This is a genomic window from Methanobrevibacter sp. (genome assembly GCF_017539065.1).
Taxonomy (GTDB): domain Archaea; phylum Methanobacteriota; class Methanobacteria; order Methanobacteriales; family Methanobacteriaceae; genus Methanocatella.
Map to the genome: position 1 here is coordinate 1 of NZ_JAFYHP010000023.1, position 55,421 is coordinate 55,421.

Below are 55,421 nucleotides of genomic sequence, written 5' to 3' on the forward strand. Positions count from 1 at the left end.
AATGAGAGTAACATTAACTGTCAATATTAATGTTTAATATTCTTTTTAGTGGGATGTCTGTCATTTTGGATACTTCTTCGGGAGTGTATTTTTTTAGCATATTGGAAATTATTTCTTCTTGTCCTTCTTTTTGTCCTTCTTTTAGTCCGTTTGTGTATCCTTCTTTTTGTCCTTCTTTTAGTCCGTTTGCGCGGCCTTTTTCTTCTGCTCTTTCTAGTTCTCCTGCTATTCCTGCTATTCTGATTTGTTCTTCAAATGGTTTTATTTCTATTTTTGACATGTTTAGTGCCTCCTTGAATTCTTTAATTATAATTTTATCTGTAAGGTATTTTTTTGCCCAAAGGATTAGGTTTTTTCTAATTGCGTCTAATATCCATCGCGGGGCGACGGCTTTTGCCCATATCTCAACACTTAACTCATGAAGTAACTCTTCATAATCAATATCTATGTTGGTTTTCACAAGCCATATTAAATCTAGGGCATCCTGTTGGGTTAATTCCTCTTTATTCATTATCTTGTATCTGAGATTATTAAGATTTACAATTCCACGTATTTCTTGAGTATTGAAGAGTGAAGGGTTGTAGAACATGGTATCGTTTGCATATTCAACATTTTTAGAGGGGATTGGTCCCGTATTGAAAATAACTGGTTCAACAAATGATTTTGTTGCTTCCACTAATGTAGTAAGATAATTATAGTCCCTCCTCATTAAGTTGGAATTCAATGAGGAATGGTGTTCTATATTAACCAGCACATTATTTTCCCTTCGAAAAACCGAATCCACATTCAGATTTTTAAATGCAGGATTCATAAATTTTGTAGGCAATGGGCCGATAATGTCGTCATGGCCTGTAATGTATGCCGGAAATTCACTAAAGTCATTCATGCAGTTGTTGAATATGGTATCTTCAGCATCAAACTTGTCCACCAATCCATTATCAATAACTTCTTCGCCGGCCATAATTTTCATCACCATTACATTAAACAATTTTATATTATATTTCAATGTATATAAATCTTTTTTATTATGTAAAAAACTCAATTTTGTCATTATAGCAATTTTTACGCGATTAAATCAATATTTATGTGAATGTGTAATTATCGAAAATTAAAAAAAATACTTTTCAAATGCTCTCCATTAACCTTTAAATACTATACAATAATTAAAATATCATTAGATGTGGCAGTACAGCGATTATTCAAAGATAAACCCTGAAGTCAGGAAGCACTTTCCCTTCAAAAGTCCAAGGCATGATCAACTGGAAACGATTTCTGAAATTGTCGATGCAATCAGTCAGGGCTATAGATACATAGTCCTTGAAGCGGGAACTGGTACGGGAAAATCCGCCATAGCATATACGCTATCATCAATGTACGAATCATCATATATACTGACTGTCACAAAACAGCTCCAGGAACAATATCTGAATGATTTCAATAACCTGAAGCTTGTCAAGGGAAGAAACAACTTCACATGCAATCAGGACTCAAGCCTGACATGTGATGAGGGAAAATGCATCATGGAGGGATTTGCATGCGAAAATCCGGAAAATACCTGCGATTACTACATACAAAAGAACATTGCCCTGAACTCCAAGACAGTCATTTCCAATTACCATTACATGTTTCTGGAACTGAATTACGTCAATGACTTCACAAAAAGGGAATTGCTGATCTGCGATGAGGCCCATAACCTTGAAAATACTTTGATGAAGCAGTTGACTCTTGAATTTTCAATCGATGATTTGAAGGATTACCTGAATCTGGAAATAGGCGATGATATCCTTTATGAACTGGACAACGGGGACTATGACGTCTGGCTTCAGTTCATCGCCGAGATAAGGGAGGAATACCTGAGGGAATTCGACAAGATCAAGGATGTCCATAAGCCACAGCTGATTGAGAAGATTTCATTTTTCAAAAGGCAAATCGGCGACTGCAGTCGATTTGCTGAAAACATCCTGCAGGACCCATACAGCTGGATTTTTGACTACAATCCCGATTATAATATAATCGAATTCAAGCCATTGAAAATTGACAATTACGCTAAAAATACGTTGCTTCGATACGGTGAAGTCTGCATTTTCATGAGCGCCACAATACTTGATTATGAATTCTTTTCCAAATGCCTGGGCATTTCCAAAGATGAGATATATGCGATAAGGCGTAAAAGCCCGTTTGACATGAAAAGAAATCCAGTAAAAAGCTGCGGGGACTATGAACTGTCACATAAGCAAATCAATGAAAATGCCCCAAAGACAATCGGGATAATAAAATCGATTCTGGAATATCACAAGGACGATAAGGGAATGATTCATACAGTAAGCACAAGCTGCAAGGACTATCTGATTGACAATCTCAAAGATTGCCGTCTGATGGACCACAACACAAAGAACAGAATTGAACAGCTTGAGGCATTCAAGGATTCTGAAAAACCACTGGTTCTGATTTCACCGTCAATGAATGAAGGCGTCGACCTGCCGGGAGATTTGTGCCGCTTTCAGATAATATACAAGCTCCCCTATCCCGATTTAAACGACAAGCAAATCAGGCTCAGGGCAAATGCCGATGAGGACTGGTATGACTATAAGACCTCTTTATCCCTAATCCAGACCTACGGCAGGGGCATGCGTTTTGAAGATGACTGCTGCATAACTTATTTTATTGATTCAAGAATCAGGGATTTTGTCAGAAATGAAAAATTCATGCCGCAAGATTTTAAATATCTAGTTGAACAAAATACTTTCAATGACCAATCATAAACATTTAAGAGTAGTTCTAGAAGATATCTACAGAAACGATAATCAACTGAGACGGGATTTGACTTATAGGTTAATCAATGAATTCAGATACTCAAACCTGTATATTCCCGCAAAAAGGGATAATCTGACACTTAACTTCATCATCTATGAAGACGGCGGCTTAAGGCTCACGCCGCTTTTCACGGATAAGGAGGAGTTTAACAAGTTCTTCAAGGACACTGACGACCTCGAGCTGATGGAAAACTCCTTTGAACTCTATCAGAACATCCTCATGACTACAGACCTTGACGGCTATATCCTGAACCCCGCAACCGAAAAGTATGTTTTCGACAAGGATTTCGTATTGGACATCAAGAATATTCCGAAAACCAACTTCTACTCTGCACAAACCTATTCCAAAGAGGAAATCAGGGAAATGAAAGGCTCCAAAAATCCGGGTCTTGAAGCGTTCATCGAAAATCCCAACAACATCGGCGATTATGAGGCCCTCTTTGAGGAGCTGTCAAAATCAACCCTTCTGACGCTGATGGTTTCAGCTGTGGATCTGTCTTCAAAGGCTGAAGACGGCATTGTCTCCCTGATGGACTGCGGTCCGGTCGCCCAGATGTACACGGATAATGTTGGAGGGGTATATGCAACCATCTTTTCAAGTGAGGATAAGCTGAAGCTCGTAAATACGGATATGTTCAGGTATTCGCAGGTGATTAACCTTGCAATGCTTGTCAATTTTGTCCTGACTGAGGATATGGACGGCATTGTGCTGAATCCGGACAGCGACAATGTGCTGATTCCTAGGGCTACGCTTTTGAGATATTCGCTCGGCTTTGAAAGATTTGCCAATGATGAGAAACTTTCCAATTCAATTTATTACATGTTTTTATTATAATTGAACTTATATTATAAAGTTATATTATAATTGCAATATTGTACGGGCTTTATATCAAAAAATATATATGCTATGACCATCTTATTAGTAGTAGGGATTGTTAACCCTAGACAATCCTTCAAATTGGTGATGGTCTGAAAGAATCCTATTATTTTTTTAACTAAACTATTTTTTCTTGATAGGGTTCTTTCCATTAAAAAATTTTAATAAGCATATTAATCAAATCATTAATTATGTCTGAATTATCTGAATTGATTAGAATTAACAAAAATATTGAAAGGCAAAACAGGGAGATTGTTCGCCTTTTGAAAATTATTGCTGGTGAAAGCGACTTTGTGGATCGATCAGGTTATGTTTTTCCGGAATTTCCCGAAGAGGAAAAGGACGTTTATGAAAATGCCAAGGATTTTACTTCACTTTTGGATGTCAGCTGCGAAGTTGGTGAAGTATATTTCATAGATGGGGACATCTTCAAAATAAGTATCGAAAATAATGAAAAAGTGATTAATAATTTGATGGGTGAAGATGAAAGTACAAATTATAATGTAGCCGAATTTGTATCAGATGAATCCATTAATAGAAATCAAAGTTTGGATGATTCTACAGTTATACTTACAGAGTCAAGTAAGGGAAAGTTGCCCCAAACCTTGCAGTTATGTTATGATCAGGGAGCTAAAAAAGTGTTCATTCCATGGAATCAGATGATGGAATTGTTGGGAGCTCCCGATACCTTGCAAAGAATATTAAAGCTCAATTTCTATAAAACCGAAGACGATTTGGTTGAAAAAATATTTAAAGTGGAGGAAGAATAATGTTTTGTCCATCATGTGGAGAAGAATTACCGGAAGGAACAAAATTTTGTAAAAACTGCGGAAAAGAAATATCAAATATACAAACAAGCAATGCTGTGCAAACACAAGGAGCCGAAAATGACCACAAGATTGCCATCATTGCAGGATATATTCTTGCAATTCTAATCCCGTTAATCGGATTGATAATTGGAATATATCTCTATACTAGAAAAGACTCAGAAAATGCGCAAAAACACGCGAAATATATTATACTCGTTGCTGCTATAGTTTGGTTCATATCATTCATGCTGATGATGAACTAAAAAAAAGAAATTATGATGATTTGCTGAAATCATCAATTGCTGAGTCCACCAGATCAATAACTGATTTGGACAAATCAGGGTATGAATCGTTGATTGGGACTGGAATGTTGTCGCAGTATACCACTTCTAGCCCATGCGCTATCGCATCTTTTGTTGCAACATCAACTGCAGCCGCTTTAAGTTCAGTAAGCATGACATCTGCCTCGTCGATGTATTTTTGCATGTCTTCACGCAGAAGCGGCCTATTGGACAAGTGGGCGGTTGTGCCTATAACTTCACAGTTGAAGTTTTCCTCAAGATAGTCCACTAGCTTGTCTTTTACATCTTCAGGGGCGGTTGTTGCAAACAGAACCTTTTTGCCTTCGATGTTATCTAATGGTTTAGGCCTGAATACTGTTGATATGACAACGGCTTCAGGGTTGACTTCGCCTACAAACTCCTCTATTTCTTTAATTTTCGAATCGCTGCACATAGGCTCTTCACACATTGTTAAGATTACCAGGTCTGCAAGTCCCACTCTGTATGGCCCAAAGTAAGTGGTCAGGTTTTCTATCGGCTGGTTTGCTCCAATCAGTGTGATTTTCTTATTGGTTTTTATTGGAGGTATTGCAGCTCCGCTTCCTTCGAATATCGCAAATTTGGAGTCGACTTCATTGGCTAGCCTTGCTCCCTTTTTCATGTTTGTCAGGAACACTTCACCCGCCATTCCTCCGCCGCAGCGTCTGCAGCCGATGGTCAAAATCCTGCTCATTAATGCATCTTCCCAATGATCGCTTGCAGCGTGAACTCCCTTTTCAGACTGTTCCAGCAGAAATTCGGCATTGATTTCCAACTCTTCGCCATGCACGATTTCAGGTTCTTCAGGTCCGCCTCTTCCCATTGCAATTACGCATGGTTCATAGCCGTTTTTGTCAATCAATCTTGAGACAAAACCGGATACTGCGGTTTTCCCGATTCTTTTTCCGGTTCCGAGAATTGTAATTGAAGGCTTTTCCATGACTTCATATTGTGTTGTCGGATCGAATTTGAAGTCGGGCCCCTCATAGGAAATTCCTTCGTTAAGGACTTTGCATGCTATTTTAAACCTTTTCGGATAATCGAGTATCGGTTCGTCACTCAAATCAAAAACGGTTTCGACATCATATTTTCGAATCATTTCTACAATGATGTCATAGGGGATATCTTTTCCCTTTGCAAATTGGACGGGAATTCCTAGCTTTTCAGAGTATGATTCCTCCGAATCGTCCCTTAACTTTTCTGTCCCTCCGATAAAAACAGCACCTGCGATATCAATGTGGTCCAAGTTGTTCAATGTGTCTATTGCCTCTTGTGTTACTGGTAGGTAATGTTCACCATCTACTAAACAGAGCATTTTGGTTAAAGATTTCATGGTTATAGATATAGTTTTAATAAATAAAAGTTTAATTATTAATTATGCAGATTGACGTTGGCGAAACCCATATCAGATTAACGACCGATTTAGAAAGCCATGATTTGAGCGGATACATTCAGTCTATACGCGCTGATTTAAAGACTTATATATCTCACAATCAGGATTTTTTGCTTAGTCTGGAACCTGTCAAACCAAAAGAAGATGATTTGTCCGAAATCGTTGAAAAGATGTATATGTCCTCTCAGTCATGTGATGTCGGGCCGATGGCATGCGTTGCGGGCACAATATCCGAAATGTCACTGGACTACCTCATAGGCTTGAACTCGAAGTATTCCATTGTTGAAAACGGAGGGGATGTTGCGCTGGTCAATGACCGCAGGGTTTTATGCGGAATCTATTCAAACAATGATGTGTTGGGCAACAAAATCGCTTTTGAAATTAAAAAGAGAAGGGACCCGTTGGGTATTTGCACTTCTTCAGGCAAGATTGGCCATTCGATAAGTTTCGGCTCTTCGGACAGCGTGACGGTCATATCTGATTCTCCATCTCTGGCCGACGGGCTTGCAACAAGGATTGCCAATGAGGTTGTGGGAAAAACCGGTGAGGATAGGGTAAGCAATGCCCTGGATGCTGCAGACTGTTACAGGGAATTCTTCATGGGGGTTCTCATAATTTCCGAGGACAGTGTCGGAACCAGCGGCAAGTTGCCGAAAATTGTGGAAACCGATAAATTTGACGTTTATAAAAATTAAAGGTTACTTGATTTTTTAAATTTATTAATACTATTTTGAATGCAAGATTTAAATATTATTACTTTACAATATAATCTTATAGAATTAAGGAGTTAATTTTTAACTAACTGAAACTAGTTAGATAAGGGTAAGATATCTATGTACAAAGATGAAATGATTCAAATGCACCAATTTTTAGTATATGTTTTAAAATACTTAGCTGAAGACGACCAAATCAAAAATGACTGTAGTGAATATATCACCCTGAAAATAAGCCCTCATCATATTCACAAAACAAAAGCTGAGCATAAGCATGCTATCTTTGTTTTATGTAAAATTATTTCTGAAATCATTGCGGAAAGGGAAGATAATCCTATTCCGGAAAACGTTCGCAACTCATTGTCAGATTTAGTCAGAAGATCTGAAAATGAACTCTATGCGGAATAACTTTTTTTTCTTTTTTTGTCAAAACCAAAATGTTAATTACTTTTATATACTATTAGTAAATATATATTATAAAAAATCAAATTAACACGTGTGATATTTTGAAATCTTTTGAATTTTTATCCCAAAAAAGGCAGGCCAAACCGAGAAATTGCGGAATCACAATGGTTTTAGACAAAGGATTAGGCCTCCAGACAGCCCAAAGCCTAATGGAAATATCAGGAGACTATGTGGACTACCTGAAATTCGGATGGGGAACCTCAATTGTCCACGACAGGGAAATAGTCAAAGCGAAAGTTGAAATGTACAAATCATTCGACATCACCCCATATACCGGAGGAACACTATTTGAACTGGCCCACATGCAGGACAAGCTGGACGAATTTTTCGCTGAAGCCCGAAACCTGGGATTTCCGGCAATAGAAATCTCTGACGGTTCAACAAGCATTTCCCATGAAGAGAAGATTAACTGCATAAAGCTTGCAAAAAGCGAAGGCTTTGAAGTGCTGTCTGAAGTGGGAAAAAAGGACCCCAACTTGGATAAGGAACTGACTCTGGATGAGAGAATACAGTATATGCAGGAAGAACTGGATGCAGGTTCATCTTTAGTCATAGTTGAAGCAAGGGAAGGCGGAAAAAACATCGGAATATTCGACGGCGCAGGAAAGGCCAAGGAGGATGAAATCGACTATATCCTAGATAATTTCGATGGAAGCAAGATACTGTGGGAAGCCCCCAACAAGGACCAGCAGGTATTTTTCATATTGAAACTCGGAAACACTGTCAATTTAGGAAATGTCTCAACAGATGACATAACCTCCCTTGAAACCCTAAGACTGGGCTTAAGAGGAGATACATTAGGCAAAATTTAAGGATGTAATTTAATTGACTAACAGAACAATCAAACAAATCAATCAGAAAATCGATAAAGGCGATGCCAATATCTACACCGCAGCAGAGTTCAAAAAGCTCATCAAAAAAGGAGACACTCCAAGTTTTGATGAAGTAGATGTTGTAACATGCGGAACATGCGGAGTAATGAGCGGTACAGCAGCAATTCTAAATTTCATCATCTCAGAACCCGGCGTATTCATAAGGGCAAATGAAGTATATCTAAACGGTGTTCCGGCTTACGCGGGGCCTTGTCCGAATGAATGGCTTGGCTCAGTAGATGTGATACTTCACGGAACAGCACATTCAATATATGATGAGTCATATGGAGGAGGGTTCCTTTTTAAGGAAATACTTGAAGGCAAGTCAATAGATGTAAGAGTAGAAAGTGCTGAAGGAAAAACCATTGAAAATACCATTACCAAAGACGATATCACACGTGGTCAGATAATAGGTGCACGTATGGCATTCAAAAACTATACTGCATTTACTAATCCCGGAAGTGAAGAGGTAAAGTCAATATTTGCCGCAACACCGCTTGAAGGAAACCTTAGGGGTTTGACATTTTCAGGATGCGGCGATTTGAACCCACTTCAAAATGACATACCCCACAATGTAATAAAAGAGGGAAGCAGGGTACTGCTGAATGATGCGGTAGGTTATGTATTGGGAGACGGAACCAGGGCAAGTGCCGAAAAGCCTAATCTGATGCTGTCAGCAGACTTATGCAAAATGGATCCGTATTATCTCGGAGGATTCAAGACATCACAGGGAGGAGAGGTATATGATACCGTAGCGATTCCGATACCTGTACTGAATGAGGAAATCTACAATAACCTGCTCATAACTGATGACATGATAGATTTGCCCGTTGCAGATATCAGAGGGCGCCACCTGCCCCTTGACAATACAGACTATGACAAGATGTGGGCAGGCCATGACCTAAGGCCGCAATACGACAGGAGCAAATGTAAAAATTGTGAAAGCTGTTTAATCGAAGAAATTTGTCCTACAAATGCATTTAAGGCCGAAAGGCTTAATCTGACATACTGTTTCGGATGCGGAATGTGCGCCAATTACTGCAGGCATGATGCATTCAACATGAACACAGGAAGCGTGGATTTGAACATAAACGACAATGATGTTAATGTACCTATCATATTGAGACAATCCGATAGGTTAAGGGCAAATAAGTTATCTCTGAAACTAAAGAAAATGATAGAAACAAGAGAGTTCATATTATGACAAATCAACAAAAAATAACCGACTCCCCAATAGATTTTGCGGAAAAAATCATCAATGACGTTAAAAACTCAAAGGAAGACGGAGTGCTCAAGTGCGTTCAATGCGGAATGTGCACATCAACATGCCCTGCGGCAAGGCATTCAGATTACAATCCCCGCGAAATCATCGAAAGGGTCTTGGAAGGAGACATATCCATAATTGAAGATGACAATATCTGGAACTGCTTCTACTGTTATACCTGCCACAGCGTATGCCCTGTGGGAAACAGCGTTTGCGAAGTAAACCAGATTCTCAAACAGATAGCGATAGAAAATAATGTCGGATATGATAAGCTGTATGAATACCTGGGATTTGCCGATTCATACTTCACGGCTGCAATCGGAGCAATTCCCGAAAGGTTTTTCCAGGATATAGACCGGGATGTTCCTGGATGGTGGGAATTCAGACAGAATCTAGAAGAGATAAGAAAGGAACTGGACTTAAACCCGCCGTTAATGCCATCAGAAGAAGTCATTGATGAAGTAAGTAAAATATTGACAATAACAGGCTTCAAGCAAAAAATAGAAAAGATAAGAGCAACCGAGGAGGCGGTAAAATGAAACATGTACCAACCGATGACCTCCTTTTGTTCAGAAGCTGTCTTGTAAGCGTAGAATATCCGGGTGTTGAGGCATCAACCAAGTTCGTCTTTGACAAGCTCGGCGTTGACTATGCAATATCCGAAAAGCAGACCTGCTGCACAGGACTCGGCCATTATTCGGACGTGTTTAACCAAATCGACACGACCGCAATTGGAGCAAGGAACTTTAAGATAGCTAAAGAGCTAAATAGGCCGAATCTTGTCATGATGTGTGCAACATGTTATGCAATAAATAAGAAATCAGTCAAATTGCTCAATAAAAAAGACGATTTGAGAAATCATATTAATCAGTTATTCGATGAAAACGGTTTGAGTCATCTGAAATATGAAAAGGATGATCTGAAACCAACAGAAAACATTTTCCATGTTGTTGATATATTGTACGCTAAAAAGGACGAAATCAAAAACCATGTCAAATACGATTTAAGCGGATATAAGATAGCCACCCACCATGGCTGCCATTACTGCAAGGTGCATTATGAAGACACAATCGGTGGAGTGAGGGATCCAAACATCATGGATGAGATAATTGAGGAATGCGGATGTAGTACAATCGGATGGTATGACCACAAGCGAACAACCTGCGGAACAGGTTTCAGGCAACGTTATTCCAATCCTGATTTGTCATTTACAGCCACAGCGGATAAGATGAATGCGATTGATGACGAGGATGTTGATATACTGGTCCATTTATGTCCTAACTGCCATATTCAATTTGACAGATATCAACATTTGATAGCCCAAAGGGAAGGCAGAAACTTCAGGGCGATTCATCTGAACATTGCACAGTTCATTGCCCTTGCAATGGGAGGAGATTTTGATAAGGTAATAGGTGTCAAGGCACATACCGTACCTGTAGATTCAGTGATTAAGGATTTAAAGGAGGTTGAAAAATGAGGGATGATTTGAAAGTTGGCGTGTTTTTATGTGAGTGCGGAGGAAATATTGCAGATATTGTTGATTTGGATAAAGTAAAAGAAGAGCTTGACGTTGAGTTCATAGGACAGTTTGAAAACTTATGTTCACTTAATGGAAGGAAGCTTATCCGTGATGCAATTTTTGATTATGATCTGGACCGCGTAGTAGTGGCCGCATGCTCACCGATTTCTCATGAAAAAACCTTCCAGGATTATGTAAAACCTCTGAATCCATATCTTATGGACATGGCAAACATAAGGGAGCAGTGCTCATGGGTACATTCGGATAAGGAGAAGGCAACCCACAAGGCAATCACCTTAATCAACGCTTCAATCGAAAAGGTAAAGCAGTCCGATGCGGTGGATCCGATCTATTGTCAAACCCCTGATGAAGTGGCCGTCATCGGAGGCGGAATCGCCGGTATGAATGCCGCACTGTCTCTTGCCAAACAGGGAACTAAAGTTACATTGATAGAACAGTCCCCATCAATCGGAGGGCACATGGCAAAGATAGGTAAGGTTTTCTCACCTGTCAAGATTGCCGAGGAATGTGGAATGTGCCTCTTAAATCCAATCCTGAACGAGCTTGTCTGGAATGAAAACATATGCGTTCTGACAAACACCAAGGTAATTGAAGCCGAAAGGAGGGCAGGAACATATAACCTGATTTTGGAAAAGTCCCCAAGATACGTTGACACTGAAAGGTGTATTGCATGCGGCAAATGTGCTGAAGCCTGTGAAGTTGAAGTTCCAAATGACTGGAATGACAATCTGTCAATGAGAAAAGCCATATACAGGCCTTTCGGACAATCCTATCCTGAAGCATATGTAATAGATATGGAAAACTGTTCAAAATGCAGCAATTGTGTTAAAGCATGCAGCATGAGGGCAATTAAACTCAGGGGAAAGCCTGAAAGAATTCCTTTGCAAGTCGGATCCATCATCGTTGCAACAGGCCATAAGCTGTTCGACATGGAAAAACGCCCTGAATACGGATACACACGCTATGATGATGTGATAACACAATCAGAGTTAGGGCGCATTACCGGAGTAAACGGCCCAACCAAAGGAAAATTGCTGAAATCCAACGGAGAAGTTCCGAAACGCGTTGTGATGATACAGTGTGTCGGCTCACGTGATGAAAAACCGGACGGACACAAGTACTGTTCAAAAATCTGCTGCACTGTGGCTTTGAAGAACGCCAATATCATTAAGCACAAATACCCTGATACAGATGTTCTGATTTGCTATACCGATGTAAGGACACCGGGAATGTTTGAGAAATACTACAAGCACACCCAGGAAAACGAGGTCAGATTCCTGCGCGGAAGACCTGGTGAAGTAGTTAAAAAAGGAGACAACTATATCGTTAGAACAGAAGATACCTTGAAAGGGGAATTCGTTGAAATCGAAGCGGATATGGTTGTTTTGTCAACTGCAATGGAACCGTCAGAAGGCACTGAAGAAATCGCTGAGATTCTAAACATCGGAACAACCGAAGACGGATTCATTAAGGAATCACATCCAAAAATCAAACCTGTGGCGACAGACGTGCAGGGAATATACGTTTGCGGAACCGCACACGAGCCGAAAGACATCACAGACTCAATCATGCAGGCAACCGCGGCGGCCGCAAAGGTGAGCGAATACAATTACGGCGGGGTTGAAATCGAACCGTTCATTGCCGAAATTGACACTGACAGATGCATAGTCTGCGGCGAATGCATCGATAGGTGCAAGTACAAATCCATGAGCGTGCAGAATGACCAAATATATATTGATCCTATGAGCTGTACCGGCTGCGGAAAATGTCTAATCGGATGTAAACAAAGGGCGATTACTGTAAACGGAAACATTGATGAGAAGATAATGTCAACCATCAATGGCGTATTGTCCAAAAAGCAGGACGGCCAACGCATGATTCTTGTATTCTTGGACCATATAGGATATACTGCGGCTGATAACATTGGAGTCAACAGATTGTCCTATCCTGAATCAATACATATCATTAAGGTCATTTCCGTAAATCGTGTAAGGCCAAGACACATCAAGTTTGCACTTGAAAACGGTGCGGACGGAGTATTCATTGGAGAGTTCCCTGGAGACTTGATGTATGATGAAGTGGAGCGTAAAATCCAAAGGGTCAAGGACAGGATTGCTGAGATGGGTGAAAATCCTGAAAGGATCACATTTTCGAAAGTTTATATTCCGTACTTCTCAGGACTTGCCCGCAAATTCAATGAATTCGATGCAAAAATTGCCGAGCTGGATGAGGAATGATCATTCCTCAATTTTTTTACTTTTAGGTTAGACAATGAAGCTGAAAAATATATTGTTCAAGGAAAATGATGACTTTCAAAAAAAATCGCAGGCAGTTGATAATGCTTCTGATTTGGATGCGTTGAAGGAAATTGCAAAAAATGACCCTGATTATAGGCTTCGTCTAAAGGCAGTCGAGAGAATCGATGATGAGTATTTTTTAATGGATATCGCAAACAATGACCCCAACCGCAAAGTCAAGATTTTAGCAGTTGAAAAAATCAAAAGCCAAAAGCGTCTGGAAAAAATTGCTGAAAGCCATTCCGATTGCCATGTCAGGATTTCCGCCTTAAGAAGAATTGAGGATAAAGCGTTTTTGCAAAGCATTTCTCAAAATGATTCAAACAGGCATGTTAAAAGAACAGCCCTGGAAATTCTTAGTCAGTATAGATTGTAGTGTTTTAATAATTCGTTTATAATCAGGTATTAATTTATATTAATTGTATGGTTTATTATTTTTCATGTTTTTCATATTGCATATCAAATTATCGTGTGCAAATTCAATTTAATCATAGATATTTCATGACTTCCAAACCCGTTGGCGTGCATTTATACAGCCTTCCCTTCCGGACTTCCTCATTGACACAGACAACCAGATTTTTACTTTTCAAATCACCGAGGGCTCTTGAAACCTGTGAGGTTCTAAGGTCGGTTTCACGCCCGATTTCAGAAGGCATTTTAAGCTCAATGCAAATCGATTCTAGAGTTTTAATCCTATGCTGTGAGACCTTGACAAATCCCACCAAACAAAATAAGTCTTTTTTATTCATGGATTAATGTTAAATATATCTAATTTTTAATGATTCAGATACATTTAACAGTTTGCGGTTAACTAAAAAATTAAAATGTGATTAAATGGATTTCATGAACCTTTCCTTGATGGTTATTGGGTCAAGGTCAATTATCGGTGCGTCCGAATTGCCTGCTTCTGTTCTGTAAACGATGAAGCTGGCATCATCGCTTTTGATGAACTCCTTCAGGTTGACGTCATTGGAATAATAGCTGTTTTCAAAGCCGACACCCCTTGCAACATCCACCAAATCAACAACCTGTGCATAGGTATCCTGGTTTCCTGTTGAACCGTAGGCGCCGTTGTCGATTACAATCCAGGTCAGGTTTGAAGGATTGTTTGCAAAGACTGTAACGAGTGATCCCATATTCATCAGAAGGGATCCGTCCCCGTCAATGACGACTACATCCTCATAAGGTTTTGCCAATGCCAATCCAAGACCGATTGAAGATGCAAGGCCCATTGATCCGATCATATAGAAGTTTTTGGACCTGTCGTTGATTTCGTACAGTTCCCTTGAGGGAAATCCAATATTGCAAATAACTAATTCCTCGTCAATGTATTCCATTATTTCATAAATTGCCTGATATCTTGCCATGGTATCACCAATACTTAATCTCCAGCAATATGCTGACCGGCTTTCCTTCCTCTTCAGATAATTCCCAGGACAGTCTGATGTCGTCATAAGCCGCTTCGGGGTTTGCCGGTGTGAAGAACTTAAAGTCCATTGCTTCAAGGATTCTTGGTGTTGACTCGCCCATAGGAACCTGTCCGCAGATGGGTTCGCCTTCAGTTCCTCTATGACTCATTATCATCAATAAGGGAATTTCATATAGTTCCATCAATGATTTTAAAGCATTTATTGAGTTTCCTAACCCTGAATTCTGCATCAGGATGGCAGGCCTCTTGCCTCCGAGATATGCGCCGGCGCATATTCCGATTCCTTCCTCTTCACGTGTAACGGGAATATGGGTAATTTCAGGGTCTTCATCAATTATATTTAATAGTTTTGTCAAATTGACGCAGGGGACGCTGACTATAAAATCAATCCCCGCATCTTTTAAACCATTATAGATTGCTTCGGTACTATCCATAATATCACATCTAATAGTTTAATATATTAAAAATAGTATAAAAAACTATTTAAATTATTATTATTCAATAAATAGTAACCTTTTTATTTATTTAAAACAAATATACCAATATGTTTGATAAACTACCTGTTTCTTCCAAAACAGAAAAAATTTTAACAAAATCCCTTGACGAGGAGATTTCTGTTGAAGATGCCAATTATTTGATGAATATTAGGGGGCAGGATTTATACCCTTTACTTGCAACCGCTGATTTTTTAAGACACGAAATCGTTGGCGACAACGTGACATTCATTAATAACTGCAATATCAATTTTACAAACATCTGTACTGTAAGATGCGGATTCTGCGCATTTGGAAAGGATGCCGATGACCCTGAAGCATATATATTAAATGACGAGCAGATTTTAGCCAAAGCGGAAGGTGCTGTGGCAAACGGAGCCCGTGAATTTACATTGATGGGCGGTGTGCTTCCTGATGCCGATATAGATTATTATGAACATCTGCTTGGATTGCTTAAAGATAATTATCCGAATGTATCAATACATGGATTTTCACCGACAATGATTAAGGATGCATGCGTCTTATCAGGCATCGATCTTGCAGAAGGCTTTGAAAGGCTTAAAAATGCAGGCCTTGATACGCTGCCCGGAACCGCCGCAGAGATATTGACCGACAGGTCAAGAGAAATAATCTGTCCGGAGAAGGTGAGTGTGGCCGAATGGATTGAAGCCGTAAAGACAGCTCAGGAAGTTGGAATCCGGGGTTCTGCAACAATCATGTACGGACATGTGGAAACAATGGAAGAAAGGGTGGAGCATATAAACATTATCAGACAGATTCAGGAGGAAACCAGTGGATTCACCGAGTTTATTCCAATGACATTCATGCATGAATACTCTCCGATATTTCTGGAAGGCCAGTCTGACCTTGGCGCTACCGGAACACAGGATTTAAAATTATATGCAGTTTCAAGATTGATGCTTAGGGATTTGATTCAGAATATCCAAGTGTCCTGGGTAAAGATGGGTTTCAGATTTGCACAGGTGGTATTGACTGCCGGAGCAAATGACCTTGGAGGAACATTGGGCGGCGATGAGCTGTCCGAAGCATCAGGCGCTCCAGACGGTGTTGAAGCATCCATAGAAACATTAAGCAGAATGGTTAGGGATTTAGGCAGAAACCCAATTGAGAGAGATTCAAAGTATACGGAGTTCTATCCAATCGAATAGGGTGTTTTAATGAGAAAGTTCATTGTTATTGATGGATTAGATGGTTCGGGCAAGGATACGCAAGTAAATTTGATTGCCGAGGCATATCAAAAGAGAGGAAGGGCAGTGACAATACGTTCCCATCCGTGCAATGATAACAGGTTTGGCAGAAAATCAAAGCAGGCGCTTCTAAAGACAGGGAAAATAAACCACATTAAGGCTACAATCTATTTCGGACTTGATGCAATCAGGTCAGTTCATAAGTACTGTTTTAATAAGGATGTGGATGTTCTGATTTTTTCAAGATATATCCTTGCAGTAATGTATCTTCCGGATGTCGTCAATACAGTCGTCTATAAGGTTGTAACTTTCGTTCTTCCGACATCAGACTGCATGTTCTTTTTAGACATTACTCCTGAGGAGTCCTTAAGAAGGATAGGCTCAAGGCATGAAGAAACAGAAATGTTTGAAAACATAGATTCCTTAAGGGAAAACCGTGAAAGATCTAAAAAATTCACTTACAATTGGAATGTGGTATCAGCGGATGATGCTCCGGATGTGATTTCTGAAAAAATACTGGCTAAATGTTTCGAAACAGACTAGCTACAAAACTTCTTTTATTCCGTCGCTTGTTATAATCATTAAGGAGTTCAGGTTTTCCAATACGAGTGAAACGATTGGATGGGTTTGAATGTCCTTGTGCATGAAAATTATTTCCTTATCAACAATGTCAATCCAATTTACATGATAGACGACAACTCCGTTGACAATCAGTCCCAGATATTCGGGCACAAAACGGTTTTCATTGACCTCTTCAAAATAAGGGCTTTTTCTCAATATTTCTCTTAATATGTTATCCATAGTCATACACCTTTTCTTTCATAAACGAATTTCGGCACCGCCTCATCAAACGGATCAAAGGTTTCTCTGTTTTTAACTTCCATGCATTTCATGCTGACTTTTGAGTGAAGTGAAGAGGGCAGTCTCAGAATTCTCTTCAAGTCAATTGTAACCTTCGCGTCAATTGTAGCAAGATTGACTCTTGCCATTGCTTCAACAAGGTTTTTATAACGTCTAGGACCGATATCATTTTTAAAATGGCCCCAATTGTCATTTTCCAAATGGTGTCTTGAAGCAATGATGTCCTTCATCAGTTTAGGGTTGATTCCATCAAGCTTTTCATTGCCGACAAGGTGTTGGATGTTGAATTTAACTTTATCGGTGAAAATCTTTGAATATCCGACGGGAATTGTGAAGTGCTCAAAGTTAAAGCTTTGGGTGGATACTTCAGAGTTCATGAATTGGGATTTAGGAACTTCCGCACCGGCCACATACTTAAGGACTTCAGACCTTAGTTCGCTGTTTGCAAGCATCATCTCTTCATCCAGAATCCTGATGTGGTATCCTCTTCCGGAGTATATTAAATGGATATTTTTAAGGCCCAAATCCCCATCTAATGTATCAATTAATGTATTTACTATTTCTAAAGCTTCACCAAGGCAGGTTTCGCATACCCCATCGCATTGGCAGGACCTGATTGGAATATCCTTTGCATCAACATCAAAAATATATTCCGCTTTCTGCCAGTCCTCTCTTCTTCTGGGGTTATTGTAGAAAGCTACTGATATGTATGCCGCAAATGGTGCCTTATACCTTAAGAATTTTTGCAGAGACTCGGTTCCTCTAAAGGTTTTATATCTGTCATTAGGTCCTCTGCCGTTATGGTCAAAACCGAACTCCCTTTTCTTGATATCGGTAGAGATGAAGTTAGGCAAATCTTTAGGGTCCCATTCTTCACGGTAATACTGTCTTCGCTCCTTTAATGTAGCTTTAGAAAACATGATTATAGTTAGTTTTTCAAAGTATTTATTTTATTTGATGGTGCGGTTCTGTGTTTTTTCAAAATTTTGCAAGTGCGTTATTTAAAAAAATAAAAAAAAAGAATGGTGATGTAAAAAGGTTTTTAGAATCTGGTTATATCGTCCCAGGTTTCTCCAGGGGCCTTTCTTCCATTGAATATGTCAAGGTCTATGGATTTGTTTTTAAATGAAACGATGATAGTACAGATTGCATCACCGGTTACATTTACTGCAGTTCTAAACATGTCTAAAAGGTGGTCTATTCCCATGATGATTCCGATAGCATCCACCGGAAGACCTACAGAACCGAACACCATATTCAATGTGATTAGTCCAACTGATGGAACACCTGCGGTTCCGACTGAAGCCATCACTGCGGTAAATATTACAGTGAGAAGTGCTGTTGTTCCCAAATCTATTCCGTATGCCTGAGCCGCAAACATTACAGCACAACCCTGCATGATGGCCGTTCCGTCCATGTTGATGGTAGCACCTAACGGAATGGTGAATGATGAAATCTCACGTGATACACCAAGTTCCGAAAGTGTTTCCAGGTTCAATGGGATTGTTGCATTTGATGTTGAAGATGAAAATGCAAAAAACATTACTGAGACGAATTTCTTAAAGAATTTGATAGGATTCAGTCTTGTAAAGAATACCAGCAATGACGGATATACGATGAATGCCTGTATGGCCAGTCCCAAAAGCACACAACCGATATATTTGGCTAGAGGAAACAGACCGTCAAAACCAAGAGATGCAAATGTTTTTGCCATTAAACAGAAAATTCCTATCGGTGCGAATTTCATGACGATACGGGTCATTTCCATCATGACAGTGTTTCCCTGTGTGAAGAAATCATTGACAACATTTGTTTCATCCCTCAGGGTTGCCAGAATTATACCTACAAGCAATCCGAATATGATTACCGGCAGCATGTCCCCGTTAGCAAGTGAGTTGAACGGATTGTCCGGAATCATGTTTAGGATGGTGTCTGTAACTGTCACGTTTGATGTGACATTGGCTTGAGCAAGGCCAACCATGTTTAAGCCGACACCAGGTTTAATGACGCTTGCTATTATAAGCGCAATGGTAACGGCCAATGCAGTTGTTATAAGATATATTCCTATTGTCCGTCCACCGATTGAACCGATCTTTCTGATATCTGAAATAGAAGCCACACCGACTACTATAGAGAAGAAAACAAGTGGCACAACCAGCATTTTCATTAGTTTAATAAATCCGGTTCCTCCCAAGTAGAAAACATTATCTATAAGGATTATGTCTTTAATGAAAGGATTTGTCACATAAAAATTTAATATTATACCGACCAGGAAACCTAAAATCATTCCGATTAACATCCAGTTTCCAAGGCTTATCTGTTTTATTTTTGAAATCATTTTCCTACCTCGTTATATAAATATATGTTCAAATTATTTTATAAATTTTTTTTTTAGTGATGATAATTAGGGTGATGTTTTATACTGGATATTGGTAGGGTTTAAAAAAAAAGTTAAAGATAGATTTTTGAATCTATCTTTTGATTGTAATTTTGCTTTTGGCGCTTATCTGGTAGTTGGTGTTTCCTGAAGAGATTTTAACCTTGTGCTTTCCTACCTTAAGCTTTTTGGTGTTGAACTTTACGATTCCTTTGGCATTTGTTTTGAGCTTGTATGTCTTTTTGCCGATTTTAACCTTTAGGAGAACCTTGATAGGCTTTTTGGTTTTCTTGTTTTTAACTGTTATCTTGAAATATTTGGACTTCTTGAAATTGTAGGTAACCTTTGGAGCCTTGACAGTTGTTTTGACCTTATTCACGGTTAGCTTAACAGTTTTTACAGTATTTTCATAGAAACTTTCAAGATGCATTATTTTGAGGGTGTATGATCCTGCATCCAATTTCGGCATTTTGATGCTGCATGCTCCCATTGAACTTCTTGCATACAATGTTTTAATCAGTTTTTTGCCCTTATAGATTTTGGCTTCGGTTAACAAATCATCAGCTGCCTTTTTGGAATCCGTATAACTGACTGAATATTTCACAGTTGGCTGTTTGCCATAGTCGAAAGCTACATTGCCCGCATCAATCGTAATTGGAATCTTGTTTATTTTCAGATAACTGTAACTTTTTTGTGAGGATCCGAAGTTGTAACTTGAAAATGTGACTGTAATATTATAATATTCTTGAGTTTCATCAAAATATGTGCTTATCTCCTTGTCATAAGTGGTAAACCATTCGAAAATGACGTATCCGTTCTCGTCTGTACGGAAAGTGTCATGTTGTAAACTGACTCCTTTACCGTATGGGGATACGATGTCAATGCGGACCAATTGGTTTGCAAGTGGTTGTGAACCGTTTTCCAGTCTGATTTTGATTTTCATGTCCATATAGTGTTTTCCCTCAATGGTGTAGGTGATGTTTGCGGGATCTTTGTTTACGGTTTCTCCAATGCTGCTTATGATATAGACTCCGCTTGGGTCAATATCCTCATTTAATGTGAATGTTCTGTTCTGGATATTGGAAACAATCAATTTCCCGTTGGTTTTGTTTTTGATGGAGAATGAATAATAATTCAAATTCACCTCTTTTTGCTTATCGTTTGTGAAATACAATTCGTAAGTGTAGTTATCTCCTGTCTTTCCGATTTGTCTTAAGTTAACGCTGCTTCCACCTGCAGTATCCAACCAGTCCAAATAGTTCACTTCAAATTCGAATACCGGAAGTATTGAAAACTCTTTTGAGTCTTGGATGTTGAATCCGTAGAAATTGTCCTTCATCTCCAGATTGCATGCAAAGGTTATCATTCCGTTTTTCGGGTTTGTGGCATACGGCAGTGAAAAGTAGATTTTCGGATGGTTTTTATTGACCATGACGTTTGCGGAGATGTTTATGTTGTTGTAGTTTTTCCTGTTCAGTTTGCTGTACTCGACTCCTTCATCATAATATTTTATGATGTTGCCTGATATGTTGTTGTCTGTGAGGATATTGTTGGTAATAATTGCATTTTTTGTCTGCAATATTAAAAATAGTGACTTTGCAGTGTTGTTTATCATTTTTGAGTTTTTCTGTGAAAGCATTATGTTTTCGTTGCTTGTTTTCTCGGTACAGATTATTGAATTTGTAACCTCATTGTTTATGAATTCACAGTTTTCGAGTGTAAGGTTTCCGCTGCTTTGGATTATGTTCGCTCCAAGGATATGCTCAAAGCTGCAGTTGACAAGAATCAGGTTCGCGTGATTTGACAGGATATCTGGGTTAAATCCCTGTGAATTGGCATTGGTTATTCTCAGGTTTTTCAAAGCGACGGTTCCGGATTCAATATTTATGTGGAATATCTGGCCATCCGCATCAATGACGGTTTTGTCCGCTCCGCCGTCGATGGTTATGGATTTGTTGATTTCCAGCTGCACAATATTTTCGTTTTTATATGTCCCATTAAGGTTTATAGTGTCCGTTTCGTTTGCATCGTTGATTAGATTTTGAATCTCGCCGGTGTTGTGTGGCTGGGCATCGGCCAACGTTTCATTGGCAAGTGAAGCATCTTCAGCCGAAACGACGCCAACTGCGAAGATTAGAATCGTTAGAATAATTAAAAGTTTTTTAAGCATTCATATCACCTATGTAGTATATTTGTGACAGAAATTATTAATAGTTGCTGTTTGAATTTTTCATTTTTCCTACGTTTTGAATATTTTTTTGAAAGTATTCAGTTAAAACAAAAAATAAGTTTATTATATATTACCTCAAAATATTATCATATGAATGAATTTGTTGAAGTTATAGGGGTTGAGCACTTAAAAACAATACTTTCAGGCCTTACTCCGGAAGAGATTGTAAAACCCGCATATGACAATTGGATGGGAGGCATTAAAACAGGCCATACTGTATTAAACCTTGAAAATGGCCGCGTTTATGGTTTGGGCATTGATTTTAATCAACTTCACTTGCATGATAGCATCTACATTGAATTATACACTATTGATTCTCATGATGAACCGGTATCAGAAGAGGAATTTTTCTCCAAAAATGAGTATGAGGAGTATCTGGAGTTCAGCAGCGATGATCCCTGCGAATATATTCCGGACATCATATCCGAATTCTGTGAAATGAAGGGCATTGACGAGTATGAACGTACAGTCGGCCTTTTGGCATATAATTTTGAAAAACAGGAACAGGCCAATTACAACATGTGGGAATCAAAGATTTTAAACAAGTATTATGATGCAATATATGAAAACCATAACCCATTTGAGTTTTCACATTCTACTCTTTAGGCGCTTCCTGGTCTAACTGATATTTTTTACGCCCGTAACATGACAGCGGGTTGTTTATTCCTTTGCATGACTTGTCCGGATGGCATAGGTTTGGCAAATGGATTTTTATTTTCTCACAGCTCATTGGAGTGTACCATTTTGTTTCGCCTTCGTGGTTGATGTCGACGGTTTCATGCATTCCAAAGCCCAGTTTTGATATGATATTGATTTTTTCCTGAGGTTGGTCGTCGAATAATGGCGGTGAACAGTTGTCTGCAGCATCAAAAATCAACGGCAGGATTTCATTTTCTGTTATTGAAAGGTCTGGATCCATATCTGATACCTTTACGGTTTCATCTGATGCAAATATTCTTGGATATAGCCTTGCATATGAAGCGAATGATGTTAAAAGCAGAACGATTGCGTCGTTACGTCCTCCTGAAGACACTCCTTCAACTGTTGTCTTGATGCAAGGTGGGAATGCGTCTGGGTTCAATTTGCCCGCCTGGACTGAACCGTAAATTCCGCCGCTTCCTGCATAATACTGGTTATATTTGCTGATTTCATCCGGAATGAATTCTTTCAGGTCTTCTCCAATCTTTAAAATGGCAGGATGAATTTCAATTCTTGCAGACATTTCCTTTATGCGAGCAATATACTCTTCGGTTTTCTGCATTATCAATCTTGAAAGAATCTGTTCTTTCACGCTGTCTCCAATCAGTATGTTATACATCCTTTCAGGGCTCCTGTCACTAAATTCATCTCCGAAACGATATAAGAAATCATCCTGCTGCAGGATAATGTCTCCCTCATCAATCAGAAGGTCTGTCAGCTTTAATTTTTTGGATGCTATTACATCTTTCAATGATTTCCAGGTAATGGCGCCGTCAACCTTTACCTCTTCAAGCACTTCATCGATTATTTCCGCCCTTGCCATTGGAGGTATCTTGGCCAAACGCTCTAAAATCAGGGCTCCTTGGGATTCGACAAATAATCTTGTTTCACGTGACCCGAGGTTAAACTGTATTGCGATGGCCTGGCATAGGATGTGGAATGTCACGACATCCTGGGCAAACAGTTCTTCATTTGTCAGGTACTCAAATTCAGATTGGGTGAAGTTCTTATTGTTCTTTTTTTCTATTGCCCACAGAATACGTTTCATACATAAATCCGCATATGATTTGGGAATTAGACTATCATCTGAAAACCTCTGATTGGTTGTATGAATACAGATGTCAATCAGTTCATCATCATCTTCAAAGATTTGATTTAAATCTCCGTATTCACGTATAATTTGTCTTCCTTCATCTGAAAGTGGATTGATATATGAAACTTCAGCCATGCTTTTAACTTTTTATTTTATATTTTAAATAGATATCTCAAGGTCAAAATCAATTTTCATTTGAGGATATATTATTTTTTCTAAATCGAATATTGGCCTGAAATCATGTTGCTGAAAAAAGCATTTATTACATATAATTGACATAACTATAATATGATTAAAATTAATAAGGGGATTAGATAAATGTCAAAAATATTTATTTCATGTGCACTTCCTTATGCAAATGGACCATGTCATTTAGGCCACATCCGTTCCACTTACCTTCCGGCGGATATTTACGCCAGATACAATAGAATGGTTGGAAATGATGTGCTGCTTGTTTGCGCTACAGATGAGCATGGAACTCCTATTGCAGTTAAAGCGGATAAGGAAAAGAAAAAACCGATTGAAATTTCAAAAAGATATCATGATTTGATTGTGAAAGATGTAGAGTCAATGAACATCTCTCTGGACAATTTCACAAGAACAACCGATGAAAAGCATTATGAGATTGCTAAAAATTTCTTCAAGGACCTTTATGAAAAAGGTTTAATCTATAGGGAGGACATTCAACAGTTATACTGTCCGAACTGTAACAAGTTCCTTCCTGACAGGTATGTTGAGGGATTGTGTCCTGTATGCGGCTCTGAAGCCCGTGGGGACCACTGTGAAAAATGTGGAAAAGCACTTGATCCAACAGAACTCGACGAACCGCATTGCATTACCTGTGGAACCACACCAATAATCAAGGATACCTTCCAGTATGCCTTTAAGTTGTCCCAATTTGAAGATGACTTGAAGGATTACATTAACAATAATGAAAATTTGCCTGCCAACGTTAAAAACTATGCTTCAAACTGGTTGGAAGAGGGATTGAATGACTGGATTTTAACCCGTGATATGGATTGGGGAATACCTGTGCCTCTGGAAGAAGCGAAAGGCAAGGTATTATACGTATGGATTGAAGCATTCCTGGGTTACATCTCATCAGCCAGCCAATGGTCACAGCAGTCTGGCAGGAAATGGGAGGAGTATTGGAATGACTATGTTGTTCATTTCATAGGCAAGGACATTATCTATCACCACTCAATCTTCTGGCCTGGACTTTTAACCGCATATGGCTGCAAATTGCCGGACATGATATATGCCGGTGAATTTTTATCCCTAGAAGGAGAAAAGATGTCAACAAGTAAGAATTGGGTTATATGGATAGCTGATTTTGTAAAAGATTATGACCCTGATTTGCTCAGATATTACCTGACAATCAACGCTCCATTAAATAAGGATTCAGATTTCTCATGGGATGACTTCCAAAGAAGAAACAATGATGAATTGGCAGATGTAATAGGAAACTTCCTGCATCGTACATTTGTATTTACTAAGAAATACTTTGACAGCAAAATCCCTGAATATGAAAATCCTAGTGAGGAAGATGAGGAATTCAGAAAAGCAATTGAAAGCCTGCCTGACAAAGCGGGCGAATATATAGCAAATTATGAATTTAGGGAAGCTTTACTTGAGATATTTAAGGTAGCCAAAAAAGGAAACAAATACTTCAACGACTGTGAACCGTGGAAAGCGGTAAAAGAGGACATGACCAAAGCGGCTAACTGTTTATATTTATCTAACCAGCTTGCGAAAACACTGGCATATACATTAAAGCCGTTCCTTCCGACAAAAGCAGACAAAATAGCTGAAATAATGAACATCAATACATTGGACGTATGGAATGATGCAAAAGTAACATTGCCTAGCGGTCATGAGATAAATAAGGCCAAACCTTTATTCAAAAAGATTGAAGATGAAGAGATTGAAGCTCAAAAAGCTAAATTGAAAGAAAACCTAAACGATAAAGAAGATGAAAATATGAGTGATTTAATAAGTATTGATCAATTTGATGAAGTAGTAATTAAGATTGGACAAGTAAAAGAGGCAGAAAAGATAGAAAAATCCGACAAGTTATTGAAACTTCAAGTCGACATCGGAGAAGACAAACCTAGACAAATAGTTGCAGGTTTAGCTAAATTCTACTCTCCGGAAGAATTAATCGACAGAAAAGTTTGTGTAGTGGCTAACTTACAACCTGCTAAACTCTTCGGAACATTATCAGAAGGAATGATTTTAGCAACCGGAAAATCAGGCGCTTTGCTGTCTCCGGATGAAGCCGGCGAAGTTGGTGAAAGAATCCAATAAAACAGATTAAAATGCCAGAATCTGCACTAGTGAATAAGGCCGAGAACTACCTGAAGGAAATCGCAAACGATTCAATCGACTTAGAAAACATTGAAAACTTTGAGGATTTCAAAAAGCTTTACTTTAAACTAGATGACAGATTAAACTTTTTACAAAAATTAAGAGATGATATGGATGTGCAGGGATACACATCCCCCTTTGCATCCCTCAATAAATACGGCACCAAAGCAGTGGCCGAAGTGGCCGCCGACGAAATCAGGGAAAACAGCCGCCATAACAAAATATTCAGGATGAAGGCAAATGCAAAAAAGAACATCCTTGACCGTGTGAAATCCGCTATTGATTCACATAAGATTGCGCTTGGAAACCTGGAACAGTTTGGTTATGTCAAATGCAATAACTGTTATAAGAAATATTCCATTGAGGAATATAAAGAAATGAACGGCCAATGCAGCTGCAATAGCAAAGGATTTTCATTTAAAGTCAACAAAGAACTGACCCATCGCCTTGAAATTATTCCCTATTTGCCGTTATCGGGAAATTATATGGTTTTGATGAGCGAGCTTTCCCCATATGCTCGGGAGTCATTTAAGCAGGTTCTAAATATCTTAAAGCAGGAACGTAAAGGCGTTGTAAAAACCATTGCTCTTGTCATTAGATTTAGGGATGACAACAATCGTTTAATTAGAAAAAACATCACTCTCGAATCCGAATATGTTGACAATTATGAGGAGGAGGTAAGGAGAAGGTACGGCAAGAATGCACGTATCGAATCATTGAGGCTCCACAGGACAAAACCTGCAATAATCGATGATAAGCATGCAAGGACAGCCCTCGCACTGGCTTATGTCGGATACTCTCAGGAAATCATATCCATGGTTAAGGACGATATCCTGAAACGCAGACTCACGGACTTCAAAAGGATAAACAAGTATGATGAGATATTAACCGAATTCCAAAATCAAAGGCCGGATTTCATAGACAAATATGATCTGGATGCGATTGAGGCATGGAGACAATCTGAAATCCAAAAAAGATTCAGAAGCCTGAATTACATTGATAACTTCGGCAACATGGCAAGATCCCTTAAAAGGGACTTGAAAGTCAGGGAAAGCATTTATAAAGGCACATTTAAAAATATTGCCGCCGCCCTGATAACTTGGGACATCTTCAGATATTATCTGACCACATCCGGAAATGGGCGCAGGATAAACAGCGGGCCGTTTCCATATATCCGCGTTGAACTGGACCGTGAACAGAGAAAGGTATTCCAGACCACATATACAAAAGTGATAGACATTTTAAATGGCTTCACAGACATCAAGATTATCCCAATTCCTGAAATGGATTTGTTGCTGTATGAGAAATTCAAATTTGAAAAGGAAATGCGCAATTCAAATATCAAATTCAATCATGTGGCTTTGGGCGCTGCTTTAATCCATTTAAATTCTGATGTGGGACTTGAAAGCATAAGCAATGCATTCAATGTTAATGAATCTAAAATCAAAAAGGAAATAAACAATATTAATCAGATTAGAAATCCGAAAAGTGACAAGTCCAAAAAGTTCCTGGATTTAATTAAAAAGTGATAATATGGATGAGGACGTAACAACAATTCATATTTCAAAAACATTATCATCATCAATGATTGTGGAATTAATCGAAAAATACCCTAATCTTGAAGAGATAACATGTCCTCCCAGCATTTATAAAAGAACATCAAAAACCTATATTGAAGCACTAAGCCAATTGGATATAAACGTTAAGGCCAAATATGAGTGGGGCGCTAAATCCAGAAGCAATGGGATTGAATTTTATGTGTTGAAACTATCCAATGAAGGATTGACTGCAAGACAAATCTCCAAAAAACTTGACATATCACTTAACCGCGTATATTATTTGCTTAGAAAAAGCAAAGCCGATTTTGATAATCGCAAGCGCAAATACAACCACACCGAAATCAAACAGCTTAGGGAAGACGGTTTTTCACCGAAGGAGATTTCCCAAAATTTGGATATTCCCCTAAGAAGTGTCTATTATATTTTAAATAAAAAATAACTACTTTTTTTAATAATGAGTATTAAATATTTAACCATGATATTATTACCCCAACTTCCATTATATGCAATAGCAATAATCTGCGGTTTGCTGTCTTTTATCGTAACCAAATTGGCAATGCCAATTATTATTCGCAAACTTGAAGAAGCCGATATTGTTGGAAAGGATATTCATAAATCCTGGAGGCCCGTTGTAGCTGAAATGGGCGGATTTGGAATACTGTTCGGATTTATAATAGGAATGTTTTCCGGAATATACATGCACGATATCCTAACATCCCAATTGGTGATTGTCCTGGTTGTAATTTTGCTTGTGGGAATAATCGGTATTGTGGATGATTTGCTTGCACTGTCTTCAAAGGAAAAATTCTTTTTACTCTTCCTGGCTGGTTTGCCATTGATTTGGGCGGCACCGCCTAATGTAGGATTGTTATATCTGATTACAATTCCAATTGCATTATCAATCGGATCCAATTTGACCAATATGCTCGCTGGTTTGAACGGTATCGAATCAGGTTTGGGAATCATTTCAATGACTTCACTTACAATAGCTTGCATAATACTTGGAAAATACGATGTCACAATCATCTCAATGAGCATGCTAGGCGCTCTGGTTGCATTTTTATACTATAACAGGTATCCCGCTAAGATTTTCCCTGGAGATACAGGAACACTCATTATTGGAGCTGCAATTGTATGCATTGCTTTTATTGGAAGGGTAAAGTTAATTGCTTTTATTGTCATGATGCCGAATATTATTGATGCAGCATTGAAATTCTACTCAGCTGGCGTGATGAATCGCCAACAGCAAAAGCCGACACAATTAAATGATGAGGGCAAACTTGTAAGGCCTGAAACAGGATTCAAATCTTTAATAAGGCTGGTCTTAAGACATCCTATTGCTGAAAAGGATGCTGTCAAAATAATTTGGGGAATTGGCATATTCTTCGGTGTTTTAGGTATAATAACCGCTTTAATAATGCCGGGAATGCTTGATAATCAGACATTAATGAATTTCTTAAACATCAAAGAAATGTTTTATCATATTTAGGTGAAATAATGAGGCCTTATGTAATTTTAAATTCCGCAATGACATTGGACGGCAAGATTGCAACAGCCACCGGAAGTTCCAACATTTCCGGTAAAAAAGACCTGGAAAGGGTCCATCAGATAAGAAAGGAATGTGATGCGATAATGGTCGGAATCGGAACCGTGATTGCAGACGATCCTAGACTGACGGTTCACAAGATTGATGCTGATCCTGAAGACAATCCGGTTAGAGTTGTTGTTGACAGCAGATGCCGAACACCAGTCGATGCAAGAATAACAAATAATGATGCTAAAACAATAATAGCAGGTGCCAATGAATATAAGGAAGATTTCATGGCCACCGATACATATGAAACCCTTAAAGAACGTGGCGTTAAGTTCTTTTTTTCAGGTGATAAAAGAGTTGATTTAAAGGCATTGATGAATTATCTCCATGAGGAAGGAATAGAAAAGCTTATGCTTGAAGGGGGAGCCACACTGAACTTCTCCATGATTAAGGCAGGTCTCATTGATGAAATAAGCATATGCATTGCGCCAATGATAGTTGGCGGTGCCAATGCAAAAACGTTTTTCGACGGCGAAGGATTTGATACAATGGATGAGGCAGTCAGATTGGAATTGACCGACTCATACACTCTCGATAAGGATTTGATTTTAACCTACAAGGTCCTGAATGACTGATTTCATCCTATGTAATTTTTTAGAAAGATATATATCTAATCAAAAATATATTCCATTTTATGTTTAATAGGGAAATTAAAATAGTTATTTTTACTATACTGTTTTTACTGTCCATTAGTGTAGTTTTTGCAAATGATAACGCTACGTTAGATGATGGAACTCTCGGCAGTGAAGACAAGTACAGTATTGATATTCAAAATGGAATAGATCAAACGGATGAAAATGGAGTAGTTGAACTTAATGGAACATATTCTATAGGGACTACGGTTAGTATAACTAAAAACATTACCTTAAACGGAAATAACGATACGATTTTTGACGGTAATTCCGGCGCAAATATTGAATCCTCAAGTAAGGATTTAACTTTTAAAAATATTCTCTTTAAAAATTTTCAAAGTGGTGCGGTTAAAACCAATGGAAAAACAACATTTATAAATTGCGTTTTCACAGGAAATTATGCCAATTTTGGTGGAGCACTGGACTTGACTGGAACTTCTACATTGATTGATTGTATTTTTAAAGAAAATCGTGGTTATCAAGGAGGAGCTATCTTAAATAAAGGTGATTTAACTGTAACTAACTGCTCTTTTATTAATAATTATGCAGAAGATAAATTCGGAGCAATATGTTCTTATCATGATTATGATGATATTTCTAGAGCAGATATTCCTGATATGTTAAAGTATTATGGTACAGGAACAGTTAAAATTATTGATTCCAAATTTGAAAATAACTCAGCAAACAATGCTGTGGGAGCAATATTTTCATCACAAAATCTAATAATTGACAACACATCATTTATAAGCAATAGAGCAAAGTTCATGGGAGTTATACTTTCAACAGCAGATTTAATCATTAATAATTCAAAATTCAATAAAAACAGCGTATACAATTCGAATAATATATTTTATTTAGATGAAGGATTGATTTCCACAATCAATTCAATATACGGAAAAACCACTATTTTGAATTCAGAATTCATTGGCAATCTTGCAAATTACTGTGCTATAAGCCTTTCTAAAACCATCGTTAATTTGCAAAACAATGTTTTTTCTGGAAACTCACTCGGAACAATATTCATTGGAGATTGTACCTCCAAATATCCAAAATACACAATTTTGGATGATAATTTAAAATCTATAAAATTATTTAAATTAACCATTAACAATGTTGTTACTACTGTATTCAGTGATAAATCTATCAAAGCGGTAGTAACTGATCTAACTACTTCCAAACCTATTGCAAATGTGCCGCTTGAAGCTTCATATTCACAATCCACTCGTACAGTAATTTGTAGCGGAATTACAAATAGTAATGGTGTTGCTTCTCTACCTTCTTTAGTTGGAAAACTTGGAACTCATAATAATAAAGGATATCTTTATTCACATACTTTCTGGTCAGGTTTTCTTACAGTTGACTTTAAATATACAGTAAATAAAATACCAACAACAGTTAAAGCTCCTAAAGTCAAATTCAAACATAAAAAATCAAAATACTTTAAGGTTTATGTTAAAACAGGCAAAAAACCTCTGAAAATGGTATTGCTTAAGATCAAAATCGATAAGAAAGTGCATAAAGTTAAAACCAACTCAAAAGGTATTGCAAAATTCAACACTAAGAAATTGAAAGTTGGAAAACATAAAGTTCGCATCTATTCCGGAAATGTGAACTATGCAATTAATGGAAAAAGTGTTATTAAAATTAAAAGATAATTAATTTTATCTTTTTTCTTTTTTTAAATTCAATAATTATTTCTTGTTTTTGAAGATTTTAAACCATATGAACTCATCGCCTGCATAAAGACTAATCAATATGGATACGATTGTAGTCAATACAAATATTATGAATACACTTGCCGGAGTAAATATAAAGAACATCATCAATAGGAGTATTTCTGATATAATGAATGTTTTCAATGGATTTCTGACTTCAATATAGCTCAATACGCCCAATACGATAGGAGTTAGGATAATGGCAAGTATATATAATATTGAATCATATAAACTAACAAGGTTTGCAACAGGCAGATTCAGGATATTCATAAAGAGATACATCTCTAAAACTGTTAAAAAGAATCCCTGAACGCCTCCGCTGATTGCCTGTGACAATGTATGCTTTTCCAAAAGCACTCTTGACCAGATTAAAACAGGATATATCAAACCGAAAAGCGCACCGATTGGTCCTAAAAGCAATATCAAAGCACCCACAGGACCGGACAAGCCGGTTGTGTGAACACTTATTTTCCATTTGGTGGTAAACAGCAATACAACTCCCGTATTTATTGAATAACATAAAAGTAAGCATGTCAAAAAGTTATCCAAGTTAAAAATCAAACATACTAAAAAGCCAATGAAGTATGAGACAATTCCAACAATCAGGGGCATGAACCTGTCTGATCTGTTTGAAATATCTTTATCGGTGCCCAGTTTTTTTGCCCAGAAAAGAATGATTGCCATAGGAAGTAGGGAAGCAAAAATCAATGATACTATTTCCAAAACGATGAATTTGGAGAAATCAAATCCGCTAGGCGTAAATGATAATGTTAAACAGATTATTAAGAATAAGGGTATGCATATAATTGGCGGATTAGTAATTGTTGAAATTCTTTCAGCGATTTTTAACTTATTCATATTTAATTATAGGATTTTATGATATATTAAAATTTAGAAAATAATTTAAATGACTAAATCAATATATATAAACAACTATTAATGGGGCATTATTATGAAGATGGAAATTGAATTAACTGAATCTCAAGCTGAAAAAGTCGAGATTTTAAAAGAAAACGGTATTGAAGTCGGTGAAGCTATTGACATGTTCTTTGAAATGAAAGATGCTGTGTCACAGTCCAGCCAGGATATTTTAGACCTTAGAATTCAAAGAGCCAATGAAGAAAAAGCCGAACTAGAAGAAAAACTCGCAAAGGTAGAGGATGATATATCCTTCTTTAATAAATTAAATGATACTGCTCTTGATCCTAGTCAAAAACAAAAACTAATTGAAAAGGAATACGGTTTTAGCCCTAAAACTTATGATGAAACCGTACAGGACGCTAAACATAAAGTGAAATGGAGTAAAATTTTCAAATCCTAATCCATTTTATTTTTTCTATTTTTTTATATTTTCTTAAAATTGTTGCAATGTCAATAGTTGTCAATGCAACAGTTTATATATGATGGGAACTAATAGTAACTTATGAAATCATTAGTAGCTTATTATTCAAGAACAAATGTTACAAAAAAGCTTGCAGAAGATATTGCCAAAAAGACCAATGCAGATATCGAAGAAATTATTCCTAAAGTAAATTATCAGGGAAAACTTGGTTTTATGCGCGGCGGAAAACATGCACTTTCCGAAAAGATCATAGACATAGAAAACATGAAATTCGACCCTGCCGATTATGATGTTGTCTATATCGGAAGTCCTATCTGGGCAGGAAAAACATCAGCACCCGTCATCTCTTATCTAAAGCAGAATGAGGGAAAGTTCAGCAATGTTAAATTCTTCATGACTGCAGGAAGCCCTGATTTTGAAAAGGCTTTTGAACAAATGGAAAAATTTTCAGCAAAACCGCTCAAAACCCTGGGCCTGACCACTAAAGAAGTTAAGAAGGATGACTATATATTGGACTCATTTTTAGAATAGATAACATGTCAGTTGAAGAGCTTGATGCATCTTGCATTCCAATCGCTAAGCTAATAACAATCATTGCAAGAGGCCAGACTACTTATTTAAATCATGAACTGAAAGATTTGGATATTAATTCGACACAGCTGCATTTGCTGTTTGAAATATCAAATCGGAACGATTTAAATCAGGAAATGATATCATCCGGATGCAGCATTGATAAGGGTGCAGTTGCAAGGTCCGTCAAGAAGCTGGAGGAAAAGGGATTAGTCTCAAGAAAAGTTGATGAGGATAACAGAAGACAGAATAAGATCTCTTTAACACAGAAAGGTAGAAAAACATTAGATGAAAGTATTGGTTTGCTGAATAAATTTGAAGAGGAATTGATTGATGAGTCCATTATTGAAAAGGAACTCTTGCAGAAGGCACTGAAGGAAATTGCTATAAGGACAATGGAGCTAAATCAAAACATTAAATTTAAATGAATATGGAAATCAAAAGGGGTGTGACGATTTCCATTAAAATGTTTTTTTAACTAGTTTTTTATACTTTTTTAACTAAAATATAATCATGGAATTCATAGTGAACAACAAAAAATACTCTATCCTAAACCATGAATTATATGTTGACTACATCATGGTCGAATCTTATTTTAAAGACTATTCCAAATATGACTATGATATCCATTTTGATTTTCTTGACTATGTTTTAAACATGGATAAGGTTACTTTTGAAGACATTCTTGAAGCAACAAAGTATCTTGAGGAATTAATTGAAAAAGGGGAAATTAATTTCACACCGCCGGGCTTAAGAATTGATGTGCATCAAAATGAGAGTTTTAAAATTACCTATCAAACATTGGAATTTGAGAATATTAATGTAGGTGAAGCAATACCATTAATGATTGCTTTAACAAGCCTGTTAAACCATAAACCCGTTATAAGCCTATATCAGATAGAAGAAGAGCTTAATTATTTTTTGGAAAAATTCAGGTATTATGAAAACATTGATTAGTATTCCAAATTGCATGGCCTGATGTGGCAGGTACTGGTTTTTTTCCAGTAGCAGTTGTTGCATGTTATACAACGGCTTTCACCGTTTCCTTCAATTTGCCAATCGACAAGGAAACTAGGATCCTTTACAAACGGGCGCTGCATTGAAATGAAATCGATGTTTGTTGAATTCAGTATGTTGTTTATTTGATTTTGGCTGTTCACTCCCCCTCCCAGAATAACTGGAATGTCTACGTTTTCAATGATTTCTTCAGTGGCCTCAATAAGGGGATTTTTTTGTCTGTTTTCACGTGTGAAGAATTGCGGTGAGCGTGGACGTGTAATCTGTAATGAGTCAACTCCATGTTTTTCAAGCAATTTGGCTATATCAATTGTTTCATTTAATGTCATTCCGTTTGTTGTTCCATCAAATGCATTTAAACGACAGTTTATATGTAAATTTGTTGTGTCCTTGATAACTTTAATCATCTCTAATACGATTCTTAAGCGGTTTAATGTATTGCCCCCATATTTGTCTGTACGTGAATTGAAGTTGGGGTTAATGAATCTGGATAAGAAATAATAGTTTCCAAGTCCTAACTGAATTCCGTCAAATCCGCCATAATCAAATTTTTGAGCTGCAATGATGATGTCCGTTTGGATTTTACGTATATCATCAATGGTAACGTTTTCAACTTTGATGTTCTGTTCCAGCCTTTTGTTATACTGAACGAATCCTAACTGGGCAAAGATGGGTACGTCATATAAATGGACAAGGTCAGTCAAATCACGGGCTTCACGAACAAAACGGGAATGGTTAACAGTATTGGAGTATTTTGAAAAGACATCCTTTGGATAAAGTGAGAAAAGTTCGGTGATTATTAATCCGACACCGCTGGCAGCCATATTTTCATAGCGGTCATATATTTCAGGTGTGAAATTGCCTGTTTTTTCCCTTTGTGACTCCCAAAGGCCTGTTCGGACAATACGGCTGTTTAACTTGAAATTTCCAAACTCAACTAAATCAAATAAATCCTTCATAGTTAATATATAAATCAAAATTGTATAAATAGATTTTTCAATATATTTTTTACATTTTGCCATTGCAGCCATTCTGTTTAATTGAAGTCATTAAAACTATTCATTTTAAATATAAAGAGCCAACAATAGTTAGATTAGGAAATAACATATTGTTGTTTCCAACCGACTGACTATGCAAATGATTAATTGGGAGAAAAATCCCATTTAATCACAACTAATTTTATATGAAATAACAAACAAAATTAATGTAATGACTTTCAATATAATATCCACTTTTCTAATTGCCGTAGCTCTTGCAATGGATGCCTTTAGCGTATCTATGTTAAAGGGTTTTACTCAAAAGAATTTAACCAATTCGCAAATATTATATTATGGCCTGTTCTTTGGCGGTTTTCAGGCTTTGATGCCTATTTTAGGATACTTCTGCGGCAATGTGATTGCAAGCATTGTAGAATCACTTGCACCTATTGTTGGATTTTTACTTCTTTTAGCGATAGGATTGAATATGATTCGTGAAAGCTTGTCAGGTGATGATGAAGATGTTGCGGATAACTTTTCATTTAGGGAAGTGACCCTTCTTGCAATAGCCACAAGCATTGATGCATTTGCTGTTGGAATAACAATTGCTCTCATTAAAGATCCGATATTGATATCCTCTGTAATTATTGGTGTTGTTGCATTTTTATTTAGTGTTGCAGGTATTTTCATTGGAAAGAAACTTGGAAATTATGTTGGTGGCAAATTCCAACTCCTTGGAGGAGTAATTTTAATTTTAATTGGTATAAAAATACTTTTAGGTTTCTAATTTCAATGTCTTAATTTAACTTTTTTGAGAAAATGATGAGTTTTGACTAGATCATATAGGGTAAGGCGTTGAGATTTCAACTTTTAATTTTTGTGAAATTCCTGAAATTTATAAAAATTAATAAATTTCATTAAAATTAATAATTTTTATTATCAATATCCTCGTATCGATGAGTATTTACCATATAATGTATTGATTTAATTTTGATTAATTATTGTAATGTGCATATTATTTTATCATGATAAATATGCTATAATCTAATATTATTTTAAGATTAAACTCTTTATACAGGTTATTTTTAGTAAAATTCTTGTTAGTGTGATATTACAATAGTCGGCATAGTATTTCCGTATATTAACCTTATTTATATATTAATAGATAAATATGTAAAAATAGGTTTAATAGTTTAAGTTGTATTAATTATATTATATGTATAAATAGTATAATACTAGTAAATACTTATTTACATATTATACTACTATCAGTATATATGGAAAATATATATTAATAGTATTTCCATATTTACAGAAAGTAGGATTATACTTATTTTACCACTACTACTCAAGTAATATTAAGAAAATGTAATAAATCAATAGCTCCATATATATCAAGCTATTAATATATACTATTTTCTTTAAATTTTACTATTTTTTAATAAATTTTATGAAATTTAATAAATTTTAGCGTCATCGACGATATCTCATGAATACCACAAATTGATATATTACATAAAATAGTATGCCCACGAAAATTACAAATCCGATAATTGATAGTAATATGAAAAGGTTGTCTAAAAGTGAATCTTCCTTAACAAAACTTATAGATTCAATATATTTATAATCTGGAGCTATTGGAATGTCTTCTCCTTTTATGACAGTATTGTTATAGTAAATATCATCAATATCATAAAGATTTTGCATATCAAACAATGATCCGTCATCATTTGAAACATATATATCTGTAGTATTGTTATTTCCATTTATATGAATGTCGTAGGTAACAATTGCACGTCTGGAAAGTCCAAACATGTCTGAGCGAGCCAAATCAGTCATTACTTTTATCTTATCAGTAGTATTTAATGGAATTTCGCCAGCTCTAGAATAATAATAGTTGTTTGGTATTGAAATATACTGTCCAGGTTTTAAATGACCGGTTTTCAGTTTTGTTGGTGTTGCAAAACCATAATTTCCATTAGGTGCTTTAATAACAACGTGGCCCATTTTATATGGTATTTTTATGGCCTGAATCTCCTCTAATTTCTCCTCAGAGATAGTATAATTGTCATTAATCATAGTAGCGGTTATATTTTCGCAACGTTCATTATCAATACCATCATCAAGGCCGCCTAATCCGATTACCCAACCGTCATCAGTGATAATTACATGGTTAAAATATCCATAATCAGTTTTATGCTGTTTGATTGCCGGAATTCCATGCCAAATTATCTTATCTATATGAATGTCTGCAGTTAGATTGGCATCACGTCTATAGGATAATATGGAACTGTCGTTTTCTAATTGTAAAACAACAGAACAACAGCCAACGTCTGTTTCATTGTTATTTTGTAAATTAACTATCGTATTATCCGTATTTTGACTATCATAGACTGAATAAACAGCACATAATGATATAAAAAATATAAATATGCTTAATATAATAATTTTTTTATTTAAATTCATATAAATCGTTTTTCAATTGTTTTCTAGTTTATATTAGGTTAAAGTAGTATTTAAATTCATTTATTTTATATTAAGCATTAAATTTTTTTAAGAAAATTTATATGAATTGGCCTTTAATTTTTGTTTCATTTGCTCACGGTCAATGTGTATGTATTTATCTGTAGTTTGGGAATTAGAATGGCCTGCAATTGATTGTACCTCAGCAACTGTTAATATTTCAGCAAAATGAGACAGTGCCGTATGTCTTAAAATGTGAACACTAACATTCTCGCTGTAATTTACAGGACAATCTATTCCTTCACTTTCTATTCTTCTATCACATTCACGTGCATGCTTTTTGATGATATCCTGTACACCACGTTTACCAATTCGGTTCCCTTTTATATTAGTAAATAGTTCTTCACGAGTAACTTCCAATGCAGCTTTTTTTCGTTGAATGACTGGGCGATATATATTATTTGTATTTTTCCTAAGCTTTGTGGTACGTTCTCTCATCATTTCATTAAGGCTGACTAATGTATCATAGGTGATAAATGTTGTTCGGTCTTTTAATTCACCTTTGGTAGTTTCTGCACGTAGATATACATCAATAAAGTCATCAGTATCATTTGGTAGCTCATAGAAGCCATGTTCATCAATTGGAACTTGGATGTCATCTTTGTTTAAGAGCACTAGCTCCTTTAACCTCATTCCAGAATCAATGAAAGTCCTACAAATTGCATAATCCCTTTTATTTCCGCTCTGTTGGATGGTATCTAAAAAGAAATTGGATTGTTGCCATGTTAGAGATATCTTTTCTATTCTTTTTTTAGCGGTTTCGGGATCTTCGGCTTTTACTTCAATTATATCCTTCATCTTGATTGTTTCATGTTGGATTTCTTCCTGAACATCTTCAGAGTTGATGAATTCCAAAATGTTCATCATATATGTTTTTACCGTAGTTCTCTTATTGCCTCTCTTCTTTAAACAGTGCCTACGGTATTGTCTTAATTGTTTTTTGACATTTTTTTCATTTAATTCATCGATTCCTTCATTTTCAAGATATTCAATGAATTTGGATATATTGAATGTCTGTTTTTGGATTGTTTCCTTTGTAAGATTTTTTACTTCCTGTTTTTCTTCTAAGTATTCATCTAGGTAGTCAGTTAGCTCATTGACTTCGATCATAAGCTTTTCGCCTCCTAAATTTCTTTACTCAAACCCTTGTTATACTATTTATTTTTTTAGTATATAAATACTTCGTATCTTTTCACTATTACTGTATATTATTACATAAAATATACGTTCTTTTTATATATAAAATTTGGATAATTTGTGACTTTGTTGGGAAATGTTGAAAGTAAGGTAAGACATATACATCAAGCGGTTTCAAAATGCTATTTTCTTCACTTTTTTGATTTGTAATAAAAAATATTTAATAAGTAATAAAAAATTTTGGGCTTTGAAATTTTTTGACATTCACTCAAAAGTAAAACTCCAAATCATATTAGAGAAAATGGATATGTGAAAAATTGTCACAGTTTGAAAAGTGGTAACAGATGAACAAATATTTTCAGGAGAATATTTAAAATAAGAAAATTTCATAAATAATCAAGAAAAAGAGATGCTTAAGATTATTATGAGATTTAAAAATATTAAAATTATTGAAGATCCCGAATTATTGATTAATGCCCGAAAGCCTGAAGGCAAACTCGGAAGCAAACTGATTGAAAAGATGAACGTCAATCATGAAGGCCTGGCCCAGTGGAGCTTGAGCCATTTGGATATTTCAAAAGACGATGTTATTTTAGATATCGGCTGCGGCGGAGGAGTCAATGTAGACAGGTTCCTTAAAATCACTGAAAATAAAGTGTATGGGCTTGATTATTCAGAAGCGGCATGTGAAAAATCAGCATTGCTGAATGAAGAAGCAATTTCCGATGGCAGATGTGAGATTATACAGGGTTCCGTTTCTGAATTGCCTTTTGATGATAACACTTTCGACATTGCAACAGGATTTGAAACCGTTTATTTCTGGCCCGATTTCATCAATGATTTGAAGGAAGTCCACAGAGTCTTAAAAGATGATGGCAGGATTTTCATTGCTAATGAAGCACTTCCAAAAGAAAACGATGCCCGCCAAAAGGAACTGATAGAATTGCTGAATATGAAAATATATTCCAAAGACCAATTGGAAGAGTATCTGCTTGAAGCAGGTTTTTCAAATGTAATAAGTTATGTTAAGGAATCAAAGGATTCATTTACAGGCGAATCTGCCGATTGGATTTGTGTAATTGGCCAAAAATGATTTATCTAAAAGATATTATTTTGGATTTTTTTAATGAAAACCTTCTTTCGATTATTATAAATATGTTATTTTTCTAAAATAATAATTAATAAAGGAGGATACTTATGAAGATTAAACATTTGATTATTGTTAGCCTGATATTGGCTATCTTGACAATTGGTGCTGTAAGCGCTAGTGAAAACATTACCTCAGATGATCAACTGGCTGTTGAGGAGGATGTTGATGTTCAGGAAACACCTCAGGAGGATGTCTTAAGCGATTCTCTAAAAAAATCAGATTTTCATGTAGATTTTACTGAAATCATTGCAGTCAATTCTAAAGATAATGTAATTGACATTTATGAGCAGACTGTTGATGGCGTCAATGGAAATCTCACAGTTTCAGTTGGAGATAATGAACCTGTATACAATAAAAAATTCGATTATGAGGCTACTCTAACGATAACAGACTTAGGCATAACTTCACCTGGAATTTATAATATTCACGCTAACTTCATACCAGTTAATGGAAATTCAATCGTTCTTCTGGACGATACATTAAATGTGACTGAAAAAGAAGGGTATGGAGACATGACTGTCAATATCTATAGTGCGGATTATAATCCTGGATGGGATGATGATGAGTATAATCTGTTAGCCGATATATATGACATGCCTTCAAGTGGAACTGTTTTAGTATATATCGATGGGGATTTATGTTATAATGGCACTGGCGAGTATATATTTTTGAATGACTTAAATAAGAAGCCAAGCATAGGCAGACATTACGTGAAAGTGAGCTTTTGGAATGGAAAAAATGAGACTGTTGTAAAATCAAGAATGATTTATGTGGGATATCATTTCTATGTTGGTGAACATGACGATGAATTTTATTTAGGTGAAGATGCAGAATTGTGTATTATATTACCTAACGATGCAAAAGGAGATATTTACGTAACTGTAAATGGAAAAACACAAAAGATTTCTCATAAAAAGGGCCAATCATGGGTAAACTATGTGATAAAAACCAATTCCCTAAAATTAAATAAGAAATACAAATTCCATATGGAATTGCGAAATGACCCATTTTATCCATTTAAGACTTATGAATTTGAGTTTTCACTGATACCTCATATCTCTTACTTTGACATGGGCGTAGGCGAAAATGGATATGTGACAATCAATCTGCCGGAAGGTTATAAGGGTACTTTAAAGCTCTATAATACAAAAGATGGAAAATACGACAAGGTGAAATCAGGAAAAGCAATCAAGACTGTAAAAGTCAAAAACGGGAAAGCAAGCATACCAATATCATATTCCAAAAAAGGAGAAAAGAATTTCATTATTGAATATGTTGACGGAAAATACGTTTACTCCCAACATTGCTATTTCTTTGTCTATAAGAACGACAAGAAGTTTTCATCAAGCATCAGCTCCAATAAAATCAAATTCAACAAGAAGGTTGTAGTCAAACTTAAAGGTCCAAAGACTTTCAAAAAACGATTCTATATTTATGTTGATGGAAAATACCTTAAATCAGTTAAATTGAATAAGAAAGGTGTTAAAAAGGTTTCAATTAAATTTAAATCATCAGGAAAACACAGCATTAAAGTTATAACAGATCAGTATTCCAGCAAATTTTATTCAAACACTTTCACAATCAAAGTTAAACAGCCTGATGTTAAATTGACATTAAAGAAAATTACCCTCAAAAAGCCAATGAAGAAAGTAACCTTAAAATCAACATTGAAGATTAAAGGAAAAGCCAAAAAAGGACTGAAAGTTAAATTTAAATTTAACAAAAAATCCTATAAAGCAAAAACCAATAAGAAAGGTATTGCAAAAGTCACTGTTAAAAAATCAGTCCTTAAAAAACTAAAAGTCGGCCAGACCGTTAAGTATCAAGTAAAATATGGCAAAACCGTCACTACCCAATCAACAAAAGTTAAAAATTAGAAATTGATTTTTCTAATTTTTTTTAATTTTTTTAAATGAGTACGAATCCCTATTTTTACCAATCTTTCAGTTCCTGATAGGTCATATTGACATTAAGGGGAGTTAGGCTTGGACGTTTTTCAACGAACAGCGCATATCCGTCAGTGCCATCCTCATATTCCTTTACAAGATTTGATGTAATCATAATCAAATCATCACTGCTTTGGTTTTCTTCTAAAGGATAATTAAATATCTCCGCTTTTTCTTTATCAGTGTTGTCAATGACTTTTTTATCAAGCATTTTATCCGATAAATGTGTTATTTTAACATCTTCTGATTCATAATTTGATGGCACGTTTAGATTAAATAGGTCAACGCCTTCTGGAAATCCTTCATCAATTATTTTCAAAACAAGGTCATGCAAAACTTTCTTTGCTAAATCAAAATCATAATCCAAATACCATTCTCCATCATCATCCTGTTTATATGCGGTTTTTGGATCTATAAAAAGAGAAGCCGCAATTGCAGGGATTCCTAAACTGACAGCTTCAAAAGCAGCGCAGACGGTACCTGAAGAGGTTATGTCGCAACTTATATTCACGCCGGAATTTATTCCTGTTATGACCAAATCGGGTTTTTCATCCATAATGTAATTTGCACCGACAATTACTGCATCAGCGGGACTGCCTGATACAGAGTATGCTGCGCTTCCGTCCTCGAGTTTGCAATCGGCAATCTTCAAATGTTTGAACAATGTTATTCGACGGCCCACACTGCTGTTGTTCTCATCTGGCGCTACAACGGTTACGTTGGCCAAATCTTCAACAGCTTGTTTTGCAGCCAATATTCCTGGTGCAAAAACGCCGTCATCGTTAGATATTAAAATATTCATTTTGCCAAAACCTTAACATGTTATATTTAATATCTTAAATCTTTTAGTTAAAAAATATTTCTCAATTTTGGAAAAATCATATTTCCATATTATTGTGATGTTTTAAGTAATGGTTTTGCAATATTTAAAAAAATAATAATAATAGATGTTAATTCAAACATCTATCTTGCTGTTAATCAAAGAGTCATCGCCTGCAGATATGATTTCACCATCCAAAACTTCAATAACCCTATCTGCTAGTTTGGCCACATCCATATCATGAGTCACTATAATCAATGTTACATTTTTACTTTCATGCAAATCAATTAGTTGCTTAAGGATTTTAGTACTTGTTTTGGAATCTAGTGATCCTGTTGGCTCATCAGCTAATATTATTGATGGATTATTTGCCAGTGCACGAGCAATTGCAACCCTCTGACGTTCACCACCGGACAGTTTATTTGGTAAAATCTTGGCTTTGTCCTTAAGGCCGACATCATCCAATAATTTTAATGCACGGCTTCTCATTTCAGAGGAGGACAATCCTTGTGTAAACATTGGAATTTCAATGTTTTCGACAACTGAAATATTTGGAATCAGGTTATGCAATTGGAAAATGAATCCGATTTTTTCACTTCTAAACTCATTTAATTTTTTAGATGAGTTTAAATCCTGACCGGCTACTTTGATAGATCCGGAATCAGGAACATCAAGTGCCCCAAGCATATTAAGCAATGTTGATTTTCCAGAGCCTGACGGGCCGATTATTGAAACGAATTCCCCATCCCTAATTGTGAGGTTGATTCCATTCAATGCCTTGATTTTTCCATCTTCATAGCTTTTATATAAATCTTTTATTTCTACTGCATCCATATTTACACCTCACTCATACCTCAATGCCTCTGTCGGAGGCAATTTAACAGCTTTAATAGCAGGGAAAAGTCCTCCAATAATTCCAACAACAATAGCTATTGCAAATGCCTGGATGAATATCTTTGGAGTGAATAATGGACTTATTCCCATATATGGGGCCAACAAAGTACAGGCTAAAAATCCTATCAAGGATCCGATAATGGCAGAAACTATTGTAATAACTAATGATTCGCCAACAATCATTAACAGAATTCTTTTATCAGACCAGCCCACTGCCTTTAAAACACCTATTTCACGGGTCCTTTCAAACACTGACATCAGCATTGTGTTGATAATGCCAAGGCCTCCAACAACAATTGCAAGGAGTGAAATTGCCCATGTTGAAGCCTGAAGCATATTCAACATATCCCCCATTTGCTGCATTTCCATAACTGATGTGATGGTTGCTATATCATCACCATATTTTTCATCAATTCTGTCAGCCACTTCTTGGGCATCAGCACCTTTTTCAACTTTAACATAGATGTTTGAGATTGAATCTTCATCATCCATCAAATCTCCAACTTTGGAAATTGATGTGAATACTCCTCCGGCCATATTTTGGTCGCCGGTTTCATAAATTCCAACAACTTCAAAGTCTTCGCCGCCGATTTTTATATTATCTCCCACTGAATAATCATTATCATCAGCATAAATTTCGCCTAAAATTGCTTCGGACTCGTTATCTTTGAAAATTCTACCTTCTTTCATTGAAATGTCTGCCAAAGTAGCTCCCTGAGGATCGATACCAATCAGCGTATTCATGTAATCATCCCCAACCGATGTCAGGACTACATATATCGGATATGCCTCTTCAACACCTGAAACATTTGCAATTTTATCTGTCCAATTTGCATCGATAGTATTAGTTCCATATGCTGAATCTCCAGTTTCCTTTCCTGAAATTGAAAAATCAGCACCCCCTGCATGAATTGTATCTTCAAAGGTATTGACTAAACCATCTGTGATTCCACCAAGAGCAACTATGACTATAATTCCAATTGCAATCCCTACGATTGCTAAAATTGCACTAGTCTTTCTCCTGAATGGATTTTTAAGAATAAATTTTAAAAATGACATAATATTAAATTGGAGTGTAGTATATAAATAACTAATTGCAGGTTTTACTAAGGTGCAAAAATTAGGTGTTAAAATACATTTATCATATGATAAAGTATTTTTTAAATAAAATACATAGATAAAACATATTATCAAATTGGATTGAATGTTATGAATATTGGAAAGTTAATTGGCAACACACCAATGATAAAGATTAATTATGAATATGAAGGAAAACAGGGAAGCATATACACTAAACTTGAATATTACAATTATTCCGGAAGCATTAAAGACAGAATTGCATATTACATCATTGAAAAAGAAAAGGAAAACGGCAAATTAGCTGACGGTCAGGCTATTGTGGAAGTGACCAGTGGAAATACGGGCATTGCATTCAGTGCCATCGGCGCTCTTTTCGGTCATGAAGTACACATTTTCATGCCTGATTGGGCATCACTTGAGAGAAGAAAACTAATCGAAATGTATGGCGCTCATGTTCATCTTGTATCCCGGGAAGAAGGAGGATTTAAAAAGGCTCTTGAACTTGCAGAGGAATTTGCAAATGAAACTGGCGCATACAGACCGCTCCAATTTGATAATGAATTAAATCCTGAAGCCCAATATAAAACAACAGGTCAGGAAATCATCGATGCGATTCCAGATGTTAATGCATTCGTTTCAGGCATAGGAACAGGCGGAACACTTATAGGAATAGGCAGGAAACTGAAAGACAATAACCCAGACTCAAAAATATTTGCCCTTGAACCTTCAACATTATCCATCCTTAAGATGGGAATGGAAGAGGGAAGCCATATGATTGAAGGAATAGGCGATGACTTTATTCCTGGAATTGTTGATGAAGATCTGATTGACGATATCGTTTTGATTCATGACTGTGATGCAATCAATATGTCTAAAAGAATAGCTAAAGAATTCGGTTTGGGCATAGGCATTTCCAGTGGAGCCAACTTCCTGGCTAGTGTCATAAAGGATAATGATGATTTAAAGATAGCCACAGTTTTTCCTGATGACAATAAGAAATACATAACTACAAAATTATCCGAAGAAATTGATGATGATCCTAAATTGCTTTCAAATCAAATCAGACTAATTGATTTTGAAGTAATTTAACTTTTTTTTTAAATCTTTAAAAAATTGATAAGATAATCCTTTCCGGATTATCTGTTAATTAATCCTCTTTTTATTTGTTCCCACATTGCTTGTTCTTCACCGCATCCACTCATAATAACATATTTGTATTCTGAATTGCGCGCTAGCTCTATCAATTTATTTATCCTTTCATCCATCTCTTCATAGCTTAACGGATAAAACTCAGCATCATCGTATTCCTCTTTGATGATTTCATAATATTCCTTTGCTTTATCAATGGATTTTCTTCCAGGAACAACGATTACATGTTCAGGATTCATGCTTTTGATAACTTTAAAGTGGTCATCGAATATTTCCTCTTCATTCTCTTCAGGGGTTGTATAAATAAATTCCAACGGAGCGTCGACAAATTGATTCATAAACATAGCATTGATTTTTAATGCATCTCCATTATCTCCCTGTCCAAGTCCAACGAATTTTCCGCCAATATCAACTACCTCAAATCTTCCAGGAGGTATGAATGACATGTCCAGGTTATTGAATACCTCATAAATAGTGGATTCGATATTTTCAACTTTCGGTGTAAAAGTCGCATAAGCGGTGATTGATGCTAAAGTATTGTAAATATTATGGAAACCGAATGGCGGGACTTTAAGTTCCAAGTCCAGTTTAATATTTTTGGAAGTTGTATAATTAAATAAATCTCCCTCAATATTTAAAATCCACTTGTCGGTACTGAACTCGGCATTAGTTAATTTTACATTAGGTTCCGGACGTTTGAATCCGCAACTGCAGGAATAAACTCCCCTATGGTTCAGATAATGTTTAGAATAAGTTAATTTTTCACCACATTTCGGACAGTCAACACTTTCCCCGCCGATATCCTCAATGCCTTCGGTTGCAATACCGTAATAATTGACATTCACATCTTTTTCTTTTTCAAGGCCGATTAAAGCAGTTCTCGGATCGTCACAATTAGTTACAATAGTGCCCCTTTCCATCCCTTGAGATAATAGTTTTTTGGCTTTGTAATAATCTTCAAACGGATTTTTGATGCCTGCAACCTGTGTGTGTTCTTGAGAAATAGTTGTATAAACCACTCCAATCGGTTTAATTAATCTTTCAACAGTATCTGGAATACCATAAGTCATGTTCCTAATACCATATTCGAATATGCCCAAATCCCCTTCTTGAGTTAAAAGAGAGGTTGTCATTGAATTCAGGATATTGTTTTCATAAGTTTGCCTGATTTGAATATCATTTGACATTAATTTGATTAAAAGAGTGGTGGTTGTTGTCTTACCGTTAGTGCCTGTGATGAGAATGGAACCAATCTTTAACTGTGAAGCTAACTCGGTGATTGATTCGTATCCCCCAATTTTAGTAAATATATGGCCTGCGTATGTTCCGCCACTTCCACTACCTTTTTTTGCTAAAAAGGCTACAACTTTTCCAGATACTTTTGCCATTTTAAATTTCAATAAATTTACCATCACTATATATTATGTTTATATAGTATATAATAATTTAGCATTAATTATTTCCAGAAACCCTTTTTAGATATGGGATTTTATTTAAAATGGACAATATTAACAGTGAAATTATCAATGTTAAAACAACAAATAGAGGTATCCAAAAAAGAGGGCTTTGTTGCGTATAGTCAGTTAGATTTAATAGGTTATTCTTTAGGCAATGCAATATCATATAATGGGCCAGATAAATCCCGAAACTATAATTGCTTATATATGTAAAGGCTTTTCCGAGGGAATTGTTTTCCAAGTTATCCATATAATTTGCTTTAGATAAAAATTTGAACATCAAAAAGAAGTTAACAGACATGAACAATATTGTTAAATTAAAATATCCCAAGGCTGTGAAATGGTTATGGGACTGAGACATAGGCACAACATAACCGAATATGTAATAGAGATAAGTGGCAATGAATAGGATTCCTGTGATTATGGCTAATCTATTTGCAGGTATCTTTGATTCAAGATAATTATTGTTTGCTATAAAGTATCCGATGATAATATATGCCATGAATGAAATGAAGTATGTTATTTTCGAAGGGTACGGATTGAACAAATGGAATTGGACAATAACAAAATAAATTAGAGAAATTATTGTTAGGAAATTGATGAATTTCTTATCGAATGCATCGTCTTTTTTCAGTCCAAATGAAATGGTTTGATTAATTATAAAAATCAGTATATATGCAATTGTAATCATCCAGATAAACCAGAATGCAACCCCCAATGTCGAAGAAGTTCCAAAGAAGACATCTATCGAATAGCTCAAGTCAAATCCATGGGTAACAAAAAGTGAGGAATAGACTATATAGATTACAACCCAAAACAGGAATGGGATAAAAATTCTTGATAATCTCTTTTTAAAAAATGTTTTCAATGAATCCTTTTTATTTATAAGTAAAGCTCCGCTGAGCATTACAAAAACAGGTATTGAAAATTCTCTAAAACAATCAAAAAATGCAGAAATATAAAAGTCAGGATTATTTATTCCTGTTAGAACAAATACTATTGATGCATGGCAGAATACTATGCCAATGATGGCCAATGCTCTTAAAACATCATAATAAAATATTCTTTTTGATTGATTCATGTGATTATATTTGTAGATTCTATAATTAAATGTAATTATATCAATAATATATTCAAGGAGGAATACCATGTTAGATTATTTTGTCTACCGCCAAAATCAGCTCTGTCATATGGTCATCCTTTAAATCTTGATCTGCAAAGCTATACTCTTCAAAATAGAATGCGGGAATCCCATTGTCATTTAATGGTATTGTCAAATAGGGTCCGCTTGTTGTTGAATCCGGTGCAAAATAAACAATATCAGGACAATCATTGGCAACATCTTCAGCATATTCAACGCCCAATCCCTCTTTTACCGGGCAGAATACAAACGTTTTATAATCATATGCTCCAACATTTGAGTGAACATCAATGGCCAACCGATAATCTCCGTTTCTAATCTCGGGATAAACATATTCATATGCTAAATTTTGGCCATTCTGCCTTCCAGGATCATCATAATCACTGAATCCCCCTCCATATGAACCAACACCTTCACTTACATTAATTATGTAAATGTCATAACTGTGGGTTAGATTGGCCATTTCCGGAAGTAGTTCGACTAACGTTTCATGGGTTTCATGTTCCAGCGGGTGAACGCCAACAACATAAGCTATTTTACTGCCATTGGGATTTCCGATATTCCTGATTACCTCAACCGTTCCTGGGTCATCACTATTATTGGCCAACACTTCACGATAAGGCATTGAAACATTGTTTTCAGTTGGATTTTCAATAGTGGATATAATAATAAGCATGCTAAAGATTAAGATGATTATAACCAATATTGAAATAATGATGTATTCCTTTCTTGTCATAATTACAAATCATAGTGTATATTGTGCAGTTTGTATAAGCATACTGAACTGCTTGACGGGAATGTGTAAATCATATAATCAAGTTCTTCTAAAGTTATTTTTTGGTTAATGATGAAAGCAAACATATTTGCTACATTTTCTGCATCTGCAGCATATATTTCGGCGCCGACAATGTTTAAATCCTTATCTACAATAACTTTAGCTTCGGCACGCTTATCGTTTTTAAGTACTGTAGAATAAGATTTGCCGTACCTTATTGTGTGAACTTCATATTCATCGCTTTCTTCTGCAATATAAGCAGGAATTCCTACAGTAGCTATTCTCGGTATAGTGTAAGCAACAGCCGGAATTACAGGATATGTTATCTCATCTGCTTCACCTAACAGTTCTTTAGCAAGGTATTTGGATTGATGTATGGCAACTGTGACGAGCTTTGCAATTCCCGTATCGGCAACATCGCCTGAAGCGTAGATATTTGGAACGTCTGTTTGCAGGTGGCCATTGACTTTAATTCCCTTATTTGTATATTTTAGGCCTACATTTTCAAGACCTATATCTTCTACATTAGCAGTTCTTCCCATTCCTGCAATCACATAGTCACCAGTTAAGCTAAGTCCGCTTTCACAATTGACTGTAAATCCATTTTCATATGCTTTATTATCAATTTTAGCTTCAGGATCCCTTAAATATTCATCTGAATTCATTGCATTTTCAATATTTAAGACTTTTTCTTCCGGATTATCTATTGTTACATCATCACTTTTAATGACTTCTTTAACTGTCTGGTTAAAATGGAAGCGAATATTCTTCTTTTTAAGAATTTCAATAACATTTTGTACATATGGTTGGTGGAAGTATTTTAAAGCCATATCTCCTCTAACAATAACATCAGCTTCAAGGCCGGCTTCCGCAAGTATTGATGCAAATTCCATTCCTACAAAACCCGCACCTATTATTATGGTATGTTTTGGAAGCTCGTCAATGTCTAAAAAGTCATTACTGTCGTGGAGATACTGTTTTCCTTTAATATCTGGGATTATTGGTTTTAATCCTGTACAAATTACAATCTTATCTGTGGTGAATTTCTTATCTGCGACCTGGACTGTATGTTCATCTAGAATTATGCCTTTTCCATGAGCCACATCCAAATCGTATTCCCTAAATTTGCCATCTAAAAATACTGACATGTTTGCAATACGGTCTCTTTTTAATTTCATCAGTTCCGGCCAGTTTACTTCAAAGTTGCCTGATTTACCGAAACCCTCAAAATTGTCCGTCAATGATTTGACTTCATATGCTGAGTCGAGAATTGCTTTTGAGTTACATCCCCTATTTGCACATGCCCCTCCGTAGAGACCTTCTTCAATTATCAATATTTTAAGGCCGGCTTTTCTTAAAAATCGTCCGCCTTGCCATGCCGCATTTCCGCTTCCAATATATATTACATCATAATCCATGTTTAAACCTCGTTATGTAATATTTGTTAAAAACATTATAAAATTGTATCTAATTTATTGATTTTTTTGAAAAATTAATCCTTTGATGTAGATATTAATTTTATTATTATACTTTTATTGGATAGGATTAATGCAAATATAAAAGAGGATTCATAAAAATGATAGTTATACTAATAACTCTCTTTATTTTATAGCTATCTTTAATTATATTGGTGGCAACTTCATTGCCATTTATAGTTTGAATATAATCTATCTGTTTTTACAACATCCGAAAAAGAAGTTTTTTACTTTTTTAACTTTTGAGTTTTTTTCCTTTTCAATCCTTTCATTTCTTTCATGCATGTTTTTTCTAGCTTCTACCATATCATCCATAACAATCATCTAAATTTAGGTATTCCTAAATAATATTATTTTTAAATTTATATATAAAGTTTTTTAACTAAAAAAGAAAATATTAATCAAGGTGACTAATTTGGAAAAATCAACAATCATAATTATCCTGATAATCCTTTTAATTATTGGCTCACTAATATATATCGGAATGCCAAAATATAAAGAAATAGAATATATTACTCTCGCAAATACAAGTATCGGCACAGTAGAAGTTGGTGTAGCAGGAAATGAAAGCGCTACAACTTGCATCGCGCTAATTACTGGAATCCATCCAAGAGAAACACTATCAATAGAACCTGAAATACAAGCTGCAAAGGAATTCGCAAATGATGATGTAAAAATAATCCACTACAAGGTAACTGTAACAGACAACCCTCATGATTATAATACCGGTCGGGCAAATGGGGAAAGATTGATTAATGAATATGTGAATCAGAATGTCACACAATCCGATGCCGATGCAGTTATAATCAGCCACTCACATATACCTGAATATGGTGTTGGATTTTACTTGGCCACACCTGAAATGGATGATGAATCAGTGAATGTTGCTGAAAAGATAAGCAATGCAAGTGATTTCAATTATTATCCAGTAAAAGGTAATGAAACATATAAATCAACTTCAGCAAAACTTGTTTCAAAACCAATAGCTCAATCAGGATATCCTACTTTTGTATATGAGATACCTGAAGACATTTCACAAAGAACCGCAACAGATAAAACCAAAGAATTGTTTAATCTAATCGTGCAGAATATCTGAACATCTTAAAAAAAGTTTAAAATTGATTTTTTAAAAAAAAGAAAAAAATATAGTGAATTAGAATAATATCTCTGCATATTTACCATGTAAGGTATATGAATTGGTATTCCAATTAACTACTTTTCCAAATGAATTTCTTGTACTTGTTGGGTCTGCAACAGTCCATGTATTTCCAATTAATACTTGGGCCCATACGTGACCGTAAGTACTTCCACTACTAAATGTACAAGTTCCGTGAACATATCTAGCATGTAGGCCAGCAGTTCTAAACATAGCAATTAGTAAATGTGCTTGATCAACACAATTTCCTGAACCTGCATTTAATGTTCCAACTGCACCATGTTTGGTATCATAATAGAAACTGTAGGATATTTTGTCTCTAACAAAATTATATATTGCATTTGCTTTAGCTGAATCAGTGGTTAATCCTTTTGTTAAAGAAGTAACTTTTGATTTAATCTGTGAATTGCCCACCTCACAATGAGTGGTTTTCTTAAGATAAGCAGCTAAATCGCTTTGACTAATGGTATTCTTCTCATTAATACCTGACTGAGTTGAGGAAGATCCACCAGATGCAGTATTAATTACTACATAAGCCGGTAAGAGATTATTGTTATTTCCATAAAATGCAACGATTCTGGCAGTAGCATCTACCAATTCGGTATAAATGACTTTACCGACAGCAGATGAAGCGTAATTCGGTGCTTGTTTATGGTTTTTTATATAATCTGCAATATTTTTAGCCCATTTTAAGTAATTCTCTTTAGTTAATTGCTTTGAATTAATATTATCTCCGGATGGAGACGCAGGTGCCTTAACTCCAGATATGATTGATACATCTTTTGTATTGGAATTGCCTAATTGGACAATTGTCTCACTCAATACATATAAGAACTCAGGCATTGTTAAAGTAACCCCTCCTGAAGTTACAGAAGACGGCAATTTCTTATTATTTTGATAATAATTTTTAACAGTGTTAGCTGCTTTAACAATATTATTTATAGATATTGATGTAATCTTTTTGGCTTGAAGAGTTGTTTTACCTGAACTTGGGGCATTTAAATTGTTTCCATTATAACTGTATGACACAGTATGGCTTCCAACTGCAAAACTTACCTTGAATGTTGCATAACCTGTTGAAGAGGTTGTAGCAGTATAATCCTTTGAATCAACGGTTAATTTAACAGTTCCGCCAGAAATTGGTTTATTATTAGAGTCGAGCACTAAAAGTTGGCAAGTTTGTGTTCCTTGATTGAAGGAAGTTGCACTTGACCATTTAATAGAGGTCGGAGCTCTTTTTATAACATTAATTGTAGTAGATCCAGTTTTTGAATCAAGTTTAGAAAATGCTTTATTAGTATATGATATAGTATAAGTGCCTATAGCTACATTAATCGGGAGTGAAACTATTCCATTATTGTCTGTGGTTAGTGTATACTTGGTTCCTTTTAAGGAAATAGTTACTTGTTTGTTGACAATAGGAACATTTCCAGAAGTTAAAGCTACTTTGAATGGTGTTCCAGCTCCTTGACCAAAAGTGGTTGTACTTTTAACAGTAAAAGTTGGAGTTTTACTAGGAAGAACATACAATTTACTTTTAGCGCTTGATGCCTTGTAAAAAGCAGTTGATGCAAACTTATATTTTACAGTATAAGTACCCGGATTAATAGATTGCAGTTTAATTTTAGCAATACCCTTTTTGTTAGTGCTTGCAGTATACTTTTTGCCGTCAACTTTGAAATTAATTATTTGACCTTTTCCAGGCGCGTAGCCGAAGGCATTAAGTAATTTGACTTTAATCTTTTTAGTATCGCCCTTAAGGAAAATATAAGTTTTAGGTGTTAAAGAAGTTTTAGCACTTTTATAAACTTTAACTTTATTGGTTTGCTTTAAACCATCTTTATTATATGAAATAATTTTATAAGTTCCTTTTGTAAGGCTTGTTAAAGATAAACTTGCCACTCCATTCTTATTAGTTTTTACTTGGTAAGTCTGACCATCAATTTTAAATTTAATTTTCTTTTTAGCTAATGGTTTACCATTCTTTTTTAAGAATTTAGCGGTAAATTTCCTACTATCGCTAACGACTTTGGAAACATCGTTGGCTGTGATAGTGGATAACACTTTAAAAGTAGTAGTTAAACTGTAACCGTTAACAGGATTAGTTGCTTTAATCATGTAGGTTCCAGGTTTAAGATCGATATCTAATGAAGCTACACCTTTACTATCAGTTTTCACGTTATGAGTAACGCCCTTTACAACAATTTTAACATTAGTATTAGCTAATGGATTTCCATTTAGATTTACAAATGTCGCTGTATATTTAGCGTTTCCCTTATAATATTTAGTAACGTCTTTTGCAGTGATAGTTTTGACTGTATTGGATGAAACAGGTTGGTTATCACTTGAAAGAACTTCATTATCCATGTTAGTTGATAAAGTACTTGAAATTTCAGATTTTAATACATCGTCAGATGCATCATTATCAACACTAGATTCATATGTATCGTCCTCGGATGCATAAATTATTTGATCTTGAGTATCGCCAAGGATTTGACCTTCACTTTGACCAATTGCATCTTGAGCAATATCCTCATTTTGTTGGGAAATATATGAATCTATTTCATTTACATCACTTGCATAAATTGTGCCAACAGATAATGCAACAATCAGCACAACTGCTAAAGCGAGTAATATTTTTTTGTTCAAAATATTTTACCTCCATAACAATCTCGAGAATAAATCTCGTACAATAGTAAATATATACAAATATCTTATATAAACCTTTTTATTAGCTAAATCCAATTAAATAAGTCTAATTTTAAAAAATAAGGCTAAAATACTATTAAAATAAAACATTAAAGTAATGTATAGGTAAATTAATCTATAAAAAGATTAAATCATATGAATCTATTTATAAAGCTAAGTCAATATATAAAACTTAAAAAATTAATCTTTCACCTAATAATTAAAAATAACACTAAGTTTAAAGTAGTTTAATACAAAATGATAAAATTTTTACTATAAAATGAGCTATTTAAGTAAAATAATCGAATTTTATTTAAAAATAACGATTTTAATCAACTTTATAAATTTTTTTGAAAAAAATATGACTCTTTCAAAAACTTTGTTGATTTTCAAAATCCTTTTTGCGATTGTCATTCCAAATTAGATCTCTGCGATATATTCGTTTTAAAACGCCTCGTTTGGTCTTGAATGTTCGTTTTCTTGATTTTGGCATTGTTTTTTGA

53 protein-coding genes are annotated in these 55,421 nt (G+C 35.8%); 31 read left to right on the forward strand and 22 right to left on the reverse strand.

Going from position 1 to position 55,421, the window contains the following annotated elements:
- Nucleotides 1-13: 13 nt before the first annotated feature.
- Entirely contained in the window at nucleotides 14-961 is a 948-nt protein-coding gene (locus tag IKS50_RS05800) for a hypothetical protein (protein ID WP_292846799.1), read from the reverse strand.
- Nucleotides 962-1,178: 217 nt separating this feature from the next.
- On the opposite strand from IKS50_RS05800, the gene IKS50_RS05805 reads away from it, so the two are divergent.
- From IKS50_RS05805 to IKS50_RS05820, 4 genes are all read left to right on the forward strand, one after another.
- Entirely contained in the window at nucleotides 1,179-2,762 is a 1,584-nt protein-coding gene (locus IKS50_RS05805; RefSeq protein WP_292846802.1) for a helicase C-terminal domain-containing protein, read from the forward strand.
- Nucleotides 2,763-2,820: 58 nt separating this feature from the next.
- Nucleotides 2,821-3,648, forward strand: a complete 828-nt coding sequence (locus IKS50_RS05810) for an SseB family protein (protein WP_292846805.1) — start codon at nucleotides 2,821-2,823, stop codon at nucleotides 3,646-3,648.
- Between the two features lie 233 nt (nucleotides 3,649-3,881).
- Nucleotides 3,882-4,460: a hypothetical protein gene (locus tag IKS50_RS05815; RefSeq protein ID WP_292846808.1), complete on the forward strand. Its 579-nt coding sequence runs from the start codon at nucleotides 3,882-3,884 to the stop codon at nucleotides 4,458-4,460.
- Complete coding sequence (locus IKS50_RS05820; protein ID WP_292846811.1) at nucleotides 4,460-4,762, forward strand: zinc ribbon domain-containing protein; 303 nt, start codon at nucleotides 4,460-4,462, stop codon at nucleotides 4,760-4,762. Before IKS50_RS05815 ends, IKS50_RS05820 begins: the two co-directional genes overlap by 1 nt.
- 10 nt (nucleotides 4,763-4,772) lie before the next feature.
- Here the strand turns inward: IKS50_RS05820 and IKS50_RS05825 are convergent, their stop codons facing one another.
- Nucleotides 4,773-6,152 (reverse strand): 2,3-diphosphoglycerate synthetase, encoded by a 1,380-nt coding sequence (locus IKS50_RS05825; RefSeq protein ID WP_292846814.1) that lies wholly within the window; start codon nucleotides 6,150-6,152, stop codon nucleotides 4,773-4,775.
- A 44-nt stretch (nucleotides 6,153-6,196) separates the two neighbouring features.
- Here IKS50_RS05825 and IKS50_RS05830 point away from each other — a divergent pair, with 44 nt between their 5' ends.
- The 9 genes from IKS50_RS05830 (at nucleotide 6,197) to IKS50_RS05870 (ending at nucleotide 14,119) form a co-directional block, all read left to right on the forward strand.
- A complete protein-coding gene (locus IKS50_RS05830) occupies nucleotides 6,197-6,907 on the forward strand; it encodes a UPF0280 family protein (RefSeq protein WP_292846817.1) in 711 nt (236 codons plus the stop codon).
- A 138-nt stretch (nucleotides 6,908-7,045) separates the two neighbouring features.
- Nucleotides 7,046-7,333 carry a UPF0058 family protein gene (locus IKS50_RS05835; protein ID WP_292846820.1) on the forward strand — a complete coding sequence of 96 codons (288 nt, stop codon included), beginning with the start codon at nucleotides 7,046-7,048 and terminating at the stop codon, nucleotides 7,331-7,333.
- Nucleotides 7,334-7,431: 98 nt separating this feature from the next.
- On the forward strand, nucleotides 7,432-8,202 hold the full coding sequence (comA, locus tag IKS50_RS05840) for a phosphosulfolactate synthase (RefSeq protein ID WP_292846822.1): 771 nt from the start codon (nucleotides 7,432-7,434) through the stop codon (nucleotides 8,200-8,202).
- A gap of 13 nt (nucleotides 8,203-8,215) precedes the next feature.
- Nucleotides 8,216-9,466 (forward strand): methanogenesis marker 16 metalloprotein, encoded by a 1,251-nt coding sequence (locus tag IKS50_RS05845; protein ID WP_292846824.1) that lies wholly within the window; start codon nucleotides 8,216-8,218, stop codon nucleotides 9,464-9,466.
- Nucleotides 9,463-10,065 carry a ferredoxin:CoB-CoM heterodisulfide reductase subunit HdrC gene (hdrC, locus tag IKS50_RS05850; protein WP_292846827.1) on the forward strand — a complete coding sequence of 201 codons (603 nt, stop codon included), beginning with the start codon at nucleotides 9,463-9,465 and terminating at the stop codon, nucleotides 10,063-10,065. Before IKS50_RS05845 ends, hdrC begins: the two co-directional genes overlap by 4 nt.
- Nucleotides 10,062-11,003, forward strand: a complete 942-nt coding sequence (gene hdrB / locus IKS50_RS05855) for a ferredoxin:CoB-CoM heterodisulfide reductase subunit HdrB (protein ID WP_292846830.1) — start codon at nucleotides 10,062-10,064, stop codon at nucleotides 11,001-11,003. Before hdrC ends, hdrB begins: the two co-directional genes overlap by 4 nt.
- Nucleotides 11,000-13,303 (forward strand): ferredoxin:CoB-CoM heterodisulfide reductase subunit HdrA, encoded by a 2,304-nt coding sequence (hdrA, locus tag IKS50_RS05860; RefSeq protein ID WP_292846832.1) that lies wholly within the window; start codon nucleotides 11,000-11,002, stop codon nucleotides 13,301-13,303. The genes hdrB and hdrA overlap by 4 nt, the downstream gene beginning before the upstream one ends.
- Before the next feature lie 34 nt (nucleotides 13,304-13,337).
- Nucleotides 13,338-13,739 (forward strand): hypothetical protein, encoded by a 402-nt coding sequence (locus IKS50_RS05865; RefSeq protein WP_292846835.1) that lies wholly within the window; start codon nucleotides 13,338-13,340, stop codon nucleotides 13,737-13,739.
- 95 nt (nucleotides 13,740-13,834) lie between these two features.
- Complete coding sequence (locus IKS50_RS05870; protein ID WP_292846838.1) at nucleotides 13,835-14,119, forward strand: hypothetical protein; 285 nt, start codon at nucleotides 13,835-13,837, stop codon at nucleotides 14,117-14,119.
- Between the two features lie 74 nt (nucleotides 14,120-14,193).
- Here the strand turns inward: IKS50_RS05870 and comE are convergent, their stop codons facing one another.
- Both comE and comD read right to left on the reverse strand, forming a co-directional pair.
- On the reverse strand, nucleotides 14,194-14,730 hold the full coding sequence (gene comE / locus IKS50_RS05875) for a sulfopyruvate decarboxylase subunit beta (RefSeq protein WP_292846841.1): 537 nt from the start codon (nucleotides 14,728-14,730) through the stop codon (nucleotides 14,194-14,196).
- A 4-nt stretch (nucleotides 14,731-14,734) separates the two neighbouring features.
- Nucleotides 14,735-15,226 carry a sulfopyruvate decarboxylase subunit alpha gene (gene comD, locus IKS50_RS05880; RefSeq protein ID WP_292846844.1) on the reverse strand — a complete coding sequence of 164 codons (492 nt, stop codon included), beginning with the start codon at nucleotides 15,224-15,226 and terminating at the stop codon, nucleotides 14,735-14,737.
- A gap of 110 nt (nucleotides 15,227-15,336) precedes the next feature.
- Here comD and cofH point away from each other — a divergent pair, with 110 nt between their 5' ends.
- Nucleotides 15,337-16,455: a 5-amino-6-(D-ribitylamino)uracil--L-tyrosine 4-hydroxyphenyl transferase CofH gene (cofH, locus tag IKS50_RS05885; RefSeq protein ID WP_292846847.1), complete on the forward strand. Its 1,119-nt coding sequence runs from the start codon at nucleotides 15,337-15,339 to the stop codon at nucleotides 16,453-16,455.
- Between the two features lie 9 nt (nucleotides 16,456-16,464).
- The gene (locus tag IKS50_RS05890; protein WP_292846850.1) at nucleotides 16,465-17,037 is read left to right on the forward strand and encodes a thymidylate kinase; all 573 of its coding nucleotides are present in this window, start codon (nucleotides 16,465-16,467) and stop codon (nucleotides 17,035-17,037) included.
- On the opposite strand, the gene IKS50_RS05895 is transcribed toward IKS50_RS05890, so the two are convergent.
- The 4 genes from IKS50_RS05895 to IKS50_RS05910 all read right to left on the reverse strand — a co-directional run bounded on the left by IKS50_RS05895 (nucleotide 17,038) and on the right by IKS50_RS05910 (nucleotide 21,902).
- Nucleotides 17,038-17,295, reverse strand: coding sequence for a hypothetical protein (locus IKS50_RS05895; protein ID WP_292846853.1), 258 nt, complete (start codon nucleotides 17,293-17,295; stop codon nucleotides 17,038-17,040). It lies immediately after the preceding gene.
- 2 nt (nucleotides 17,296-17,297) lie between these two features.
- Nucleotides 17,298-18,275, reverse strand: a complete 978-nt coding sequence (gene priS, locus IKS50_RS05900; RefSeq protein WP_292846855.1) for a DNA primase catalytic subunit PriS — start codon at nucleotides 18,273-18,275, stop codon at nucleotides 17,298-17,300.
- Between the two features lie 122 nt (nucleotides 18,276-18,397).
- Entirely contained in the window at nucleotides 18,398-19,693 is a 1,296-nt protein-coding gene (locus tag IKS50_RS05905) for a dicarboxylate/amino acid:cation symporter (protein WP_292846858.1), read from the reverse strand.
- 133 nt (nucleotides 19,694-19,826) lie between these two features.
- Entirely contained in the window at nucleotides 19,827-21,902 is a 2,076-nt protein-coding gene (locus tag IKS50_RS05910) for a right-handed parallel beta-helix repeat-containing protein (RefSeq protein ID WP_292846861.1), read from the reverse strand.
- Between the two features lie 150 nt (nucleotides 21,903-22,052).
- Here IKS50_RS05910 and IKS50_RS05915 point away from each other — a divergent pair, with 150 nt between their 5' ends.
- A complete protein-coding gene (locus IKS50_RS05915; RefSeq protein ID WP_292846864.1) occupies nucleotides 22,053-22,568 on the forward strand; it encodes a hypothetical protein in 516 nt (171 codons plus the stop codon).
- Here IKS50_RS05915 and IKS50_RS05920 read toward each other — a convergent pair.
- Complete coding sequence (locus IKS50_RS05920) at nucleotides 22,558-23,889, reverse strand: DNA primase (protein ID WP_292846867.1); 1,332 nt, start codon at nucleotides 23,887-23,889, stop codon at nucleotides 22,558-22,560. The two genes, IKS50_RS05915 and IKS50_RS05920, sit on opposite strands and share 11 nt — an antisense overlap.
- Nucleotides 23,890-24,072: 183 nt before the next feature.
- On the opposite strand from IKS50_RS05920, the gene metG reads away from it, so the two are divergent.
- The 6 genes from metG to IKS50_RS05950 are packed head-to-tail and all read left to right on the forward strand — an operon-like array spanning nucleotide 24,073 to nucleotide 31,561.
- The gene (gene metG / locus IKS50_RS05925) at nucleotides 24,073-26,061 is read left to right on the forward strand and encodes a methionine--tRNA ligase (protein WP_292846870.1); all 1,989 of its coding nucleotides are present in this window, start codon (nucleotides 24,073-24,075) and stop codon (nucleotides 26,059-26,061) included.
- Nucleotides 26,062-26,072: 11 nt separating this feature from the next.
- Complete coding sequence (locus tag IKS50_RS05930) at nucleotides 26,073-27,650, forward strand: DUF530 domain-containing protein (protein WP_292846873.1); 1,578 nt, start codon at nucleotides 26,073-26,075, stop codon at nucleotides 27,648-27,650.
- Between the two features lie 4 nt (nucleotides 27,651-27,654).
- A complete protein-coding gene (locus IKS50_RS05935; RefSeq protein WP_292846876.1) occupies nucleotides 27,655-28,119 on the forward strand; it encodes a hypothetical protein in 465 nt (154 codons plus the stop codon).
- A gap of 36 nt (nucleotides 28,120-28,155) precedes the next feature.
- Entirely contained in the window at nucleotides 28,156-29,169 is a 1,014-nt protein-coding gene (locus IKS50_RS05940) for a glycosyltransferase 4 family protein (protein ID WP_292846880.1), read from the forward strand.
- Between the two features lie 8 nt (nucleotides 29,170-29,177).
- The gene (locus IKS50_RS05945; RefSeq protein WP_292846883.1) at nucleotides 29,178-29,849 is read left to right on the forward strand and encodes a 2,5-diamino-6-(ribosylamino)-4(3H)-pyrimidinone 5'-phosphate reductase; all 672 of its coding nucleotides are present in this window, start codon (nucleotides 29,178-29,180) and stop codon (nucleotides 29,847-29,849) included.
- A gap of 59 nt (nucleotides 29,850-29,908) precedes the next feature.
- Nucleotides 29,909-31,561: a hypothetical protein gene (locus tag IKS50_RS05950; RefSeq protein ID WP_292846886.1), complete on the forward strand. Its 1,653-nt coding sequence runs from the start codon at nucleotides 29,909-29,911 to the stop codon at nucleotides 31,559-31,561.
- A gap of 36 nt (nucleotides 31,562-31,597) precedes the next feature.
- On the opposite strand, the gene IKS50_RS05955 is transcribed toward IKS50_RS05950, so the two are convergent.
- Nucleotides 31,598-32,479, reverse strand: coding sequence for a hypothetical protein (locus tag IKS50_RS05955; protein ID WP_292846889.1), 882 nt, complete (start codon nucleotides 32,477-32,479; stop codon nucleotides 31,598-31,600).
- 94 nt (nucleotides 32,480-32,573) lie between these two features.
- On the opposite strand from IKS50_RS05955, the gene IKS50_RS05960 reads away from it, so the two are divergent.
- From IKS50_RS05960 to IKS50_RS05975, 4 genes are all read left to right on the forward strand, one after another.
- Nucleotides 32,574-32,942 carry a hypothetical protein gene (locus IKS50_RS05960; protein ID WP_292846892.1) on the forward strand — a complete coding sequence of 123 codons (369 nt, stop codon included), beginning with the start codon at nucleotides 32,574-32,576 and terminating at the stop codon, nucleotides 32,940-32,942.
- A gap of 102 nt (nucleotides 32,943-33,044) precedes the next feature.
- Nucleotides 33,045-33,494, forward strand: coding sequence for a flavodoxin (locus IKS50_RS05965; protein WP_292846895.1), 450 nt, complete (start codon nucleotides 33,045-33,047; stop codon nucleotides 33,492-33,494).
- Between the two features lie 5 nt (nucleotides 33,495-33,499).
- Nucleotides 33,500-33,961: a MarR family winged helix-turn-helix transcriptional regulator gene (locus IKS50_RS05970; protein WP_292846898.1), complete on the forward strand. Its 462-nt coding sequence runs from the start codon at nucleotides 33,500-33,502 to the stop codon at nucleotides 33,959-33,961.
- Nucleotides 33,962-34,046: 85 nt separating this feature from the next.
- Nucleotides 34,047-34,490 (forward strand): hypothetical protein, encoded by a 444-nt coding sequence (locus IKS50_RS05975; RefSeq protein ID WP_292846901.1) that lies wholly within the window; start codon nucleotides 34,047-34,049, stop codon nucleotides 34,488-34,490.
- Here IKS50_RS05975 and IKS50_RS05980 read toward each other — a convergent pair.
- The gene (locus IKS50_RS05980; protein WP_292846904.1) at nucleotides 34,487-35,509 is read right to left on the reverse strand and encodes a HisA/HisF-related TIM barrel protein; all 1,023 of its coding nucleotides are present in this window, start codon (nucleotides 35,507-35,509) and stop codon (nucleotides 34,487-34,489) included. The genes IKS50_RS05975 and IKS50_RS05980 overlap by 4 nt on opposite strands.
- 250 nt (nucleotides 35,510-35,759) lie before the next feature.
- Here IKS50_RS05980 and IKS50_RS05985 point away from each other — a divergent pair, with 250 nt between their 5' ends.
- Nucleotides 35,760-36,314, forward strand: coding sequence for a manganese efflux pump MntP family protein (locus tag IKS50_RS05985; protein ID WP_292846907.1), 555 nt, complete (start codon nucleotides 35,760-35,762; stop codon nucleotides 36,312-36,314).
- 686 nt (nucleotides 36,315-37,000) lie between these two features.
- On the opposite strand, the gene IKS50_RS05990 is transcribed toward IKS50_RS05985, so the two are convergent.
- On the reverse strand, nucleotides 37,001-37,993 hold the full coding sequence (locus IKS50_RS05990) for a hypothetical protein (protein WP_292846910.1): 993 nt from the start codon (nucleotides 37,991-37,993) through the stop codon (nucleotides 37,001-37,003).
- A gap of 87 nt (nucleotides 37,994-38,080) precedes the next feature.
- Entirely contained in the window at nucleotides 38,081-39,160 is a 1,080-nt protein-coding gene (locus IKS50_RS05995; RefSeq protein WP_292846913.1) for a tyrosine-type recombinase/integrase, read from the reverse strand.
- A 451-nt stretch (nucleotides 39,161-39,611) separates the two neighbouring features.
- Between IKS50_RS05995 and IKS50_RS06000 the strand changes: the two genes are divergently transcribed.
- Nucleotides 39,612-40,280 carry a class I SAM-dependent methyltransferase gene (locus tag IKS50_RS06000; protein ID WP_292846916.1) on the forward strand — a complete coding sequence of 223 codons (669 nt, stop codon included), beginning with the start codon at nucleotides 39,612-39,614 and terminating at the stop codon, nucleotides 40,278-40,280.
- A 104-nt stretch (nucleotides 40,281-40,384) separates the two neighbouring features.
- A complete protein-coding gene (locus tag IKS50_RS06005; RefSeq protein WP_292846919.1) occupies nucleotides 40,385-42,214 on the forward strand; it encodes a hypothetical protein in 1,830 nt (609 codons plus the stop codon).
- A gap of 55 nt (nucleotides 42,215-42,269) precedes the next feature.
- On the opposite strand, the gene surE is transcribed toward IKS50_RS06005, so the two are convergent.
- From surE to IKS50_RS06020, 3 genes are all read right to left on the reverse strand, one after another.
- Nucleotides 42,270-43,085 (reverse strand): 5'/3'-nucleotidase SurE, encoded by an 816-nt coding sequence (gene surE / locus IKS50_RS06010; protein ID WP_292846922.1) that lies wholly within the window; start codon nucleotides 43,083-43,085, stop codon nucleotides 42,270-42,272.
- A 153-nt stretch (nucleotides 43,086-43,238) separates the two neighbouring features.
- Nucleotides 43,239-43,937: an ABC transporter ATP-binding protein gene (locus IKS50_RS06015; protein WP_292846925.1), complete on the reverse strand. Its 699-nt coding sequence runs from the start codon at nucleotides 43,935-43,937 to the stop codon at nucleotides 43,239-43,241.
- 9 nt (nucleotides 43,938-43,946) lie between these two features.
- Nucleotides 43,947-45,056, reverse strand: a complete 1,110-nt coding sequence (locus IKS50_RS06020) for an ABC transporter permease (RefSeq protein ID WP_292846928.1) — start codon at nucleotides 45,054-45,056, stop codon at nucleotides 43,947-43,949.
- 150 nt (nucleotides 45,057-45,206) lie between these two features.
- Here IKS50_RS06020 and IKS50_RS06025 point away from each other — a divergent pair, with 150 nt between their 5' ends.
- The gene (locus IKS50_RS06025) at nucleotides 45,207-46,166 is read left to right on the forward strand and encodes a PLP-dependent cysteine synthase family protein (protein WP_292846931.1); all 960 of its coding nucleotides are present in this window, start codon (nucleotides 45,207-45,209) and stop codon (nucleotides 46,164-46,166) included.
- A gap of 47 nt (nucleotides 46,167-46,213) precedes the next feature.
- On the opposite strand, the gene IKS50_RS06030 is transcribed toward IKS50_RS06025, so the two are convergent.
- The 5 genes from IKS50_RS06030 to IKS50_RS06050 form a co-directional block, all read right to left on the reverse strand.
- Nucleotides 46,214-47,638, reverse strand: a complete 1,425-nt coding sequence (locus tag IKS50_RS06030) for a Mur ligase family protein (protein WP_292846934.1) — start codon at nucleotides 47,636-47,638, stop codon at nucleotides 46,214-46,216.
- A gap of 40 nt (nucleotides 47,639-47,678) precedes the next feature.
- Entirely contained in the window at nucleotides 47,679-48,764 is a 1,086-nt protein-coding gene (locus IKS50_RS06035; RefSeq protein WP_292846937.1) for an acyltransferase, read from the reverse strand.
- Nucleotides 48,765-48,834: 70 nt separating this feature from the next.
- Nucleotides 48,835-49,560, reverse strand: coding sequence for a hypothetical protein (locus IKS50_RS06040; protein WP_292846940.1), 726 nt, complete (start codon nucleotides 49,558-49,560; stop codon nucleotides 48,835-48,837).
- 2 nt (nucleotides 49,561-49,562) lie between these two features.
- Nucleotides 49,563-51,017 (reverse strand): NAD(P)/FAD-dependent oxidoreductase, encoded by a 1,455-nt coding sequence (locus IKS50_RS06045; RefSeq protein ID WP_292846943.1) that lies wholly within the window; start codon nucleotides 51,015-51,017, stop codon nucleotides 49,563-49,565.
- 249 nt (nucleotides 51,018-51,266) lie between these two features.
- Nucleotides 51,267-51,389, reverse strand: coding sequence for a hypothetical protein (locus IKS50_RS06050; protein WP_292846946.1), 123 nt, complete (start codon nucleotides 51,387-51,389; stop codon nucleotides 51,267-51,269).
- Nucleotides 51,390-51,489: 100 nt separating this feature from the next.
- Between IKS50_RS06050 and IKS50_RS06055 the strand changes: the two genes are divergently transcribed.
- On the forward strand, nucleotides 51,490-52,170 hold the full coding sequence (locus IKS50_RS06055; RefSeq protein ID WP_292846949.1) for a hypothetical protein: 681 nt from the start codon (nucleotides 51,490-51,492) through the stop codon (nucleotides 52,168-52,170).
- A gap of 57 nt (nucleotides 52,171-52,227) precedes the next feature.
- On the opposite strand, the gene IKS50_RS06060 is transcribed toward IKS50_RS06055, so the two are convergent.
- Entirely contained in the window at nucleotides 52,228-54,879 is a 2,652-nt protein-coding gene (locus tag IKS50_RS06060; protein ID WP_292846952.1) for a transglutaminase domain-containing protein, read from the reverse strand.
- Nucleotides 54,880-55,421 lie beyond the last annotated feature (542 nt).

Coding starts and splice junctions, on each gene's coding strand:
- IKS50_RS06050 (WP_292846946.1), bottom strand. CDS start 51,389: ATGGATGATATGGTAGAAGCTAGAAAAAACATGCATGAAAGAAATGAA.
- IKS50_RS05985 (WP_292846907.1), top strand. CDS start 35,760: ATGACTTTCAATATAATATCCACTTTTCTAATTGCCGTAGCTCTTGCA.
- IKS50_RS05890 (WP_292846850.1), top strand. CDS start 16,465: ATGAGAAAGTTCATTGTTATTGATGGATTAGATGGTTCGGGCAAGGAT.
- IKS50_RS05980 (WP_292846904.1), bottom strand. CDS start 35,509: ATGAAGGATTTATTTGATTTAGTTGAGTTTGGAAATTTCAAGTTAAAC.
- IKS50_RS05820 (WP_292846811.1), top strand. CDS start 4,460: ATGTTTTGTCCATCATGTGGAGAAGAATTACCGGAAGGAACAAAATTT.
- IKS50_RS05940 (WP_292846880.1), top strand. CDS start 28,156: ATGATATTATTACCCCAACTTCCATTATATGCAATAGCAATAATCTGC.
- IKS50_RS05865 (WP_292846835.1), top strand. CDS start 13,338: ATGAAGCTGAAAAATATATTGTTCAAGGAAAATGATGACTTTCAAAAA.
- IKS50_RS05950 (WP_292846886.1), top strand. CDS start 29,909: ATGTTTAATAGGGAAATTAAAATAGTTATTTTTACTATACTGTTTTTA.
- IKS50_RS06030 (WP_292846934.1), bottom strand. CDS start 47,638: ATGGTAAATTTATTGAAATTTAAAATGGCAAAAGTATCTGGAAAAGTT.
- surE (WP_292846922.1), bottom strand. CDS start 43,085: ATGAATATTTTAATATCTAACGATGACGGCGTTTTTGCACCAGGAATA.
- priS (WP_292846855.1), bottom strand. CDS start 18,275: ATGTTTTCTAAAGCTACATTAAAGGAGCGAAGACAGTATTACCGTGAA.
- IKS50_RS05930 (WP_292846873.1), top strand. CDS start 26,073: ATGCCAGAATCTGCACTAGTGAATAAGGCCGAGAACTACCTGAAGGAA.
- comD (WP_292846844.1), bottom strand. CDS start 15,226: ATGGATAGTACCGAAGCAATCTATAATGGTTTAAAAGATGCGGGGATT.
- IKS50_RS05935 (WP_292846876.1), top strand. CDS start 27,655: ATGGATGAGGACGTAACAACAATTCATATTTCAAAAACATTATCATCA.
- IKS50_RS05825 (WP_292846814.1), bottom strand. CDS start 6,152: ATGAAATCTTTAACCAAAATGCTCTGTTTAGTAGATGGTGAACATTAC.
- IKS50_RS05915 (WP_292846864.1), top strand. CDS start 22,053: ATGAATGAATTTGTTGAAGTTATAGGGGTTGAGCACTTAAAAACAATA.
- IKS50_RS06045 (WP_292846943.1), bottom strand. CDS start 51,017: ATGGATTATGATGTAATATATATTGGAAGCGGAAATGCGGCATGGCAA.
- IKS50_RS05990 (WP_292846910.1), bottom strand. CDS start 37,993: ATGAATTTAAATAAAAAAATTATTATATTAAGCATATTTATATTTTTT.
- IKS50_RS05995 (WP_292846913.1), bottom strand. CDS start 39,160: ATGATCGAAGTCAATGAGCTAACTGACTACCTAGATGAATACTTAGAA.
- IKS50_RS05910 (WP_292846861.1), bottom strand. CDS start 21,902: ATGCTTAAAAAACTTTTAATTATTCTAACGATTCTAATCTTCGCAGTT.
- hdrA (WP_292846832.1), top strand. CDS start 11,000: ATGAGGGATGATTTGAAAGTTGGCGTGTTTTTATGTGAGTGCGGAGGA.
- IKS50_RS05975 (WP_292846901.1), top strand. CDS start 34,047: ATGGAATTCATAGTGAACAACAAAAAATACTCTATCCTAAACCATGAA.
- IKS50_RS06040 (WP_292846940.1), bottom strand. CDS start 49,560: ATGACAAGAAAGGAATACATCATTATTTCAATATTGGTTATAATCATC.
- metG (WP_292846870.1), top strand. CDS start 24,073: ATGTCAAAAATATTTATTTCATGTGCACTTCCTTATGCAAATGGACCA.
- IKS50_RS05970 (WP_292846898.1), top strand. CDS start 33,500: ATGTCAGTTGAAGAGCTTGATGCATCTTGCATTCCAATCGCTAAGCTA.
- IKS50_RS05965 (WP_292846895.1), top strand. CDS start 33,045: ATGAAATCATTAGTAGCTTATTATTCAAGAACAAATGTTACAAAAAAG.
- IKS50_RS06015 (WP_292846925.1), bottom strand. CDS start 43,937: ATGGATGCAGTAGAAATAAAAGATTTATATAAAAGCTATGAAGATGGA.
- hdrC (WP_292846827.1), top strand. CDS start 9,463: ATGACAAATCAACAAAAAATAACCGACTCCCCAATAGATTTTGCGGAA.
- IKS50_RS05805 (WP_292846802.1), top strand. CDS start 1,179: ATGTGGCAGTACAGCGATTATTCAAAGATAAACCCTGAAGTCAGGAAG.
- IKS50_RS05800 (WP_292846799.1), bottom strand. CDS start 961: ATGGCCGGCGAAGAAGTTATTGATAATGGATTGGTGGACAAGTTTGAT.
- comE (WP_292846841.1), bottom strand. CDS start 14,730: ATGGCAAGATATCAGGCAATTTATGAAATAATGGAATACATTGACGAG.
- hdrB (WP_292846830.1), top strand. CDS start 10,062: ATGAAACATGTACCAACCGATGACCTCCTTTTGTTCAGAAGCTGTCTT.
- IKS50_RS05905 (WP_292846858.1), bottom strand. CDS start 19,693: ATGATTTCAAAAATAAAACAGATAAGCCTTGGAAACTGGATGTTAATC.
- IKS50_RS06005 (WP_292846919.1), top strand. CDS start 40,385: ATGAAGATTAAACATTTGATTATTGTTAGCCTGATATTGGCTATCTTG.
- IKS50_RS05955 (WP_292846889.1), bottom strand. CDS start 32,479: ATGAATAAGTTAAAAATCGCTGAAAGAATTTCAACAATTACTAATCCG.
- IKS50_RS05815 (WP_292846808.1), top strand. CDS start 3,882: ATGTCTGAATTATCTGAATTGATTAGAATTAACAAAAATATTGAAAGG.
- IKS50_RS05830 (WP_292846817.1), top strand. CDS start 6,197: ATGCAGATTGACGTTGGCGAAACCCATATCAGATTAACGACCGATTTA.
- IKS50_RS05945 (WP_292846883.1), top strand. CDS start 29,178: ATGAGGCCTTATGTAATTTTAAATTCCGCAATGACATTGGACGGCAAG.
- IKS50_RS05835 (WP_292846820.1), top strand. CDS start 7,046: ATGTACAAAGATGAAATGATTCAAATGCACCAATTTTTAGTATATGTT.
- IKS50_RS06025 (WP_292846931.1), top strand. CDS start 45,207: ATGAATATTGGAAAGTTAATTGGCAACACACCAATGATAAAGATTAAT.
- IKS50_RS05960 (WP_292846892.1), top strand. CDS start 32,574: ATGAAGATGGAAATTGAATTAACTGAATCTCAAGCTGAAAAAGTCGAG.
- cofH (WP_292846847.1), top strand. CDS start 15,337: ATGTTTGATAAACTACCTGTTTCTTCCAAAACAGAAAAAATTTTAACA.
- IKS50_RS05920 (WP_292846867.1), bottom strand. CDS start 23,889: ATGGCTGAAGTTTCATATATCAATCCACTTTCAGATGAAGGAAGACAA.
- IKS50_RS06035 (WP_292846937.1), bottom strand. CDS start 48,764: ATGAATCAATCAAAAAGAATATTTTATTATGATGTTTTAAGAGCATTG.
- IKS50_RS05895 (WP_292846853.1), bottom strand. CDS start 17,295: ATGGATAACATATTAAGAGAAATATTGAGAAAAAGCCCTTATTTTGAA.
- IKS50_RS06000 (WP_292846916.1), top strand. CDS start 39,612: ATGAGATTTAAAAATATTAAAATTATTGAAGATCCCGAATTATTGATT.
- IKS50_RS06020 (WP_292846928.1), bottom strand. CDS start 45,056: ATGTCATTTTTAAAATTTATTCTTAAAAATCCATTCAGGAGAAAGACT.